Origin of the sequence: Vibrio diazotrophicus, from assembly GCF_038452265.1 — a bacterium.
GTDB classification, from domain to species: domain Bacteria; phylum Pseudomonadota; class Gammaproteobacteria; order Enterobacterales; family Vibrionaceae; genus Vibrio; species Vibrio diazotrophicus.
The window spans coordinates 2,076,170-2,133,840 of record NZ_CP151842.1; the positions used below are offsets into that span (position 1 = coordinate 2,076,170).

At 44.7% G+C, this 57,671-nt stretch carries 47 protein-coding genes (1 of these 47 cut by a window edge); 8 read left to right on the top strand and 39 right to left on the bottom strand.

Annotation, left to right across the window (positions count from 1 at the left end):
• The 9 genes from AAGA51_RS09475 to htpX all read right to left on the bottom strand — a co-directional run.
• Positions 1 to 61, bottom strand: the beginning of a protein-coding gene (locus tag AAGA51_RS09475; protein WP_042482185.1) for a DUF3833 domain-containing protein. 470 nt of this gene lie to the left of the window's left edge; 61 of the gene's 531 nt are visible here — the first part of the coding sequence; it begins with the start codon at positions 59 to 61; the stop codon falls past the left edge of the window.
• Positions 61 to 618 (bottom strand): chalcone isomerase family protein, encoded by a 558-nt coding sequence (locus AAGA51_RS09480; protein ID WP_081878657.1) that lies wholly within the window; start codon positions 616 to 618, stop codon positions 61 to 63. The genes AAGA51_RS09475 and AAGA51_RS09480 overlap by 1 nt, the downstream gene beginning before the upstream one ends.
• Positions 569 to 1,093 carry a DUF2878 domain-containing protein gene (locus AAGA51_RS09485; RefSeq protein ID WP_042481925.1) on the bottom strand — a complete coding sequence of 175 codons (525 nt, stop codon included), beginning with the start codon at positions 1,091 to 1,093 and terminating at the stop codon, positions 569 to 571. Before AAGA51_RS09485 ends, AAGA51_RS09480 begins: the two co-directional genes overlap by 50 nt.
• Before the next feature lie 2 nt (positions 1,094 to 1,095).
• Entirely contained in the window at positions 1,096 to 2,337 is a 1,242-nt protein-coding gene (locus tag AAGA51_RS09490) for an SAM-dependent methyltransferase (RefSeq protein ID WP_042481923.1), read from the bottom strand.
• Positions 2,334 to 3,110, bottom strand: coding sequence for a DUF1365 domain-containing protein (locus AAGA51_RS09495; protein ID WP_042481921.1), 777 nt, complete (start codon positions 3,108 to 3,110; stop codon positions 2,334 to 2,336). Before AAGA51_RS09495 ends, AAGA51_RS09490 begins: the two co-directional genes overlap by 4 nt.
• Positions 3,110 to 4,387 carry an NAD(P)/FAD-dependent oxidoreductase gene (locus tag AAGA51_RS09500; protein ID WP_042481920.1) on the bottom strand — a complete coding sequence of 426 codons (1,278 nt, stop codon included), beginning with the start codon at positions 4,385 to 4,387 and terminating at the stop codon, positions 3,110 to 3,112. The genes AAGA51_RS09495 and AAGA51_RS09500 overlap by 1 nt, the downstream gene beginning before the upstream one ends.
• A 12-nt stretch (positions 4,388 to 4,399) precedes the next feature.
• Entirely contained in the window at positions 4,400 to 5,125 is a 726-nt protein-coding gene (locus tag AAGA51_RS09505; RefSeq protein ID WP_042481918.1) for an SDR family NAD(P)-dependent oxidoreductase, read from the bottom strand.
• Positions 5,122 to 5,541 carry a nuclear transport factor 2 family protein gene (locus tag AAGA51_RS09510; protein ID WP_042481916.1) on the bottom strand — a complete coding sequence of 140 codons (420 nt, stop codon included), beginning with the start codon at positions 5,539 to 5,541 and terminating at the stop codon, positions 5,122 to 5,124. The genes AAGA51_RS09505 and AAGA51_RS09510 overlap by 4 nt, the downstream gene beginning before the upstream one ends.
• A gap of 186 nt (positions 5,542 to 5,727) precedes the next feature.
• Positions 5,728 to 6,594: a protease HtpX gene (htpX, locus tag AAGA51_RS09515; RefSeq protein WP_042481914.1), complete on the bottom strand. Its 867-nt coding sequence runs from the start codon at positions 6,592 to 6,594 to the stop codon at positions 5,728 to 5,730.
• A 266-nt stretch (positions 6,595 to 6,860) separates the two neighbouring features.
• Here htpX and AAGA51_RS09520 point away from each other — a divergent pair, with 266 nt between their 5' ends.
• The gene (locus AAGA51_RS09520; protein ID WP_167828591.1) at positions 6,861 to 7,034 is read left to right on the top strand and encodes a hypothetical protein; all 174 of its coding nucleotides are present in this window, start codon (positions 6,861 to 6,863) and stop codon (positions 7,032 to 7,034) included.
• Positions 7,035 to 7,125: 91 nt separating this feature from the next.
• On the opposite strand, the gene bioD is transcribed toward AAGA51_RS09520, so the two are convergent.
• Genes bioD through bioB form a run of 4 tightly spaced genes read right to left on the bottom strand, consistent with a single transcriptional unit; the run spans position 7,126 to position 10,805 of the window.
• The gene (gene bioD / locus AAGA51_RS09525; RefSeq protein ID WP_042481913.1) at positions 7,126 to 7,818 is read right to left on the bottom strand and encodes a dethiobiotin synthase; all 693 of its coding nucleotides are present in this window, start codon (positions 7,816 to 7,818) and stop codon (positions 7,126 to 7,128) included.
• Positions 7,815 to 8,618, bottom strand: a complete 804-nt coding sequence (gene bioC / locus AAGA51_RS09530; RefSeq protein WP_042481910.1) for a malonyl-ACP O-methyltransferase BioC — start codon at positions 8,616 to 8,618, stop codon at positions 7,815 to 7,817. Before bioC ends, bioD begins: the two co-directional genes overlap by 4 nt.
• The gene (bioF, locus tag AAGA51_RS09535; protein WP_042481908.1) at positions 8,615 to 9,769 is read right to left on the bottom strand and encodes an 8-amino-7-oxononanoate synthase; all 1,155 of its coding nucleotides are present in this window, start codon (positions 9,767 to 9,769) and stop codon (positions 8,615 to 8,617) included. The genes bioC and bioF overlap by 4 nt, the downstream gene beginning before the upstream one ends.
• On the bottom strand, positions 9,753 to 10,805 hold the full coding sequence (bioB, locus tag AAGA51_RS09540) for a biotin synthase BioB (protein WP_042481905.1): 1,053 nt from the start codon (positions 10,803 to 10,805) through the stop codon (positions 9,753 to 9,755). Before bioB ends, bioF begins: the two co-directional genes overlap by 17 nt.
• A 200-nt stretch (positions 10,806 to 11,005) precedes the next feature.
• On the opposite strand from bioB, the gene bioA reads away from it, so the two are divergent.
• The 3 genes from bioA to AAGA51_RS09555 all read left to right on the top strand — a co-directional run bounded on the left by bioA (position 11,006) and on the right by AAGA51_RS09555 (position 16,875).
• Complete coding sequence (gene bioA, locus AAGA51_RS09545) at positions 11,006 to 12,295, top strand: adenosylmethionine--8-amino-7-oxononanoate transaminase (RefSeq protein WP_042481903.1); 1,290 nt, start codon at positions 11,006 to 11,008, stop codon at positions 12,293 to 12,295.
• A gap of 285 nt (positions 12,296 to 12,580) precedes the next feature.
• Complete coding sequence (locus AAGA51_RS09550) at positions 12,581 to 13,729, top strand: efflux RND transporter periplasmic adaptor subunit (protein WP_042481900.1); 1,149 nt, start codon at positions 12,581 to 12,583, stop codon at positions 13,727 to 13,729.
• An 8-nt stretch (positions 13,730 to 13,737) separates the two neighbouring features.
• Positions 13,738 to 16,875, top strand: a complete 3,138-nt coding sequence (locus tag AAGA51_RS09555) for an efflux RND transporter permease subunit (protein WP_042481898.1) — start codon at positions 13,738 to 13,740, stop codon at positions 16,873 to 16,875.
• Between the two features lie 114 nt (positions 16,876 to 16,989).
• Here the strand turns inward: AAGA51_RS09555 and nirD are convergent, their stop codons facing one another.
• The 14 genes from nirD to AAGA51_RS09625 form a co-directional block, all read right to left on the bottom strand.
• Complete coding sequence (nirD, locus tag AAGA51_RS09560) at positions 16,990 to 17,331, bottom strand: nitrite reductase small subunit NirD (protein WP_042481895.1); 342 nt, start codon at positions 17,329 to 17,331, stop codon at positions 16,990 to 16,992.
• A gap of 2 nt (positions 17,332 to 17,333) precedes the next feature.
• Positions 17,334 to 19,814, bottom strand: a complete 2,481-nt coding sequence (gene nirB / locus AAGA51_RS09565) for a nitrite reductase large subunit NirB (RefSeq protein ID WP_042482179.1) — start codon at positions 19,812 to 19,814, stop codon at positions 17,334 to 17,336.
• 14 nt (positions 19,815 to 19,828) lie between these two features.
• Positions 19,829 to 20,656: an ABC transporter ATP-binding protein gene (locus AAGA51_RS09570; RefSeq protein ID WP_042481893.1), complete on the bottom strand. Its 828-nt coding sequence runs from the start codon at positions 20,654 to 20,656 to the stop codon at positions 19,829 to 19,831.
• Between the two features lie 12 nt (positions 20,657 to 20,668).
• Entirely contained in the window at positions 20,669 to 21,637 is a 969-nt protein-coding gene (locus tag AAGA51_RS09575) for an ABC transporter permease (protein WP_042481891.1), read from the bottom strand.
• A gap of 99 nt (positions 21,638 to 21,736) precedes the next feature.
• Complete coding sequence (locus tag AAGA51_RS09580) at positions 21,737 to 23,119, bottom strand: CmpA/NrtA family ABC transporter substrate-binding protein (protein ID WP_042481889.1); 1,383 nt, start codon at positions 23,117 to 23,119, stop codon at positions 21,737 to 21,739.
• 280 nt (positions 23,120 to 23,399) lie between these two features.
• A complete protein-coding gene (locus tag AAGA51_RS09585) occupies positions 23,400 to 23,987 on the bottom strand; it encodes an ANTAR domain-containing response regulator (RefSeq protein WP_042481886.1) in 588 nt (195 codons plus the stop codon).
• Between the two features lie 155 nt (positions 23,988 to 24,142).
• Positions 24,143 to 25,096 carry a glycosyl transferase family protein gene (locus AAGA51_RS09590; protein ID WP_042481883.1) on the bottom strand — a complete coding sequence of 318 codons (954 nt, stop codon included), beginning with the start codon at positions 25,094 to 25,096 and terminating at the stop codon, positions 24,143 to 24,145.
• Positions 25,097 to 25,123: 27 nt separating this feature from the next.
• Positions 25,124 to 25,996 (bottom strand): uroporphyrinogen-III C-methyltransferase, encoded by an 873-nt coding sequence (gene cobA / locus AAGA51_RS09595; protein ID WP_081878668.1) that lies wholly within the window; start codon positions 25,994 to 25,996, stop codon positions 25,124 to 25,126.
• A 16-nt stretch (positions 25,997 to 26,012) separates the two neighbouring features.
• On the bottom strand, positions 26,013 to 28,634 hold the full coding sequence (locus AAGA51_RS09600) for a nitrate reductase (protein ID WP_042481876.1): 2,622 nt from the start codon (positions 28,632 to 28,634) through the stop codon (positions 26,013 to 26,015).
• Between the two features lie 270 nt (positions 28,635 to 28,904).
• Positions 28,905 to 32,927 (bottom strand): polysaccharide lyase family 8 super-sandwich domain-containing protein, encoded by a 4,023-nt coding sequence (locus AAGA51_RS09605; RefSeq protein ID WP_042481873.1) that lies wholly within the window; start codon positions 32,925 to 32,927, stop codon positions 28,905 to 28,907.
• Positions 32,928 to 33,187: 260 nt separating this feature from the next.
• Positions 33,188 to 34,495 (bottom strand): serine--tRNA ligase, encoded by a 1,308-nt coding sequence (gene serS, locus AAGA51_RS09610; protein WP_042481870.1) that lies wholly within the window; start codon positions 34,493 to 34,495, stop codon positions 33,188 to 33,190.
• A 102-nt stretch (positions 34,496 to 34,597) separates the two neighbouring features.
• On the bottom strand, positions 34,598 to 35,947 hold the full coding sequence (locus AAGA51_RS09615; RefSeq protein ID WP_042481867.1) for a replication-associated recombination protein A: 1,350 nt from the start codon (positions 35,945 to 35,947) through the stop codon (positions 34,598 to 34,600).
• 24 nt (positions 35,948 to 35,971) lie between these two features.
• On the bottom strand, positions 35,972 to 36,568 hold the full coding sequence (gene lolA / locus AAGA51_RS09620) for an outer membrane lipoprotein chaperone LolA (RefSeq protein WP_042481864.1): 597 nt from the start codon (positions 36,566 to 36,568) through the stop codon (positions 35,972 to 35,974).
• Between the two features lie 140 nt (positions 36,569 to 36,708).
• Entirely contained in the window at positions 36,709 to 37,329 is a 621-nt protein-coding gene (locus AAGA51_RS09625; protein WP_042481861.1) for a YecA family protein, read from the bottom strand.
• 241 nt (positions 37,330 to 37,570) lie between these two features.
• Between AAGA51_RS09625 and dusC the strand changes: the two genes are divergently transcribed.
• Entirely contained in the window at positions 37,571 to 38,521 is a 951-nt protein-coding gene (gene dusC / locus AAGA51_RS09630; protein WP_042481859.1) for a tRNA dihydrouridine(16) synthase DusC, read from the top strand.
• A gap of 9 nt (positions 38,522 to 38,530) precedes the next feature.
• On the opposite strand, the gene AAGA51_RS09635 is transcribed toward dusC, so the two are convergent.
• The 6 genes from AAGA51_RS09635 to yfbV all read right to left on the bottom strand — a co-directional run bounded on the left by AAGA51_RS09635 (position 38,531) and on the right by yfbV (position 45,691).
• The gene (locus AAGA51_RS09635; protein WP_042481856.1) at positions 38,531 to 39,994 is read right to left on the bottom strand and encodes a GGDEF domain-containing protein; all 1,464 of its coding nucleotides are present in this window, start codon (positions 39,992 to 39,994) and stop codon (positions 38,531 to 38,533) included.
• A gap of 198 nt (positions 39,995 to 40,192) precedes the next feature.
• On the bottom strand, positions 40,193 to 42,034 hold the full coding sequence (gene malZ / locus AAGA51_RS09640; protein ID WP_042481852.1) for a maltodextrin glucosidase: 1,842 nt from the start codon (positions 42,032 to 42,034) through the stop codon (positions 40,193 to 40,195).
• A gap of 134 nt (positions 42,035 to 42,168) precedes the next feature.
• Positions 42,169 to 42,963, bottom strand: coding sequence for an ABC transporter ATP-binding protein (locus AAGA51_RS09645; RefSeq protein ID WP_042481850.1), 795 nt, complete (start codon positions 42,961 to 42,963; stop codon positions 42,169 to 42,171).
• Positions 42,960 to 43,904, bottom strand: coding sequence for an ABC transporter permease (locus AAGA51_RS09650; protein WP_042481846.1), 945 nt, complete (start codon positions 43,902 to 43,904; stop codon positions 42,960 to 42,962). Before AAGA51_RS09650 ends, AAGA51_RS09645 begins: the two co-directional genes overlap by 4 nt.
• A gap of 64 nt (positions 43,905 to 43,968) precedes the next feature.
• Positions 43,969 to 44,934, bottom strand: coding sequence for an ABC transporter substrate-binding protein (locus AAGA51_RS09655; RefSeq protein WP_042481844.1), 966 nt, complete (start codon positions 44,932 to 44,934; stop codon positions 43,969 to 43,971).
• Positions 44,935 to 45,238: 304 nt separating this feature from the next.
• Positions 45,239 to 45,691 (bottom strand): terminus macrodomain insulation protein YfbV, encoded by a 453-nt coding sequence (gene yfbV, locus AAGA51_RS09660; protein WP_042481841.1) that lies wholly within the window; start codon positions 45,689 to 45,691, stop codon positions 45,239 to 45,241.
• 358 nt (positions 45,692 to 46,049) lie between these two features.
• Here yfbV and AAGA51_RS09665 point away from each other — a divergent pair, with 358 nt between their 5' ends.
• From AAGA51_RS09665 to AAGA51_RS09675, 3 genes are all read left to right on the top strand, one after another.
• A complete protein-coding gene (locus AAGA51_RS09665) occupies positions 46,050 to 47,246 on the top strand; it encodes an acetate kinase (RefSeq protein WP_042481839.1) in 1,197 nt (398 codons plus the stop codon).
• A 139-nt stretch (positions 47,247 to 47,385) separates the two neighbouring features.
• On the top strand, positions 47,386 to 49,530 hold the full coding sequence (gene pta, locus AAGA51_RS09670) for a phosphate acetyltransferase (RefSeq protein ID WP_042481836.1): 2,145 nt from the start codon (positions 47,386 to 47,388) through the stop codon (positions 49,528 to 49,530).
• 178 nt (positions 49,531 to 49,708) lie between these two features.
• Positions 49,709 to 50,800 carry an OmpP1/FadL family transporter gene (locus AAGA51_RS09675; RefSeq protein ID WP_042481834.1) on the top strand — a complete coding sequence of 364 codons (1,092 nt, stop codon included), beginning with the start codon at positions 49,709 to 49,711 and terminating at the stop codon, positions 50,798 to 50,800.
• 58 nt (positions 50,801 to 50,858) lie between these two features.
• Here AAGA51_RS09675 and AAGA51_RS09680 read toward each other — a convergent pair whose 3' ends face one another.
• The 6 genes from AAGA51_RS09680 to AAGA51_RS09705 all read right to left on the bottom strand — a co-directional run bounded on the left by AAGA51_RS09680 (position 50,859) and on the right by AAGA51_RS09705 (position 57,532).
• Complete coding sequence (locus tag AAGA51_RS09680; RefSeq protein WP_042481832.1) at positions 50,859 to 51,803, bottom strand: glutathione S-transferase family protein; 945 nt, start codon at positions 51,801 to 51,803, stop codon at positions 50,859 to 50,861.
• Between the two features lie 168 nt (positions 51,804 to 51,971).
• Positions 51,972 to 52,964, bottom strand: a complete 993-nt coding sequence (gene oppF / locus AAGA51_RS09685; RefSeq protein WP_042481828.1) for a murein tripeptide/oligopeptide ABC transporter ATP binding protein OppF — start codon at positions 52,962 to 52,964, stop codon at positions 51,972 to 51,974.
• Positions 52,961 to 53,932 (bottom strand): ABC transporter ATP-binding protein, encoded by a 972-nt coding sequence (locus AAGA51_RS09690; RefSeq protein ID WP_042481824.1) that lies wholly within the window; start codon positions 53,930 to 53,932, stop codon positions 52,961 to 52,963. Before AAGA51_RS09690 ends, oppF begins: the two co-directional genes overlap by 4 nt.
• Positions 53,933 to 53,949: 17 nt before the next feature.
• Positions 53,950 to 54,852, bottom strand: coding sequence for an oligopeptide ABC transporter permease OppC (gene oppC / locus AAGA51_RS09695; RefSeq protein ID WP_042481822.1), 903 nt, complete (start codon positions 54,850 to 54,852; stop codon positions 53,950 to 53,952).
• Positions 54,853 to 54,864: 12 nt separating this feature from the next.
• Entirely contained in the window at positions 54,865 to 55,785 is a 921-nt protein-coding gene (gene oppB, locus AAGA51_RS09700; protein WP_042481819.1) for an oligopeptide ABC transporter permease OppB, read from the bottom strand.
• Positions 55,786 to 55,900: 115 nt separating this feature from the next.
• Positions 55,901 to 57,532: an ABC transporter substrate-binding protein gene (locus AAGA51_RS09705; protein WP_042481816.1), complete on the bottom strand. Its 1,632-nt coding sequence runs from the start codon at positions 57,530 to 57,532 to the stop codon at positions 55,901 to 55,903.
• Positions 57,533 to 57,671: the final 139 nt, after the last annotated feature.

The following is a 57,671-nucleotide window of genomic DNA, read 5'->3' on the forward strand; positions in this document are numbered from 1 at the left end:
CGCTGCATGCTGTCAATAACAGCAATACTGACGCCACAAAACTCTTTTTAACCCAACTCATCATCGATTCATCCCTAATAGTTGTTGGCGCAAGGTTTGATATTCCGTTTTAGGTGATAACCAAATGGCTAAAAACGCATCATTCAGTGACTCATCGTCTATCGTTCCCACCACTTTCTGTTCACCAGCGTTGGAAATATAGACGAACTCACCCGCAGTGCCATCCGTAACATAAATCAGCTTTTCACCGGTTTTCACACTGGGAAATATAGTTGTTAATTTTGGCATCCAAGAGCTGATCTTCTCATCACTGAAGCCTTGTTTTTGCCATTGTTCTTCTGTTGCTTCGAGCAACTGAGTACTACTGATATCCCTGAGATAGCGAATTTCCAACGCTACGGGATGCGGTGAAATATCACCCTCTAGTTTGTACTTGCCATCTGGCGAACGTAACTGGGAGGAGTAAATATCCAGCCACAGCCAAGAGAGCGTCGCCTGACCGACAATTGGCCACTGTTGCCATTGACGAACAACATCATTTGTATTTCCCGTTGCGCTGACATTAGCGCTAACGAGTACTATCAGTGTCAGGATTATTGACCGAAACTGAGCAATCATTAGTAAACACCCTCATGATTAACCACGCTACACCAGCCCATTGCAGAGTTAATACGACTAGTGAACCTACAACGGATAATGAAAATTCAACCGCTGAAAATTTATATCCAGCCCAGTAACTCAAAGCGCCACAGACGCCGACAAACAGCATCACCAAGCCTTTACGGTATTTGCTTAAGTGCGGTACCCATTGCCTTGCGTACCAGACAAACACCAACCAGAGAGCGGCTAGCCACACAGGTACGTGAGCGCTTTTAAATACCAATAGGCCAAATGCGCTATTAAAGGAATCTAAAGCAATTCCTCCGACACCAAGCGCTAATATCCTGCCAATGTCATCACGGCTTGAATAGGCAGCGTAACCTAACGTCACTAGCCCCAAAGCCAAAGTCAGCCACTGAAAGCGCTCCTGTCCCAGAACTGCGAGAAACCAGATTATCTGGAACCAGAGTGATACGACAAATAGGCGCCCCACAGTTAGCCTCGTTGCAGCGTCATATGTATGGTGCTTATGGTTCGCGCGTTAAAGCCACCTTCGCAATAGCAGAAATAGTAACGCCACATACGAATAAAGCGTTCGTCATAACCGAGCAGTGACACTTGCTCAAGTGACTGTTCAAAACGCAGCCTCCAGTCTTTCAGGGTTTGAGCATAATCGAGCCCTAAATCAAAAATATCTCTGGTAATCAAATCACTATGCTGAGTAGCCGTTTGAGTCAGTACCGTAACCGACGGTAAAAAACCACCCGGGAAAATATATTTCTGAATAAAATCAACATTATTGCTGTAATAGTCGTAACGCTGATCGGCGATGGTAATCGCTTGTATTGCCATTAAACCTTTTGGTTTTAGTAGCGACTGACACTTCTTGATGTAAGACTTAAGATACTGCTTACCCACTGCTTCAATCATTTCGATAGAAACCAGCTTATCGTACTGACCTTCCAACATTCGGTAGTCTTGCTTAAGTAAAGTGACGTGGTCACCTAAACCTGCGCGCTCAATTTGCTCTTTCGCATAACTGTATTGTTCTTCCGAGATGGTGGTGGTGGTGACATGGCATCCGTATGTTTGAGCCATGTAAATCGCCATAGCGCCCCAACCTGTACCGATTTCAATTACATGGTCACTCGGTTCCAGTTCTAACTGCTGGCAGAGGCGTTCCATCTTGTTAATCTGCGCTTGCTCTAATGTGTCATTTGGCGATGAGTACAACGCACTTGAGTAGAGCATTCGTTTGTCTAGGAAGGTCTTGTAAAGTTCATTTCCCAGATCATAATGCGCTTCGATGTTTTCTTTGGCCTGATCAACGGAATTTCGTTTGAACCAATGGCCAACCTTATACGCCCACTGCGTCAACCAACTGCTGCGTTGCTCGATTCTGTCTAACGCACTCATGTTTTTCGCCATAAGTTCCATTAGAGCCGTTAGATTTGGGCTATCCCACCAGTCATCCATATACGCTTCTGCGGCTGCAATGCTGCCACCTTTCAATAGTCGCGAATAAAAATCAGGATGTTTAACCCAGATCACTGCATGAGGTTCATCTTGATTTTTATGACCAAACTGCTGCTGATTAGACGCCTGATCAGAAAAAGACTCCACAATCGTTAAGCTGCCGACATCCAAGTACTGCAAACATTTAAATGCAACGTTGCGAGCGCTTTTCTGCCACGCAGATAAGCTGGTTGGCATATCCATAGAAGTCACATTTATCATTGCGTATTCTCCTTACTACGATTGTTTTCTTTTTTTTGTGTGTTCGGATGATCATGAATCGGCACACCTTTCATCCATAGTTTCAGCGCATGCCAGTAAATTCCTAATGTCACTTTTATCGCCATAACCGGCGTTTTTGCTAACAAAGCAAGCAAACCTTTGGTGGTAAATTCTTGGCCTTTCATAGCCAGTGTTGCGTCGAATGCTTTACCTTCGCGATGACATTCCAAATGCACCATTAGAGACTCAGTCAACGGCTTTAACTTCCACTGGTACTGCTGATCTATCGGATTAAACGGAGAAACATGAAACGCTTTGTCATGTTGCCAGTTCTCTCCGTCAGCGCCCATTTCAGCCGGTATCGCGTAGTAGTGGCGTTCATTCCAAGGTGTATTGCTGACCTCTGCCAGCAAATAACGCCACTCACCATTTTCGTCATAGAGGTAATAAAAATTCACAGGGCTGAAATAGATACCTAAGTAGCGCAAGTGAATCACGGCAAGCACCTTGCCTTCTATTCGGTTGCCCGTGAGTTCAAACACTTTATCTTGTACAGCCTGTTTGAGTTCACCGTCTCCAAGGTAATCTTCACGGCGCAATCTTGCCCAGTGCCACCATTTCTCGCCTAGTCCCCATACTTTTTGCGATAACGAAGTCCATTCATCCAAGTCAATGCAGGGCATAAACAAGGAATAGGTCAGCGCATGGTTCTTAGGAGTGAAGCGTCTGTGCCTCACACTGCCAACGAGCAGTTGGCTGTTGAGGGCTGACATTACGCAGCCCCTTTCATCTTGGCTTCATTAACGCGCGCAATATTGGTCACCACATCTAACGCACTTCGCACGCCATCTTCATGGAAACCGTTGTGCCAGTATGCTCCACAGAACCAAGTATGATTTTCTCCGCTGATTTCTGCTTTACGTTGCTGCGCTTTAATCGACTCTTCGGTAAACACTGGATGGTGATAAACAAAGCTGCGAAGAATCTTGTTCGGGTCGATGTGCTCACTGCTATTTAGTGACACACAGAAAGTCGCTGGTGCATCAATATGCTGCAAAATATTCATGTTATAGGTGAGTGAAGGTAAGTGAGAATCCTGCCCTTCATCCCCTCTCAACCAATAGTTCCATGACGCCCAAGCCGCTTTACGCTTAGGCAGTAAACTGGTGTCGGTATGCAGAATCACTTCGTTTGCCTGATAACCGAGCTGAGACAAGATTTGCTGCTCACTTTCTGTTGCGTCTTCCAGCATCGAAAGCGCCTGATCGCTGTGACAAGCAAAAACCACTTCATCGAACCACTCGGTTTTGCCAAGACTTGTCACTTCAACACCACCAGCGGCACGTTTTACTTTGTCGACAGGTGAACTGGTGCGAATACTCTGTTTAAACCCTTGGGTAAGTGGCTCAATGTAAGAGCGAGAGCCGCCTTGAATAACGTTCCATTTAGGACGATTGCTGATATCAAGCAGCCCGTGATTTAAGAAAAAGCGCAGGAAAAACGTTAATGGAAACGCACGCATATCCGCCAGAGACGACGACCAAATAGCAGCGCCCATTGGAAGAATGTAGTTTTCACAGAAATAATGCGAAAAGCCATGATGATTGAGAAACTGCCCAAGAGTTTGCAGATTGACTTCAGACTCCTTGGCTTCTTGTTTGGCTAACTTATTAAAACGCAGAATTTCGGAAATAAACTGATAGAAACGAGGGTTCAGCCAATTACGTTTCTGAGCAAACAGAGTCATGATCGTATGACCATTGTATTCAAGACCATTCGCATCATTACGAACACTGAAACTCATTTCGGTCGGCATTGTTGTCACACCTAACTCGGCCATTAAACTAATAAAGTTAGGATATGTACGATCGTTGTAAACAATAAAACCGGTATCTACCGCGTAAGTTTTTCCGCCAACTTCAACGTCAACCGTGGCTGTATGACCACCAATATAATCATTGGCTTCAAATACCGTAATGTCGTGCTGTTCATGCAGATAGTAACCGCAAGACAAACCAGAAATACCTGTACCAATAATTGCAATCTTCATCTTGTTTTCCTTTTAAGACCGAAACAGCAGACCAGTCACTGCGTGCTGCCATGAGTAAGGTAATGACCCCAGTATTCTTAAAATCCAGGTAAATCGTTTGGGGAAATAAATGTTAGCCTGCCCCTTATCTAAACCTTTCTGAATCGCTTCTGATGCTTGTTCAACGCTGATGAGCATGGGCATAGAAAAGGTATTTTTCGCGGTTAGCGGCGTATCAACGAAACCAGGGAAAATTGTAGATACTTCGACTCCTCGGTCGCGCCAATCCAAGCGTAATGAGCGAGCTATGTATCCGACTGCAGCTTTGGATGCACCATAGGCTTCCGCTCGCGGTAGCGCCAGCTCACTGGCGATTGAACTCACCACCGCCACTCTGTGCCCTGAAACTAAATGAGGCTCTATCGCTTCAATAATATTAGTCAAACCGAACACATTGGTTTGAAACACTCGCTCAACCAGTTTCGAATCCATTTCTCCATTATCGATATACTCACAATTGCCCGCATTAAGAAGCCAAAGGTCTGGAGTCAACGATAAACTGCGCAGCGCATTGAAGGTCTGCACTCGATCCGTAATATCAAACTCGCAAGTCTCAATATTTGAATACGCTTCATCTAGCTTAGCCAAAGATTCTTTATTTCTCCCACAAGCGATAACTTGCCAGCCTCGTTTGGCATAATCCAAGGCCAATTGCTGCCCAATGCCAGATGTTGCTCCGGTAATCAGTACTGCACTCATTGGCCCAGCCTCCGCTTAATACTTCTAATAATTCCACCAAGTAAAGGGATGTGCTCGTAAAGCATTTCGCCCAGATCAAAGTAATCTCGGTGGGATATAACCTTGCCGTCGGCAAACTTAAGGTGGCTCATACCTTTAACATCAATTGGATTGCCACCGGATAACTTGGGGTGCTGTAAATGCATGGTCCAAGTAATAAATCCGTTATCATTGGACTGATGTTGTTCCGCAATTGAAAACTCACATCGCTCTACATTCTCATAAAGGTTAGCAAAGTAGCTTTGCAATGCTTCCAACCCTTCTATCCGATGCGCCGCGTCTTCAAATACCACGTGTTTGTGATACACCTCTGGCAGCAGATGCAAATTGTCTTTGTTGAGCTGCTGATAAAACTGGGCGATAACTTGGATATCCATATTTGCTAAACCTGTACAAATTTATTTTCCGTATAAGTTAAGTGTTAGGATAGCGCACAAAGAAAAGTTGTACAAAAAAATATTTGTACAACTTTTTGTAAGAATTCTTTAGCAAGGATTTTGGGGTAGAGTAGAGTGCCAAATTGAAGGCACAAAAAAGCCAGCTCGGAAGCTGGCTTTTAAAGTTTAAGAGTTGCGTAATGCAGCAATACGTTTATCAAGCGGTGGATGGCTCATCAATAGCTCAGTCATCGTACGCTTGCCGTTGATACCGAATGCCATCATAGAACCTTCCAATTGAGGTTCGTAGCTCATCTTCAAACGCTCTAATGCCGCAATCATCTTGTGCTTACCCACTAATTGAGCAGCGCCCGCATCAGCATGGAACTCACGATGGCGGCTATACCACATGGTAATGAAGCTTGCTAGGAAGCCTAACACCAATTCAAGCACCATAGAAACACCGAAGTACACCATCATGTTGCTGCCCTGGCCTTCTTCGTCACTGTTACGAGAAGCAACAATGTTAGCAATAAATCGCGACAAGAAGATCACGAATGTGTTCACAACACCTTGCATCAAGGTCATGGTAACCATATCGCCGTTTGCAATGTGGCTAACTTCATGAGCAAGCACAGCTTCAGCTTCATCACGTGTCATGTTATGTAGCAAACCTGTAGAAACCGCCACTAACGAATCATCACGTTTTGCACCAGTAGCAAATGCGTTCATGTCTGGAGAATCGTAAATAGCAACAGTAGGCATACCAATACCTGCTTGCTGCGACTGACGCTTCACAGTTTCCAGCAGCCAGTGCTCCATTTCGTTACGTGGGTTTTCAATTACAACACCGCCCACTGAACTCAGAGCCATCCTCTTTGACATTAAGAGTGAAATAAATGAACCGCCGAAACCAAACACGGCTGCCATTACGAGCAATCCAGATAAACTACCCGGTTGCATCCCTGTAGTGGCATAAACAATATTCAAAACAACACTTAGCACCATTACGACGGCTAGGTTGGTTGCCAAGAATAACAATACTCGCTTCATTAATTATCTCCGTTGAGGAAAGCTGACTATTAACCCAAAGCCGGTGAAGTATTCCACACAAAGGCTTCAGGACTTTTCTAATACATAGTGTCTGCGATTTAAAAAACAAGGTTAAGTGTTAAATTGAAACATTTAATGTCAATTATGTGGCTATAATGTAAACAGATCCGATCTCTGTAGAGTTAGACTTTTGTCGTATTGAGGCACAGGTCGAAAGAGATTAAATTCCGAGCAGTGAGAGAGACATCATAACGAAGGATATCATCATGGCTGAAGCTCAAAGTTATAAAATGGCAATCGACCTACTCCGCTGCCATTTAGGCTTAACTGAAGAAGAAGCGAAGTTGCAACTGGGTATTGGTCAAGAACAATCTGTGCAACAACATATCGCTGAAACTCAACAAGCATTCGCTATGCTTGGTTTGAACAAAGAAGTGTAATCAAACAGATTTTAAAAAGGGCTGCATAATCTGCAGCCCTTTTGTTTTGTCTGTCCCCAAGCTATCTCAGGATACTTGGTTTAGAACCCGACTACGCGAGCTCCTTTTCCATTAAAGGTTCAAGATTGATGTACTTTCCAAGTTCAGTGCGTTTAGCGCTTGGAATATATGGGATTTCGCCAAGTTTCGGCGCACGGATACGAGATTCCAACACCTCAATAATTTCAGCGTAGTGCTCGGTGCCCGGGTTAATACGGTTTGCTACCCACCCAACAATCGTCAAACCATCTGCTTCAATACTTTCCGCCGTAAGCAGAGCGTGACTTAAACAGCCAAGTTTCACACCCACCACTAATACAACGGGTAGTTTCTCTTGTTTGACCCAAGACGATAAACAATCTGTGTCAGAGACAGGCACTCGCCAGCCACCTGCACCTTCAATCAATACGGTATCCGCTTTTGTTTTCAGGTAAGCCAGTTTGTCACTCAATACCTTGTAATCAATTGTCAGATTCTCGTGTTTAGCTGCAATGTGTGGCGATGCAGGCAATTCTAGCGCATATGGATTGACGTCGTCATACGGCATTTCTTGTGTCGCTACTTTCATGAGATGAAGAGCGTCAGAGTTTCGTAAACCTTGCTCCGTTCTCTCACAACCCGCCGCTACTGGTTTATAGCCAATTGTTGTAAATCCCTTATTGGCAATCGCTTGCAGTATCGCTTTTGAAGCCACTGTTTTACCAACATCGGTGTCCGTACCCGCAATAAATAATGCATTTATCATCGATAAATTACCCCTAAACAAACCTGATACGTTGCAGGTAAAGAACCTTGCTGACTTCGAAATCGTTCATAGGCCCGCTCTACTTGAATCAGTGCCCGTCTTCCCGTCAACCCCTGAGATCTTGAATGGATATGGTTCGCCCCGATGCCCTTTAGATCGCGCATAAGCTCAAAAGCGCTGTCATACCAAACAATCATCTCGGCCAAGTTTAAGTGATGCTTAGGAATCTCGGCTTGCGCTAACGCAACTTTTACCTGATTGAAAGAGATGAACTCATTAACATGTTGATGAGAATCAATTTTCCGCCATGACTGCTTAAGCTCAGCCAAGGAGCCATCAAGCAACGTAGAAAAGTAACCACGACCTAATGGTTTGAGTACTCGTCGTATTTCCGCCAGAGGCGTAGATAAATCATCACACCACTGAAGAGCCAGACTTGAAAAAACAATATCAAACTCGCCAGAAGGAAAAGGCAGTTCTTCCGCATCGGCATGAACATACGTGACCGAATCCTCACCACAACGCTCTCTCGCCTGCTCAAGCATAGCCGGAGAGAGATCGGCGCACACCACATTCGCCCCTAGCTGCTTAAGTTGTTGTGAAAAGTAACCCGTCCCGCAGCCCAAATCGAGAACCCGAAGCCCAGATAAATCTGCGGGTAGCTGCTTTAATAAGCGATGACCAACATCGCGCTGAAATGCCGCGTGTTTATCATAGGTCGCGGCGGCTTTGCTAAAGGCGCTTGAAATAGCAGATTTATCTTTGCTTTCAATCTCTGAGTGTAAGGCAAGTTCACTCATTTGTTTGACTCCATACACTGAGATAAAGCGTTGGCTAACGCCGTGATATCTTCGATACTGTGATTGGCCGTCAGCGTGATACGTAATCGAGCTGAGCCTTCAGGAACCGTTGGCGGGCGAATAGCTGTCATCCAAAAGCCCTTATCTTTAAGTTGTCGCGCAACGTTAAGTGCCTGTTGAGATTTACCCAAAATAAAAGGTTTGATCGGTGTAGATGTCGCGACATAGTCGTCAGCTGACTGCAATAGTTCATCATAAACCTGAGACAGCTCATGAAGCTTTTCGCGTCGCCAATGCTGAGTCTGAATCATGCCAACGGCGTGAGTAATGGCATAAGCCTGCGCTGGAGGGATAGCTGTCGAATAAACATGATGTCGTGCGAACTGAGTCAGATAGTTCCCCATTTCTTCACTACACAGAATAGCCGCGCCCGAGAGTCCAAATGCTTTGCCGAACGTCACTACCAGTATCTCGGGATGAATACCCGCCGCATTGCAACTACCGGCTCCATCTTCGCCTAAAACGCCCACACCATGAGCATCATCGACCATCAACCAAGCATTGTTTCGTGTTAGTTGATGAATTTCTTTCAATGGAGAGCTGTCGCCATCCATACTAAAGACGCCTTCCGTCACCACCAACGCATTTTGGTCACCAGAGAGCAGTTGAGATAGGTGTTGGAGATCGTTGTGCTTAAAGCGCTTCATTGCTGCTTGGCAAAGCATCCCAGCTTCCATTAATGAAGCATGATTTAGCTTATCTTGTAGTAGCAGATCTTCTTTGTGCATCAGAGTAAAAAGCAACGCCTGATTAGCACTGAAGCCAGAACCAAACAATACTGCTCGATCAAAGCCCAGCCACTCACATAGCGAGCTCTCCAAACTGGCATGCGCTGCTGAGAACCCTGTCACCAGAGGAGAAGCACCACTTCCTGCGCCATAAATATCCAGTCCGACTTGCCACGCACTCGTCAACGCTTTATCACTGGCAAGCCCCAGATAGTCATTGCTGGAGAAGTTGATAAACTCAGTGTCACCACACTGAGTTGAGACCTGATTTCCGCCTTCTAGCACCTGAAGCGAGCGAGTTAAACCGAGATTTTCCCGTTCGAGCAATGCCCCTTGAACGCGAGATCTAAACTGTTGCGTCATAGAATAAATCGTCTGCAGTTGGACGAGAGGCAACGCGTTCTACTACGCGATCAAGAAGCTCATTCTCAGCGATTTCATCCGGTTTCTGCGCTACTTGCTGGCTGTTAATTCCAAGCTTTTTAAACAACAACATATCGCTGTCTTCTGCTGGGTTTGGTGTGGTTAATAACTTGCAACCGTAGAAGATTGAGTTTGCGCCCGCCATAAAACACAGCGCCTGCATCTGCTCGTTCATTTTTTCGCGCCCTGCCGATAAACGCACCGCAGACTTAGGCATCATGATGCGAGCGACCGCGATCAAACGAATAAAGTCAAACGGTTCAACATCTTCAACCTCTTCCAGCGGCGTACCTTTTACTTTCACCAGCATGTTAATTGGCACACTTTCAGGGTGAACCGATAAGTTAGCCAGTTCAACAAGCAAACCCGCGCGGTCGTTTGTGCTTTCGCCCATACCAATAATGCCACCGGAGCAGATTTTCATCCCTGCTTCGCGCACGTGAGAGAGCGTATCTAATCGATCCTGATAAGTACGGGTTGTTATGATGTTTCCGTAATATTCAGGTGAGGTATCAAGGTTGTGGTTGTAATAATCCAAGCCAGCTTCAGCCAGTTCACTCGCTTGTTCTGCATTCAACATTCCCAGCGTCATACAGGTCTCCAGACCCATATTTTTCACACCTGAAATCATCTCTTTAAGATATGGCATATCTCTACTTTTCGGGTTTTTCCACGCGGCACCCATACAGAAACGTGTTGAACCTGAATTTTTCGCTTTCTGCGCGGCATCAAGTACTCGCTCAACTTCCATTAAGCGTTCTTTCTCCACATCGGTACGATAATGCGCGCTTTGAGGACAATATTTGCAGTCTTCAGGGCAAGCGCCGGTTTTGATCGACAACAAGGTACTCACTTGAACATGGTTGTGAGGCTGGTACTGACGATGAACCAACTGAGCTTCGAAAAGCAGATCCATAAAAGGTTTTTCAAGCAGTGTTTTTACTTCAGACACTGTCCAGTTGTGACGAATTTCCACGTGTAATCCTTATTGATAATTATTGTTCTGTGCCTTTCTCACTGAGGGCTCTTATCTCGCTTAACTCGCCGATCAAAAACCGAACGCTTCTAGGCATTTATGCTTGGTTAGTCTAACGACACGCGATAAACTGTCAACACAATAGATCTAACAAGGTTTACATTAGGTTGTTTTTTAATCATTTTAATTGTGAGTTTAGAATGGACTTAACCTTTGATCGCCAGCATATATGGCATCCTTACACTTCAACCCTGGCACCTCTGACCTGCTACCCCGTGACACATGCAGAAGGTGTTCATCTCTATTTAGAGCAAGGAGATCAGCTGGTTGATGGCATGTCTTCCTGGTGGTCAGCGATACACGGTTACAACCACCCTCTGCTCAATCAGGCGGCGCATCAGCAGATCGATAAGATGTCTCATGTGATGTTTGGCGGGATAACCCACCAGCCAGCAATTGATGTGTGTAAAAAACTCCTTTCACTTGCTCCAAGTAATTTGCAGCAAGTATTTCTGGCAGATTCTGGATCTGTTGCTGTGGAAGTCAGCCTGAAAATGGCGTTGCAGTATTGGCACGCCAAAGGGGAAAGCCGCTCAAAATTCCTGACACTACGCCACGGATATCATGGTGATACCTTTGCTGCGATGTCGGTGACTGACCCTGACAACTCCATGCACAGCCTTTATAAAGGCTTTCTTCCTGAGCACATCTTCGCAAATTCACCACAAGGCAACTTTTGGCAAGAGTGGGATGAGTCCGATATTGAAGATTTTCGTCATAAGCTGATCCAACATCACCAGCAAATAGCCGCTGTGATACTTGAACCAATCGTGCAAGGTGCCGGCGGGATGCGTATCTATCACCCAGAATTTTTGCGCCAAGTTCGACAGCTTTGTGATGAATTCAACCTGCTGTTGATATTGGATGAAATCGCGACCGGATTTGGCAGAACGGGCAAATTGTTTGCCTGTGAACACGCCGATGTACAGCCAGACATTCTCTGTGTAGGCAAAGCATTAACTGGTGGCTATATGACTCTTTCTGCCACTCTGACCACGCAAAAAGTTGCCGATACGGTTTGTGGCGGTGAAGCAGGTTGCTTTATGCATGGCCCAACGTTTATGGGTAACCCGCTCGCTTGCGCTGTAGCTTCAGCCAGCTTAGACATCATTGCCACGGAACAATGGCAAAAGCAGGTTAAACAGATTGAGGCTTTCTTTGCCGAGGAACTGGTGCAGTTTGAGTCGTACTCTGAAGTGAAACAGGTTCGCTATTTAGGCGCTATAGGAGTTATTGAAACCCATCATCCTGTCCACATGGAGAATATTCAGGCTCTGTTTGTTGAGATTGGTGTATGGATTCGTCCATTTGGCCGCTTGATTTACATTATGCCACCATACATTAGCCAGCCTGAACACCTGCACAAACTGCTTAACGCCATTAAAGCAGCATTGCTGGAGCCAGCCTGTTTTACCCGAAATGAGAATTAAACTTTCCAAATTGGCAAGTACGGTTTTCCTGACGAAATTGCAAAACTGAACATTATCGGACATTTCTAACCCCTCCTTTTCTTTAATATTGCCCCAAAGCGAATTGTAACTTTCTATTACAAACTCGATTCGCGAAAACAATAAAAAGCAAAAGCTTCTGACTTAGCGTTGAACGACTCATCGCTAAGACGGAAGTTAACCCCGTTGTCTATTCAAAACAGGCTCATCCAATGACAGCAAAAAGCTGCGTTAAGAGAATAACCATCAAACCTACAGGTCCTAATAATGAGATTCGACAACAAGTATGTCCTAACTTCTACAGCTATTGTTTCCCTACTTCTATTGGGCTGTAAGGACGTCACACAAAAACAGCAAGTTGCCGCGCCTATCGTCGAAACGGTGACAATGCAGACTTCGGAAATTACGCCTTACCATTCTTTTATTGGCAGAACGGTCGCAGAAAATGACATCGATATTATGCCAAGAGTGAATGGTGAACTGACTGAAGTTCACTTTAAAGATGGCGATATGGTGGAAAAAGATCAGGTATTGTTCCAAATCGATCCTCGTCCATATAAAGCTGCACTCGCATACGCGAAAGCTTCATTACAAAAAGCGCAGGCAGAACTCTCTCTTGCTAACCGCGAAGCAGACAGAGCGAAGAAGCTGATTAAAGACAAGAGCATCAGTGAACAACAGTACGATGATGCCATCGCTAAACTGGCGACAGCAACAGCCTCTGTGAAAGGTGCGGAAGCCTCGTTACTTTCATCGCAGCTAGACCTTGAATTTTCAACCATCCGCGCTCCTTTTTCAGGTCGTGTCGGATTTAGCAACTATCGTGTGGGTGACCGCATCACAACATTGCAGTTAAAACCTTTAGTCTCCCTAACACAAATCGATCCCATCCACTTTCGATTCAATATTGATGAAAAACTTTATCGACGCATACGCAATGTTGTCGATGCAGTAAGAGCTGAAGACGGCAAACTCGATGTGGACTTAGACCTAAATTTATCTGACGGCAGTGAATACCCCGCAGACGGTAAAATTTACGCAGTAGGCAACAAAATCGACCTTGATACAGGTTCAATTCAAGCCGAAGCTACCTTTGCCAATACCAAATACTCACTGATGCCGGGTGAGTACGGCAACTTAACCATTAGCCTGAAAGGCAAAACCATCGAAGGGTTACTCGTCCCTGCAGCATCAGTGCAGCAAGACCAATCTGGTGACTACGTCATGGTGGTAAACAGCGACAATGTCGTGGCGCGTCGTGAAATCGACTTAGGGCAAACATACGGAACCAATAAAGCGGTAACCGCCGGACTAGCTGAAAACGAAAAAGTGATTGTGAAAGGATTACAGAAAGTTCGTGTCGGTATGAAAGTACAAGCCAACGATATCACCGTTCCAGCGAATAAAGCGAGTTAGGCATAATTATGTTAAGTAAATTTTTTATCTATCGACCTAAGTTTGCACTGGTTATTTCGCTGGCGATGACACTAATGGGGCTTATTGCTCTGAAAGTATTGCCAGTTTCTGAATATCCACAAATTTCGCCTACCGTGATTACCGTCAGTACTATGTATCCCGGTGCAAGTGCTGATGTGGTGAAAAAAACCGTTGCTCAGCCAGTTGAGGCGAAGGTGAACGGGGTTGAAGACATGATCTACATGTCTTCCGTTATCGGTAATGACGGTTCATATACCTTGCGCGTCTACTTTCGAGTTGGCGCAGATGGCGATATGGCGCAAGTTCGAGTCAACAACCTTGTCTCTCAAGCGTCTTCCTCTCTGCCGCAAGAAGTTAACCAAATCGGTGTTACTGTTCGTAAGAAATCTTCCGATATGCTTGGCGTTATCACTTTGCGTTCACCGAAGCAGACACACGACAGTATCTACCTTTCCAACTACGCTGACCTGAATATCGTTGAACGCTTAAAACGTATTGAAGGGATGAGTGATATTACCCTGTTGGGTAAAAAAGACTATTCGATGCGTGTTTGGCTGCAACCCAATAAACTGGCGTCACTAAAGCTGTCGGCATCGGATGTGATTGGAGCAATCAAAACACAGAACGTACAGGTAGCAGCCGGTAAAATTGGTGGTATGCCTGCTCCAGACGAACAACAACATCAGTATGTTTTACAGGTTAAAGGGCGATTACAAACCGCAGAAGAATTTGAAAACATCGTTGTTAAAGCCAATGCGAATGGTTCATTAATCCGTCTAAAAGACGTGGCACGTATTGAAGTCGGCGCTCAGGGCTATGAAGCCGATGGCCGAATGAATAACGAGCCAGCGGCTGTACTTGCACTCTATCAGTTACCGACTGCCAATGCGTTGGAGGTAATGGAACGTATCAAAGAAGCAATGAAACAGTATGAGCGTTCATTCCCTGATGACCTCGTGTATGACATTGCCTACGACTCAACCGAGTACGTAGAAACATCGATCGATGAAGTTTATGAGACGCTGATTATAGCCGTGTTGCTGGTGACATTAGTGGTGTACGTGTTCCTGCAAAACTGGCGTGCAACCATTATCCCAACGCTGGCGATTCCGGTCTCTATCATTGCGACCTTTGCGGTAATGGGCGTTATGGGTATGACCATCAATACCATTTCGTTATTTGGTCTGATTCTCGCTATCGGTATCGTGGTGGATGACGCCATCATCGTGGTCGAAAACGTGGAAAGGGTCATACATGAAGAGCACCTAGATCCTATTCCCGCCACTATCCAAGCAATGAAAGAAGTTACGGGGCCTGTACTGGCGACGACTCTGATCCTTCTTGCTGTATTTGTTCCGGTTGCCTTGCTACCGGGAATTTCAGGAAAAATGTTTAACCAGTTCGCCGTGACCATTTGTGTGTCGGTACTGATTTCGGCCGTGAACGCACTAACTCTGACACCTGCACTGTGTGCTTTGATGTTGAAGTCGGAGCATTCGACGCCTATCGCTCCGCTGCGTGCATTTAACCGTGGTTTTGAAGCGATTACGTCGAAATACCGAGGACTTGTGGGCTTTCTTGGTCAACGTATGTTGCTGAGCATAGCGATTTATGGCGCTTTAATTGCCACGCTGGCCTTTAGCTTTATGCAGATCCCTTCTGCTTTCGTTCCTAACGAAGACAAAGGCGTATTTATGGTGGAAATGCGCTTGCCTGACGCAGCCGCTTTGCAACGTACAGCGCCATTGATGGAAAAATACGTGAATGAGCTGCGCCAGCTCGACGGCGTAGAAAATGTGGTTTCTGTAGCGGGCTTCTCGGTGATTAACATGGCTGCGATCCCCAACTCAGGTATGTTGATCATCAAACTGGATAACTGGAGCAAACGTAAAGATCCATCTTTACATCAACGTGTTCTGATGCAAAAAGTGGGACAGATGCTCAATGCTAACCCAGACGCAGCGTCATTTGTGTTTGCGACTCCTGCGATTAAAGGCATGGGCGCGGTGGATGGCTTCAACTTGATATTGCAGGACAACTTGGGTCGTTCTCCTCAAGAACTGGCAAGCACTACCGCGGATTTCGTAGCAAAAATAAACCAGCTGCCAGAAGTAGCGAGAGCATTCTCAATCTTCCGTGCCAATATTCCGCAGCGTTTTATTGATGTCGACCGTGATAAAGCCATCTCACTGGGCGTGCCATTGAGCGAAATATTCTCCACCTTACAATCACAACTGGGCGGGGCCTATATTTCCGATTTCAATAAATTTGGTCGTTCATATCAGGTAAAAGTTCAGGCAGAACAACAATATCGCGACAACATTGATGATATCGGTCGTCTCTATGTTCGCAGTGCGTCAGGAAACATGGTGCCACTAGGTACACTGATAAAAATCAAACCGATTTTTGGCCCGGATACGCTTTCAAACTACAACATGTTCAGTGCAGCAACCGTCAATGGTGCGCCAGCCGCAGGCTTCAGTTCCGGCGATGTGGTTAAAGCGATTGAGAAACTGGCTGCTGAAGAACTGCCAAGCGGCTATTCGTACGAATGGTCGGGTATGACGTATCAAGAATTGAAAGCCGGCAACATGGCACCGATTGCCTTTGCACTCTCTTTGATCTTCACCTACCTGTTCTTGGTTGCTCAGTATGAGAGTTGGACTATTCCAGCAGCGGTAATGATGGCAGTGCCAATTGCAGTATTAGGTGCAGTTGCGGCATTGATCATGGCAGGTCAAGCGTTCGACCTTTATGTACAGATAGGTGTGGTGATACTGATAGGTATGTCCGCCAAGGTAGCGATTTTGATTGTTGAGTTCGCTAAGGTTCTGCGCGAAAACAGAGGGCTATCAATCCTTGAGGCGGCGATGGAAGCGGCTCGAATCCGTTTCCGAGCGGTGCAGATGACCGCGTTTGCATTCATTTGGGGGGTATTCCCACTGGTGATCGCATCTGGCGCGGGTGCGGCATCACGCCATTCCCTCGGTTTCGCTGTGTTTGGGGGCATGATCTTGTCAACCTTTGTTGGCACGCTACTCACCCCAGTGTTCTTCGTGATGATGCAGACGCTGCGTGAGAAGTTTAAGAAAAAACCTGCCGTTATTGTTGACGACAAACATTAAATAATAAGGGCGTCTTACCTGTGTAAGACGCCCTTATCTTATCTATATGCCACCTATATCGGCGATTAAACGCTCTCTATTCAAGGCGTCCAACCATTCGCTAGTCACTGGTATTTAGGCCGCTGCAACGTTTGAATTTGCCAGATACACTTCCCCATCATCGATATAAACAGACCATGTTTTTAGCTGGAATTCTGGCTTCTCAACACATTCGCCCGTTTCGAGTTTAAAGTGTTGTTTATATAGTGGTGAGGCAACACAAATCTCACCTTTCACATCACCGACGATACCGCGACTGATCACATTCGCCTGACCAATCGGATCCCAGTTCTGCACCGCAAACACTTTCTGTTCGGTATGAGGAACTAAGAACAGTGCGACCTGCTCACCCCCAATTAACGCTCCGCAACCTTGCAAAGGCATCAGTTCATCCAGTCTACAAATACGTTCCATCATAATTAAAGCTCCTGAACTACTGGGATACGCTGTTCGCGTATACGTTGATAAGGCAGCGCCATGCTTCCTTCTTGGTGGTTAATAAACGGGCGGAATTTACGCAGTTTCTCTTCCGATTCAACCGTGCTCTTCCATTCACACTGATAAGAATTAATGACATGCGACATCTGCTGCTCTAACTGTTCACACAACTCTAGTGAGTCTTCAATCACGACTTGTTTCAGATAGTCTAATCCGCCCTCTAAATTCTCCAGCCATACTGACGTACGTTGCAGTTTATCTGCGGTGCGCACATAGAACATGAGTACGCGGTCAATCAGTGCAATCAGCTGCTCTTTTGAAAGGTCGGATGCCAGTAAATCGGCGTGACGAGGGCGCATACCACCATTACCACAAACGTAAAGGTTCCAGCCGTTTTCAGTGGCAATCACACCAATGTCTTTGCTTTGTGCTTCAGCACATTCACGAGTACAACCCGATACGGCGAATTTGAGTTTGTGTGGTGAACGTAAACCTTTGTAGCGGTTTTCCAGTTCTATCGCCAAGCCTACCGAGTCATCCACACCATAGCGACACCAAGTAGAACCGACGCAAGATTTCACAGTACGCAGAGACTTGCCGTAGGCATGCCCCGTTTCAAAACCAGCATTGATCAGTTCACGCCAGATTTCAGGTAACTGTTCCATTTGCGCGCCAAACAGATCGACCCTCTGTCCACCAGTGATCTTGGTGTAAAGGTCATACTTCTTAGCCACTTCCCCCAGCACAATCAGTTTGTCCGGTGTAATTTCTCCGCCCGGTACACGAGGAACAATCGAGTAAGAACCGTCTTTCTGGATGTTTGCCATGAAAGCATCATTGGTGTCCTGCAAACGACTGAGTTGCGGCTCCATAATATGTTCGTTCCATAGCGAAGCGAAAATTGACGCCGCAGTTGGCTTACATAAATCACAACCTAAACCATGACCATGTTTTTCCAGTAAGGTATCGAAATCTTTAATCTCTTCAACCTGACAAATATGGAACAGCTCTTGGCGTGAATATTCAAAGTGCTCGCAAACGTGGTTGTTCACTTCCATACCCATCGCCACCAGCTCTGCATCGAGAACCGATTTCACCATGCTAGAACAACCACCACAGCCAGTACCCGCTTTGGTTGCTGCTTTGAGATCATTCAACTCTACCGCACCTGCATGAATGGCTTTAACCAGCGCACCTTTCGTCACGTTATGGCAAGAACAGATCATGGTGTCATCAGAGACTTCACCACTGAGCGAAGAGGTATCAAACAGCAGATAAGCAGGATGTTCCGGCAATACCGTTTTGTTTAAATAAGCTTGCAGCAACGCATCGTAGTCAGAGTTATCACCAACAAGAATGGCACCTAAAAGCTGAGTACCACTTTGATCAACCACCAGCTTTTTATAACTGCCAGTGCAGGTGTCTTGCAAAACAAGCTCTTGAGCGCCTTCCGTTTGCATTTGCGCGTCACCGATAGATGCCACATCCACACCCAACAGCTTCAACTTGGTACTCATATCTGCACCAGTGAAATCGCCGCCCTGCCCCATAATTTGACCAGCAACCGCACGAGCCATTGCATACCCCGGAGCAACCAAGCCAAAGATGCGTTGTTGCCATAATGCACACTCACCAATGGCGTAGATGTTTGCATTGCTGGTTTGGCAACTATCATTAATCACGATACCGCCACGTTCACCGATTTCTAATCCACATTGGCGAGCCAGTGCATCTTGCGGGCGGATACCTGCCGAAAAGACAATCACGTCCACTTCCAAAGGTTCTGCATCTTTAAACACCATACGGTGTTTTGCTGTTTCACCATCAATAATTTTTTCTGTCGCAGTGGATGTATGAACGGTTAAGCCGAGCTTTTCGATTTTCTCTTTAAGAATCGTACCCGCACCATCATCCAACTGCACTGGCATTAAGCGGGGCGCGAATTCGATGACATGCGTTTCCACACCCAAAAGACGCAACGCGTTTGCGGCTTCTAAGCCCAGCAAACCACCGCCAATCACCGCGCCCGTTTTTGCTTTATCACAAGCGTTGCGAATCGAAGACAGATCATCCAAAGTTCGATAGACAAAAATACCGTCACGCTCATGGCCCGGCACTGGCGGAACAAACGGGTACGAACCCGTGGCTAACACAAGCGTGTCGTAACCCAGAACATCATCACCGTCTAAAATAATGCTCTTTTGAACGCGGTTAATCGCCGTCACTTCACTGCCTAAAATCAGATTGATGCCGTGTTTTTGATACCACTCTTCACTGCTTAGCATTAAGTCTTCATGGGACTTACCTGAAAACAGAGAAGAGAGTTGTACACGGTCATAGGCGATAAACCGCTCTTCACCAATCACAGTAATACGTTTTTCTAAATGAGCTTGCTGCTCAACCAATCTCGCAACAAGGTGATGCCCAACCATTCCGTTGCCGACAATAACGATATGTTCCATCATGAGACTCTTCCTTAAGCCGTTTTTGCCATAGGAGCAGCGACTTTCTGAGCTGCTTCAGTTTTGGTTTGCTTTTCATACAAAAAGCGCAGTACCGATTGACGATATTTTTGATACGTCGGGTTGTCTGCCAACGCGACTCGGTCACGTGGTCTTGGTAGATCAATCTCAAGAACTTCGCCCACCGTGGCCGCGGGGCCATTGGTCATCATGACGATTTTGTCTGACAGCAATACAGCTTCATCCACATCGTGAGTAATCATGATGACAGTGTTATTCAGCTCTGCCTGAATCTTCATTGTTGCGTCTTGCAAACGTGCACGAGTCAATGCATCCAGTGCACCAAACGGCTCATCCATCAACAACACTTTCGGTTGCAACGCCAGTGCACGAGCAATACCAACGCGCTGCTTCATACCACCTGAAATTTCATCCGGCTTTTTATCTGCTGCATGATCCATTTGAATCAAATTCAGGTAGTGTTCCACCTGCTCTTTAATCCAACTTTTCGATTTACCTTTGGCGATTTGTTTCACCGCTAGCTCAACGTTTTGATACACGGTCAACCAAGGCAATAGAGAATGGTTCTGGAATACAACTGCACGCTCAGGTCCCGGTCCATCAACCTCGCGACCATCCAAAATTACACCGCCATCGGTTGGGTTATGCAGCCCAGCGACAAGGTTTAACACGGTTGACTTACCACAGCCTGAGTGACCGATTAGTGAAATAAACTCGCCTTTTTGGATTTGCAGATTGACGTTTTTCAGTGCCACAAATTCACCTTGTGGCGTCGGGAAACGCATGCCGAGTTGTGATAGATCTAAAAATACTTTTGACATGATATTTCTCCCTTAGCGAAGTTCTTGTTGTTTGTTCCAAGACAGGCGTTTTTGCAGTTTGAGCATGCCTCGATCCAATAACAGACCAATAAAGCCGATAACAAACACCGCGACCATAATTCTGCCCAGTGATGCTGAGCTACCGTTTTGGAATTCGTCCCAAACGAATTTCCCTAACCCTGGGTTTTGCGCCAGCATTTCAGCCGCAATCAGAACCATCCACGCAATACCCAGTGATAAACGTAATCCGGTAAAAATCATTGGAATCGCAGAAGGCAAAACAATAGTACGAATGTGTGCCCACCAAGAGAGGCGCAATACTTTGCTCACGTTGAGCAGGTCTTTGTCCACACTGGTCACACCCACCGCAGTATTGATAAGCGTTGGCCACAAGCTACAAAGCGCAACGGTAAAGAGTGAGTTGACGAACGATTTAGCAAACTTTGGGTCATCACTGACATAAGTCGCACTCACCACCATGGTGACAATAGGTAACCATGCAAGCGGTGATACGGGTTTGAGCAACTGAATAATCGGGTTAAACGCCTGATACATGCCTTGATTTAGCCCCAACACAATGCCAAGCGGAATGGCGATAACAGAAGCCAGCAAAAAGCCTGCGGAAACCGTGACTAAACTGGTACCAATTTGGTCAAAAAAGGTCGGTTTGCCTGTGTATGGACGAATCTTCACTTCTGCGTCTGGATTCTTAGCCAATTTGGTTTGATTGCGTTTTTCTTGCCTCTCAATAAATGCCACTTCTTTCTCTCGTTCCTTAAAGTGCTCATCAACCAAATTGCTGAACTGTGTAAAGGTTTGAACTGGACCCGGCAAGGTGCCTAATGAGGTCTCTACCTGTTTGGCAGCCAAATGCCAGAACATAAGAAAAAAGCAGATTCCGAGCATTGGCCACAAGATCATCTTGCTTTGGCTCACAACTTGAGTGCGACTTGGAATCAGTGAAATAACATTGCTCGACATAGCAAACTCCTTGGCTATCTGTCTTTTAGGGTCTGTCGCCCTAGAACTTCCGTGTATATCTGTTTGCTTGGAGACTCTCAGAGCCTCCAAGCGTGAGGCTTAAACTTTGTCTTTGCCTTTTAAACCAATAGAGAACTTCTCCAGATAGGCATTCGGTTGACGGCCGTCATATACGATGTTGTCGATGAAGTGTTTCTGCGGAGCGCGGAATCCATCCATCTGTTTGAAATCTGGGAAATCCTTCGCCGATAACGTGCCATCTTCAATCAAAGACTGAGCAGCTTGTTGATAGATGTCTGGGCGATACACTTCTTTGGCGATGCTCATGTACCAATCATCAGACTGCTGCTCTGGAATTTGTCCCCAACGACGCATCTGAGTGAGGTACCAAATCGCATCGCTGTAGTACGGATAAGTGGCGTTATGACGGAAGAAAACGTTGAAATCAGGTACATCGCGCTTATCTCCTTTTTCGTACTCAAAGGTACCTGTCATAGAGTTGGCAATGACTTCTGCATCTGCACCCACATACTGACTTTTCGCCAAAAGTTTTACCGCTTCTTGTCGGTTAGCATTGTTGCCTTCATCTAACCAATACGCTGCACGAATCAAAGCTCGCACCACTCGCAGATGGGTGTTTGGGTATTTATCTGCCCATGCTTTAGACACACCGAAAACTTTCTCTGGGTTGTTTTTCCAGATCTCGTAGTCCGTCACCACTGGAACGCCGATACCTTTGAACACCGCCTGCTGGTTCCATGGTTCGCCTACGCAATAGCCCTGAATTGTGCCCGCTTCCATAGTGGATGGCATTTGTGGAGGAGGAGTGACACTTAACAGCACATCGGCTTTTAGCTGACCGCTGTTATCACCTGTCGTTGGAGCGTAATAACCCGGATTGATACCACCCGCAGCTAACCAATAACGCAGTTCGTAGTTATGAGTGGAGACAGGAAATACCATCCCCATGTTGAACGACTTACCTTCGTCACGATACTTAGAGATAACAGGCTTCAAAGCGTCTGCTTTAATCGGGTGAGCAATTTTCCCGTCACTTTCTTTCGCAAGGAATGGCTTCATTTGCTCCCAAGTGTTATTGGAGACAGTAATCGCATTACCGTTCAAATCCATGCTAAATGCCGTCACTACTTCTGCTTTGGTGCCAATGCCAATGGTTGCGCCGAGAGGCTGGCCAGCCAGCATATGTGCACCATCCAATTCACCATCTATCACTCGGTCTAACAGAACTTTCCAGTTCGCTTGCGCTTCTAACGTGACGTATAAGCCTTCATCTTCGAAATAGCCTTGCTCGTAGGCCACCGCGAGGGGTGCCATATCAGTCAGCTTAATAAATCCGAACTTAAGATCTTCAATTTCCGGCTCACCAATTTCTGCATGAGCAGTGGCACTGAGCAGTGAAGCTGAAGTTGCAAGTGAAGCGCCGAGCACTAAAGTGCGCATCCATGGCTTGATATATTGCATCGCAATACTCCCTTTCCTTATAACGAATCCCAAAACACAAAAAAGGCGCTACTGCCCGATTGAGCAGTAGCGCCTTTGCTATTTCTTTCATCACCGCCGTTGATGATGTCAGAAGTCATACTTTAAATTTATCTACAAATAGTAATCCAATTTGTATGCCATCTTTTATATTTAATATTTTTCAATCACTTAACTTAAAACATTTAGATTTATACTAATTACACTGCATTTCTAAGTGCAACCTGCACCAAATCAACAATTTTCTTCTACCCCCAAAGTATTAATTACCATTGATACTATCGAAGGTATGAATCACGTTCTTCGCAACTTGCGCCATAGATAAACTGGATTGCATCGCAGAGCTTCTTAATACGCGATAAGCGTTTTCTTCATCGATAGCATGCATCCTCATCAGCAATCCTTTGGCTTTTTCAATCCACTTTCTCTCTTCCAATTTTGCCGTCAACAGTTGTATTTCTTGTTGCAACGCAACGCTTTGATCACGAACCTGAATTGAATAATCAATCCAAGGTTTGAGATCAAATGAAGAATCAAAAGGAAGAATAACGAAATCATTAGACTGAGGTAGTCTATTGATATCATTTGAATTTAGCTGTTTAAGAATAACAAGAAGTGGGATTTTCTTGCTCTTGCAAAACTCAACTATCAGGCGTAACTCCGCCGTTGGCTGACGCCAAGAGACCACCACAATTGAGCTGCTTTCACGCCCAACCATCTTCTCTAACTGTACAAGCTGACAAGCTAATATATGGTCGTAATGCAGCGCCAATTTGGCGCTGATATCTGCTTGGTCACTAATACTGTCACTACATACAATGACTGGCTGAGATACTGTTGAAGGTGACATAACCATTCCCTGTTTGATCGAACCCTATAATCAATTGAGCAAGGAATGTACCAATCTAATTAATTAAAATTTAATTCAATAAAAACAAATAATTAGAATAATTCATTTAAAATAATTACCACTTTATGAGTATATCGAAATAAGCAAAACACAGATTAATGATTGAGTACGTGCGCTTTCCAGAACATATACGCGGTTTCATACGCCTTTTCTCTATCATGGGACTGCGCAAACAGCACAGCTGCCATGGTCGAAACCACGGTATTTGCCATCATCTGCAGGTCTTCTTGTGGCGTATTCATCGGGCAGTTTGCTACCGTCTCAATTTCTGAAACGTACTGTTCTGGCCAATAAAAAGACTCTACGCCTGAAGGCTGGCTTAGCCAAACTGTCTGGCTGACTTTAGGGTTGTATTCCGATTCCCCAGACACCCCTTTAAATGAGATAACCGAGTGTGACGTTTTACCGATGACATGTTCGACTTCTGCATGCAGCTGTTGGAAACCGGGATGAAAACTACCGCGAATACCAATCTTGCCTCCACCGGGATTGAGCGCTCGAACAACAGTATTAATGGGAGTTCTTAACCCATAGCGGTTTTTCCAACTGATCATTAACTCTGCTTGTGGCGCGAAAGCATTCAGAGGCAAATAAGCAATGCTTCCTGTCTGCAAGAGCAGTTGTGCGTGTTCCGTGTTTGACGCCATAGGAATGCCGAGTGCGGGCAGATAGTCTTCAGCATGTTCACGTGAAGCTGGCTTATCGTTATAACCATGAAGCAGCACTTTAAAACCGTTATCGGCGAGGATTTTTGCCGCCAACAGATGCCAAGGTTTACCAGCGGTTGCACGTTTTCCCGCATAGCATGGCCAGTCGATATCTGCCCCAAGATTAGGAACACGCGATTGGAATGCTTTTACAAAACCAGCGATTTCGTCATTGGTTTCATTTTGGACTCGAATCAGCATTAAAAGCATCGCCATTTGATCATCATCGCACTCGCCATTGAGGTACTCATCCATCACCTGAAATGCTTGATCAAATGTGAGCGGTTTTCGTCCTCGATCCCCTCGTCCTACTGTTCGAATACACTCTTTTATTATGCTCATGACAACCTCATCGCTTACAAATAAAGCTTATAGATGCGCAGACTCCGTTTGAAAACGTGTCGCTTGTGCGGTTTGAATTAACTGTTCTCTAAGCTTGACCACATCGCCCATAATAATCAATGCAGGACTTAGTCCTTTTAGATCATTTGCTGTTTGTGTGAGCTGATGAAGCTCAAAGGTAACAACCGTTTGATTAACGGAGCAGCCTTGTCCAACCACAGCAACCGGAGTGTCCGCCGATAGACCATGCTGAATTAATCCTTCTTGTATCGAACTTGCATTCTCCAGTCCCATATAAAAAACCAGAGTTTGACCGCTAGCCACCAGACCCGCCCATGCAGGAAGAGCTCCGGTGACCACTTGACCTGTAATCAGTGTAACACTGCGAGAGACTTGTCTATGCGTCAAAGGGATCAGAGCGCTTGAAGAGCAACCGATAGCAGCAGTAATCCCCGGAATCACTTGATAAGCGATATTGTGCTTAACCAATTCCAGTGCTTCTTCCCCCCCACGGCCGAAAATGAACGGATCGCCACCTTTTAAACGCACAACTTGCAGTCCTTTTTGGGCAAACTCTACCAGCAAGCGGTTGGTTTCCTCCTGTTTAAGGCTTGGCAATCCACACCGTTTACCCACATAGACCATTTCTGCATCGGGATTAACAAGGTCGAGTATCTCGCGTCCAACTAAGCGGTCATACACCACAACATCCGCGGTTTGAATGACTTTCAATGCTTTCACCGTTAATAAATCAGGGTCGTTTGGTCCTGCACCAACCAGATAGACAAAACCTTGTTTTCCATTCGAAGGACTGCGGCGCGACAAATTAGGTGTATCACAATAATGGCGCTCATGAACCGTGAAGCTTTCTCGTGTTTGAGCAGTCGTATTTGATCTCATTTTCATAGCAAATTCCTTATGCCTTGCTCACAGCAATCGTCTGATAGCTTTTAAGAATTTTGTTGACTTCCGGAAGGCATGAACCGCAATTCGAGCCACATTTAAGTTTGGATTGGAGTTGATTTAACGATACACACCCGTCCTCTTCTATGGCGGTTTGAATCTGCTTATCAGTCACTCTAAAACAGCTGCATACCAACTGGCTTTGCGCCTTTTCTCCCGCAATCGAGATAATAGAGCTCAAGCTTAGTGGCTTGCCGATTAAGGCTGTGATTGCCGTGTAATCTTGCTCCAGTGGTTGCGGAGAAATGAGCAATACACCCGTAACCGTCATCTGCTGTTGATTACCAGTTTGACGGCCTATCACCATCATCCAGCCTTGAGGCAGATCCCAACGGAAAACCTTTTCTCCTTGGCCGACAGAAAACATCGATTTATCCAATTTAGTAAGGTTGGCAAAACGTGTAACAGCAGCATTGTCATCCAGTTGATAGCTACTGTAATCGCAACTAGGTAAAACTCTTTCCTGCCCAACATAGATGCCATAACTTTGCATCTGCACGGCAGCAATATGCACGTTTGAAGATTTGAATGCAGGCTGACCTGAAATAGGGTCGACCACACTTGAAACCGTTCGGTTAACTTGAGACTGTCCACCATAACGCCCCGCCCAATGCATCGACATAAATAGCTGTTTACCGCTGAGCCCGTCATCAAATTTCACCTTGGCAAAAATACACGAATCGGATTCATCTGAGATGCCGCGTATCGCAGCGCAATAACCCTCTTGTAGTCCTATGGTTTCTGCGCTGAGTTTGTTGACGTAAATTGTTGGCTCAACTTCTCCCGCAGCGAGTTTTGCGATATGACCTGTTCGCGTCATGGTATGCCACTGATCACGCAATCTACCGGTGTTGAGCCACCAGCCATTCATCACCGTCGAAGGTGCGGTTACCGCAACAAATTGAGCTTTACCCGAAGGGGTAGAAAACACGCCATCATGGTAAGGCGCTTCTTTTTCTAACGGCCACTGCGTCGGTTGCCAGTTCGCATACTCTTCATCGCTTATAGAAGCGAATTTAGAGAGATCGAACAGATAATTTGAGTTAGTGTTAATGGCACTAAGACCCGCGAACTCACGAAAAACAGCCGCTTCACTGTCGAACTCAAATCCAGATTCACAGTTCAACTTTGTGCACAGTTTTTTCCCTACTTGAGTCACCGCCCACCAATCAGGTTTTGCTTCTCCCGGTGCCGGTAGAAACGCGCGCTGACGAGACATACGACGCTCAGAGTTCGTCACCATCCCCTGTTTTTCGCCCCAACCTGCGGCTGGTAACACAAGGTCAGCGTACTCTGCCACATCACTTTGTTCAGTAATGTCAGACACCACCACAAAGTCACAACCTTTCAATGCTCGGCGAACTTGGTCGCTATTCGGTAACGAAACAACGGGGTTGGTTGCCATAATCCACAGCACCTTGATTTTCCCTGCTTCGACAGCTTCAAAAAGTTCAACAGCCTTGAGGCCCGGTTTGGCGGCAATCGATGGTGATTGCCAATACTCTTTGACCAAACGTACCGATTCAGTGTCAAAACCACGATGTACCGCGAGCTGGTTTGCTAGCCCACCGACTTCTCTACCGCCCATCGCATTCGGTTGCCCGGTAAGGGAGAATGGCCCACATCCTTGTTTGCCGATTTTTCCGCTGGCAAGGTGTGCATTGATAATTGCGTTGGCTTTATCGACACCAGATTCAGACTGATTGATACCCTGACAAAACAGAGTCAATGCTTTTGCTTTATGGCTAAACCAGCGATAGAAAGTCGTCACTTCATTAAGGGTTAAGTTTAAAGCGCGAGCCACATTTTCTAACCGGTATTGCTCCGACTTCACTTCTTCTACCTGCTCAGAAAAGCCTTCTGTTGAAGCATCAATGAAACCTTCATCCAACGCATTCTGGTCTATCAGAAAGCGGAGCAAACCGTTGTACAGCAAGACGTCACCATCATTTTCGATTGCAAGGTGCAAGTCTGCCTGTTCAGCGGTGACGGTTCTTCTTGGGTCAATGACCACCAGTTTCAAATCAGGATTGTTTTCACGTGCTTGTTGAATACGCCTAAACAGTACTGGGTGAGTCCATGCGGTATTGGCACCAATCAAAACAAGTAAATCAGCATGAGCAATGTCTGCGTAATTTACCGGAACGACATCTTCTCCAAAAGCGCGCACATGTGCCGCCACAGCAGAGGACATGCAAAGTCGTGAATTGGTATCTATATTTGCACTACCTACATACCCCTTCATTAACTTGTTCGCCACGTAGTAATCTTCAGTCAGTATTTGCCCCGAAACATACATAGCCACAGAGTCTGGACCGTGCATCTGTATTGCTTGATGGATTCTTTGCGCTATCTCATTACTCGCCTGATCCCAAGAAATCTCTTTTCCTTGCATCTTGGGATAAAGGAGACGGGATGGCATTGCTAAGCTCTCTTTTAATGCTGAGCCTTTGACACATAGAGCGCCCTGATTGGCAGGATGTTGCTTGTCACCCACAATTGAATCTTTATTTGCCACCACACCACAGCCGACACCGCAGTATGGGCATGTCGTTTGAATTTTGTTTACTGCCATCATCACTTCCTTATGACAAATAAAAAGACGCCTTACTTCTCAGGGAAGTAAGGCGTCTTTGCCTATAACGGTTAACTTGTGCAAGTTAACTTTAATCAGATTTGCTTAGACTTGTTATAGCAATACGAATGCCAACAAAAATATCACTATAAATCATAATGTTAACTAATTGAAGTTCGCTGATTACGCACTAACAGTGTGCAAGCCTGCGCCAAACAGTAACGAACACACTAACCCCAAAGAAGTATCCACCTTGTTGTTGCTTACGACTTATTCCAAAATTAACTGTGGGCCTTTATAGCCAAATTCTTTAGTCGCAAAACTGACATAGTCATCAAAGTAATCTTGCGTTAAGTCAATGAGCTCAAACACTAGGTTATCATTCTGATCTGGTTGAATGGCACGAATCAAATCTGTCACATCGATATCAATCCATTGCCCTTGTGCCTCTTTACCTAAATAAGTCGGGGGAGACTCTTTGATCATCGTCACTTTAGGGAATGTACTATAGGTTGTGTTGTGCTCATTCCAATCGGCTGTGTTGACTAATCTTGCGACGATTGAGCGCTCGAGTGCTCCATCACTTCTGATGCCCCGAACAAACAATCTTAGGGTTGCTTTACTTACTAGTTGGTTGTTAACTCTTGATAAATCATACCGAATTAGACTTTGGCGCTTATGATCCGCTGTACCATTTTTCAGTTGCATGTAACCAAGTAAGCCGTATTGGGTTGTTGCGTTAGCACCACCTTGAACAAACACGTCCTCAACTGGTAAGTAAGTCGTATACGCCTTAGACGCTTTAGGATCATCTATTGCGTAGTAATCCTGAATTGATTCAAACTCAAATGAAACACTACTGCCCGCTTGTTCACCACCCGGTGTTACAATCCGTTGAGTTTTCGCCACACCGTTGGCCGTAATTGTAATGTTGATACCTCTATAGGCTATAGCCGGAGTGGACACTGTTACCTTCGTATTAATACCACTTCTATCCAGCATCACAATACATGTAGAATCGACCTTCAGTTTAAATTCTGGAGATACTTCTAACTCACTAGCAACGAAGAATACTGCACTAATAATGTTTTTTCCCGTATCTTCAACAGCATGAATTCCCCTTGTGTTGGACAGTACTTTGACCGGTATATTCTGTTGGTACTCAGACGTTTTCTGGACATCTATGTTCGGCAAAATAATATATTGATACGACTTGTCCTTAGGTTCAGAACCATGCGGGATAGTTAAAGTAAAGACATCTTTGCTTATTGAAGTACCATCAACATTAGTAGCGTTCCGTTTTTTAATCACCGCATATCGATCTAAGTTATCCCAGAAAACATAACCTACGCCGTCATGGTGTATCCAAGGATAAGCAGAGACATTGTGATTATCCATGACTAAGTTGTCTCTGTTGCTTAACGTTACTGGTCCTTTCAATGCTGTTTGGTTGATGGTTGTAAATACAGGTTCTAAATGTGTTGAACTAATGCCAGACCCAAGTACAACAATCTGTTCACCAAAACTGAACCAAGACTTATTGGCGTATAAATAATCCCGAACAGTCGTTGATGGAGTCCAAACATACTGCTGAGTTGGACCGCTACCCACGACACGGTATGCACTCATATTTATAGATGCGGTTGTAACACCTACTTTGCCGTTTGTAGCTCCTCCATAAAATTCCATATTACGCAAAGTATCTGAATCATATGTTGGTGCCTGAGGATATTCCGGTGTAGTAACACCAGGGATTTTAGTAAAATCGAGAACAGAATTAAGACTCTCATATTCCTTACCCGTTTGAATTAACGACGTACCGCCAAGTCCTAACCAAAATTTCAAATACGCTTCGTTATTGGTGTCAGCTTCTGGTAAGGCACGCATTGAGTCCATTTTAATGCCAAACATGAAATTATCTGTCGCTGTCACCGTTGAATCAGCAAGCAAGAACTGTTTAAAGCCATTCAATCCGGTATTTTGGTTGTTATATACTTGGCCCTTGTAGGCTATCGCCTCGTCGTAACGAGTGGGGAAAAGTGCTGCGACCATATCCATACTAGTAGGTAAGTTGCTTATACTTGCTCCAGACTGAGTCGTTTCAATTTGCTGACTAATTTCGCCACTGACTACATCTGAGCCGAACTGTTCAAAGCTCTGCATCCAACGTATACCGTCAAGCAGAATGCTCGCTAAAATTTGAGCACTGTACTCACTGAACTTCCAAGGAAGGTCTTTTACGTTGTACGCCCAACGCAAGATGGAATAAAAAGTCTCTTCACCAGTTTTTCCACTATGCAATTGTTGACTCAAAAATGCCGACCAATCAGGTGATTCACTATCCATCGCCGTATCTAGTATTATCTGAGCTAACTCTTCAAAACCAGTACTCAAGAGAGATTCTTGCTGACTCAACAGACCGTAATATATGCTAGTAACCGCTTCATCAACTCGATTTAAGCCCTGTTGGTGCTTGCTACGTGCATTAGCGAGGAGACTGATAACTTGTTGCTTTAAGTCTACCTGTAAACCATCACTCAATAAGAAGGCAACCTTTGCCAGTGAGTGGAACTCTCCGTAATCACTCCACCATCCTGTCATAACCGGTTTGGTGATTAACCAGAAATTTAAAGCCTTGTTTGCAACCAGCTTATATTGTTGATTGTTAGTTTTACGAAACGCAGCGGCGATTGTTTCCAACCTTTTTAAATGCTGCTCTGCTGGCCATCGATAGTTATTTGTTCGCTCATAATCTATATCCAACCAACGACCATCCGCTTGTAAGCCGAAAATAAGCTCCGATGCCAAAGCGTCTAAACTCTTAGATTGAGCTTGCGCACTTCCTTCTTCTGCTGAAACAAGATCCTTCGAGATTCTAGTAAGCAGTGTGCCTAAATCTGTAACGGCCTGAGTTTCAAGAGTCTGCACATCAGCGTTATTGGGAGGAGAATTTTGTGTTGTCGCTTCAGTACCCGTTCCTGTTGTTACTGGTTCTACTGTTGGTGGAATTTCATTTGGGAGGCTGTTTCCCGTTGTTTCTGTTTCAGTCACAACACCAGATGAAGTGCTGTCCTGAGGTCCTTGTTCGGTACTTAAAGGTTGGTCTGGCGCAGAGGGATTACTCTCTGGAAGCTGTGTCGTGCCTTGAGTATCTGTTCCCGTTGTCACGACCTCTGAGATCTGCAGAGTCTCGTTTGGAAGGCTATTTCCCGTTGTTTCTGTCTCAGTCACAACACCAGATGAAGTGCTGTCCTGAGGTCCTTGTTCGGTACTTAAAGGTTGGTCTAGCGCAGGGGGATTACTCACTGGAAGCTGCATCGTACCTTGAGTATCTGTTCCCGTTGTCACGACCTCTGAGATCTGCAGAGTCTCATTTGGGAGCTGATTTTCCGCTATTGGCGTCTCACTTGCCACTTCTAAAGTTGGCATTATCGCGTTTACGGGTGCTGATTCTTGAGGCTGATTCGAATTGCTAATATCAATTTCGGTGATTGACGGCGAACCTAGAATGCTAGGCACCTGTAATCCTACTTCGGGAGTCTGTTTGTTGTTACTTGGTTCACTTGCATTAGGATCTACCGTTTCATCTGACACTGCAGATATAGGATTTTCTCCACTAACAAGTCCGAGATCTGCTTCTAGCGTTTTAACAGCGCTATGGTTAAAAGCATCAACCGCCCTTTCCAAAACCGGATGAGATTGAACAAGTTGCTGATGTGTAAATGGGGTTTCAGCTTCGGGCATGACGCTAGCTAAGCTATGAGACAGAGCTTGAAGCTTTTTATTTTCTTGCTTGTTGAGGAAATTTAACAGCTCCTGCTCGCTAACCTCACCAATGATTGCCGCAATCGTCGCAGTCGCTTGTTCAAAAGCTAAACCTTCCGCTTCTTGCTTGGAGTAGAGTAGATGTGAAACTGGTGAGATCCTTTGAATCCCTGCAGGCGCTACCATCAAATAAGATTTGCTGACTTTCTCACCTGTTGTTTTGTTTATTGTGCGATTTTTTATTGCTGATGCAATTAGTGAATACGCTTGAGGTACATTATCGAGCGCAGCTACATCTAATAATGCGTTACCAGTAGAATCTGTGTATGAGTTAGGTTCTCCAGCATCTAATTGATAGTTGTTATTCAAATCCAACCAAACAAGTGCATCTTGAAGATGTTCATCGGCCACTTCAGCCTGATAAACAGTGGCTTCGGTTTTGTTATCCGTTCCAGAAGAATCTTCACCACCGCAGCCAACAATGGCTCCAATAGACATGGCGAGAATAGATAGTCTAAGTGATTTCACAATAGCTCCTTATCAAAACACAATCAGTGCAACTTTTTGCACTAAGATCACATTCCGAAGAGGGTATTGAGTCGCCTAGCATGCGTAAACTTATGAACTAATTTGCATCGGCGCAGTTCTAGTTATTTAAGTTTAATTGTTTAAAAACAGGAACCTATTCGCAAATACTTTAAAATCAGTCTCGATGAAAAGTCATAAAAAAACACCGAACTCTTTCGAATTCGGTGTTTAGTGGTAATTGCCTGATCAGCGAATCAGTATTAACCGATATGAGTCGCGCCACCCATGTACTTCTGAAGCACTGTAGGAATTTCGATGCGACCATCTGCAAGTTGGTTATTCTCAAGAATTGCAACCATTGTACGGCCAACCGCTAGACCAGAACCATTTAGTGTGTGCACAAGTTCAGGTTTCTTCTCGCCTTTACGACGGAAGCGCGCTTGCATACGACGAGCTTGGAAATCCCACATGTTTGAACATGAAGAAATCTCACGGTAAGTCTGTTGTGCTGGAACCCAAACTTCTAAATCGTAAGTTTTACGAGAACCGAAGCCCATGTCACCTGTACATAGCACGACTTTACGATATGGAAGCTCAAGAAGCTGTAATACTTTCTCAGCGTGACCCGTTAATTCTTCTAGCGCTGCCATAGAATCTTCAGGCTTAGTGATTTGTACTAGCTCAACTTTGTCGAACTGGTGCATACGAATCAAACCACGAGTATCACGACCATATGAACCAGCTTCAGAACGGAAACATGGTGTGTGAGCTGTCATCTTCAACGGAAGATCAGCTTCATCAGTGATGGTGTCACGCACTAGGTTTGTTACAGGCACTTCCGCAGTTGGAATCAATGAAAGCTTACGAGGCTCTTCATCGTTCACTTTTTCAGTTAGCGGCTCAGTGTGGAACAAGTCTTGACCGAACTTAGGAAGCTGACCTGTACCAAATAGGCTGTCTGCATTCACTAGGTAAGGAACGTACATCTCAGTGTAGCCATGCTGTTCTGTATGCAGATCTAGCATGAACTGCGCAATTGCGCGGTGTAGACGCGCAAACTGTCCTTTCATTACGATAAAACGTGCACCAGTAATTTTAGTTGCACTCGCAAAATCTAAACCATCACCCATTTCGCCAAGGTCTACGTGATCTTTTAATTCAAAGTCGTAAGTCTTTGGCTCGCCCCAACGCGCAACTTCTACGTTGTCGTTTTCATCTTTACCGTCTGGCACAGAATCATCTGGGATATTTGGTAGTGTTTGTGTAATCGCATCTAGCTGAGCTTGAACTTGGTCCAATTCAACTTTTTTAGCATCAAGGTCGTCACCCAATGTACCGATCTGCTTTTTGATCTCTTCAGCGCCTTCTTTATCACCTTTAGACATCAATTGACCGATTTGCTTAGAGATCGAGTTACGCGAGGATTGTAAATTTTCAACTTCTACTTGAATGGACTTACGTTGTTCTTCAAGTGTACGAATTGTATCGACGTCGAGTTTAAAACCGCGACGTGCCAGTTTTGCAGCTGTTTCATCCAGCTCTGTACGAAGTAATTTAGAATCCAGCATTGTTAATCCTATGCTTTTGAGTATCGAAAAGACGTAAGTGCTTGCTTTTTAAGCAAGCCATACGTATTGAATTTTTAACTTGTCAAAGATAACGAAAAGACACTATTTTTCATAGCGCTTTTGTGGGCTTTTTGCGTCTAAATCCGCCAGATAATCTAACTTTTCACCAATCTTAGTTTCTAAGCCTCGATTTGTTGGCTGATAATAGCGGGTTCCTGTCATTTCAGGTGGCAAATATCGTTCTCCGGCAGCGTAGGCACCGGGTTCATCGTGAGCATAGCGATATTCAGCACCATAGCCTAAATCTTTCATCAAACTGGTTGGTGCATTTCGCAAATGATGAGGCACTTCATATTCAGGCAAGTTGTGTGCATCAGACAATGCTTGTTTCCATGCCGAATAGACGGCATTACTTTTGGGTGCACAGGCTAAATATACAATCGCTTGCGCTATGGCTCGCTCGCCCTCGGCAGGCCCGACACGAGTGAAACAATCCCAAGCAGACAAAGCCACTTGCATTGCTCGCGGGTCAGCATTACCGATATCTTCAGACGCAATCGCTAATAAACGTCGAGCAATATATAACGGGTCACAACCTGCAGAAATCATACGTGCAGCCCAATACAAGGCTCCATCGGGGTTTGAACCTCGAATGGACTTGTGAACCGCCGAGATTAAGTCGTACCAAATATCACCTTTGTTATCAAAGCGGGAAACTTTCTCTCCTGCGACTTCAGCCAGAAGACTTAAAGTAATGAGCTTGTTCCCATCACTATCTTCTTCCGCCATGTCATAAAGCAGCTCAAGGTAGTTGAGCGACATTCGCGCATCGCCATTCACCAACTCTGATAATCGCTCTAAAACGTTATCTTTAAATACGGCTTTGGTTTTGCCTAAGCCTCGCTCTGAATCATTAACCGCTTGTTCCAACGCCTGAAGAATCTCTTCTTTACTTAAAGACGTCAGCTTATAAACACGCGCTCGCGATAACAGAGCGTTGTTAAGTTCAAACGAAGGGTTTTCGGTCGTAGCGCCGATAAAGGTCACAGTGCCGTCTTCAATATGTGGTAGAAAAGCGTCCTGCTGCGATTTGTTAAATCGGTGCACCTCGTCGACAAACAAGATGGTGCGGCGGCCAGTCAGCTTATTCTCGCGAGCTTTTTCAATCGCAAGACGAATCTCTTTAACACCAGAGGTTACCGCCGAAACACGCTCCACTTCCGCATTGGCATAATTTGCCGCCACTTCAGCCAGCGTTGTTTTACCGGTACCCGGAGGCCCCCACAAAATCATTGAGTGAATTTGTCCTGCTTCCAGAGCCTTACGCAATGGCTTACCGACACCCAATATGTGTTGCTGACCAATATACTGGTCAACGGTTTGCGGACGCATACGTGCGGCAAGGGGACGAAAATCTTCGTCCCCTGAAAAATCTAAAGAGTAGTTACTCACTGTACCAATTACCTAGATCCATCGTTAGTTACGTTGGTCATCAACTTCCACGCCTTTAGGAACATCAAATGTGAATCGATTCATTGCAGGCTTCTGTTGTTTTACATCATTAAAACTAAACAGGCTTTTCTGACCATCTTGTTCTAATACATTAAATCCTTTTACCACACCTTTTTCATCAATCGTAATTTGAAATTGCCCCTGATTTGATTCAACAGCCGTTGGCGTCAAGGTAAACACATCATTATCTTGTTCAACTTTGTAGGCATCCCAATCACTGGTGCGGTTGCGAGTAAGCAATACAAATGGTGTCTGCTCCATCGCTTGTTCTTGGTTATAGATGGTGACCTGTTCGATAAATGGGCTGTAATACCAGAGAGATTCGCCATCAGAAACCAGTAAGTTTTCGTCAGGATCAAGTGTTTCCCAACGGAAAAGACTTGGACGTGCGATATCCACTAAACCACTACCATCCATTACTATTTCGCCATCTGGGCTGATAACTTGTTGTTCAAACTTGGCGCTAAACCCATCCGTCAGTGCAAGACGCTCACTTAAATTCTCTTTAGGTGTCGCCAATACAGAGAAACTACAGAATAAAAGAGCTAACCATTTTTTCATTGCTATTCGGCTCCTAGCCAATTCATGTAAGGAAGTTATATCTAAGATTCTTCCTTGTTATGTCAACCTTGTGTGGAAAAAGTTCGAATCTCGCCACTTTTAACGAAAGTTAGCGCTGCTGTAAAACCTGAAAAAGAGGCTTAGTTTCCGCAACAGTGCTTAAACTTCTTTCCGCTTCCGCATGGGCAAATTTCATTGCGACCGATATCTTTATATGGGTTTACGTTCTGCGCTTTTGCACCAATCATGGCTTCATCAGCGGCTAAAGCAACTTCGTGAATCATCAGATCCAATTGCTTCACCATATTTTCGAGTTTTGGCAGGTCAGTGAAACCCGCTTGTTTCATTTGCTCGTGGGTCTGTTCTTCGTCAATAGCAAGCATTAGCGTTGTCAGCAGAGCTTGTAGCATTCGAATCGAGCCATCTGATGTTGCCACTTCTTGCCACGAAGGCTCAATGGTTGGCCACAATGTCATAAAGCCTTCAGCAAAGTCCGCTAACGCTTCGTCAAAACCAGAATCTTGTTGATCGAGCATAGAGAGCAAACCATATTCGTTGAGCTTAAGCTCGTGATATTGAGCATTGATTTGATCGGTAATCAGAGTCTTTAAAGTTTCAGCTCGGTCGCCAAATACTGAACTTAACCATGTTTCAGGATCTAAAGGCTTTGTTGCTAAGTTTGCAACCAGAACAACACCTTCGATAAAAGCAGGCGATTCGCTGCGATCCACTGAACTTAGATTCACAAATTGATAACTCATTTAAACTCTTCTAGCTTTTGATAATTTTGATTGTTTCCGCATTATAACCTGAACTTACCAATAAGTTCTCGTGCGTATCTCCCGAACTTTCTCCAGATTACCTTCATAAACTCTCATTCAATTACTTTCAGGACATCTCGCCAAGTTAGCGAACAAAGGCCTAGTGCGGATTTCGTGACATTTCATCGCCATACCTCTACAATCTCGCCTCCATTTTAGACAGTAGTAATAAGATCTTAGTATGCGAGTTGTTTTAGGCCCGATGGAGGGCGTATTAGATAGCCTGATGCGTGAAATGCTGACAGAAATCAATGACTATGATTTCTGCGTCACTGAGTTTGTACGTGTCATCGATCAAACGCTACCAGATCATATGTTCTATCGTCTCTGTCCAGAGCTAAAACAAGGTTCTGCGACTAAATCTGGTGTACCTGTCAAAGTTCAGTTGCTTGGACAAGAGCCTGTTTGGATGGCAGAAAATGCCGTTCGCGCCGCAAGCCTAGGTGCATACGGTATCGACCTTAACTTCGGATGCCCAGCGAAAACCGTCAATAAAAGCAAAGGCGGGGCTGCTCTATTGCAACAGCCAGAACTTATCTATCAAGTTGTCAAAGCGTGTAGAGAGGCAGTTCCAGCACACATCCCAGTTTCAGCTAAAATCCGTCTTGGCTGGGAAAACCCTGATGACTGCTACGAGATCGTTGATGCAGTGTCCCAAGCCAAAGCCGATGAGCTAACCATTCATGCTCGAACCAAAATGGGCGGCTATAAAGCAAGTGAAATCAAATGGGAATACATTGATAAAATCCGTCAGAAAACCTCTGTACCGCTTATAGCGAATGGCGAAGTATGGAGTTATCAAGACGGTCAGGATTGTATCAAAACCACAGGTGTCGATTCCCTGATGGTATGCCGTGGTGCGCTGAACATTCCAAACTTAGGTAATATGGTGAAACATAATCACGAGCCTATGTCTTGGAATGAGGTGGTGGAACTGCTGATTAAATACTCTGAATACGAAGTAAATGGTGATAAGGCCAAATACTATCCAAACCGAGTGAAACAGTGGTTTTCCTATCTGCGTCAGGCTTATCCTGACGCAGCAGATCTATTCAGAGAGATTCGTATCAAAAATGATGTTGATGCAATGGTTGATCACTTAAAGCGATATAGAGACGCGCTTTACGCTTAACTCCACCTATTAAAACACCAGTTTATCTTTACCCGTTGTTTTGGCTTGATAAAGCTTCTCGTCTGCGATTTTGAACAGCTTGTCGAAATCGCAGCCTTTGTCACTTTGTATAATCTCTACACCACCCGAAACGGTAAAACCATTCTCGACCACTTTAGAAGACTGACTAGTAATTGCATCTTTCACACGCAGCATAATCTTTTTCAGAACGTCGCTATCATCACCCGTTAAATAAACCACGAATTCTTCTCCACCGAAACGCGCTACCGCATCAGTATTACGGATACTTTTTTCTATTTGTTCGCCGAGATAGCAAATAACATCATCCCCGACGTCATGACCGTAGGTGTCATTGATCGATTTAAAATTATCGATATCCAGTATAGCTATGGACAAATACTGCTGGTGATATTTTCCGCGCAGGAACTCTTCCATTCCCCTTCTGTTGAGAACACCTGTCATAGGATCATGCGAAGCTAAATCAGCGTAATAGCTCTTTTCAACTCGAGTACCAAGATGTAAGACGCCAATAACAGTCACTAAGTAGGAAAGCAAAACTACCGCCAAACTCATACTCATTTCATCCACAAACTGCGTGATTTCGGCACGCCAATCCCAGTGGTAGTAGAGATAATGGTCCATGTTGGTGTAGCTGACTTCCAACTTGTGTGGCAAATACGCTGAACCATCGGTCGGCAGCGATTCTGTGCGTACTAACCTGATCTTCCCTGCCACGGGAGATAAATCTCCGATAAGCTTATCGACGCTGACATCGAGTACAACCACACCTTTAAAGACCGCGTTCTCAAAAACGGGCATTGCTAATGTCATGTTATTTCTTTGCATCAGCACTTCACTAAACGCACTCGGTCCTATTACAGAAATAACGTCCGGATTTTGTGATGCTTCTTGCCAGAAATTGCGTAGCCTGACGGTTTTTAGTTGCTCTTGGGTGATACCTTGAATGGCTTCTTTAGGTGAAGAGATGATAAAGCCATGTTCATCAAGATAATGAACGCCGATAACATAATCATCGAGGTCATGAAGAAATGAAATGATGGGTGCCAGAGTGACTTTCCTTAAGGCTAATTCAGTCACATCACTCGAAGCGTTACAGTACTTTTCATCGCCTATCATCATGTAACTGATGTTAATTGGCGGAGAGGAATGGGCAAGATTCTTAGTAATCATCAGCGACTCTTTAGGGGAGAGTTGGCAAACGCCATTGACCACTTCAATATTAAAATCTGTTGCCTCTGTTAATGTGGACTCATAGTAACTGCTAAAACCGTAATCCAGTGCGACTAGTATTTTCCCCGCTCGTTGCAGCATGGCATTCACATTTCTATATTCACTGGTGATCTGCTGGTTCAACACCATTAAATACGAGTAAACCATCATCGACAAAATAGCGAAAACCAAAATCAGTGGTCCAAAAATAACGATTTTTTTGTAGTTTTTCTTCGGCTGCATATATTTTCTTCAAACCAATACCAAGTAGGGAAATCTTTTCAATCAACAGATTAGTACACTTAACACTTTTTTTATATGCATATTGTATCGTTATTCCAAGCCGCTACGCCTCTTTTAGATGTATCTCAATATTGCAGCAGCGGCTTAGTGTCGAGAAAGCCGAAATTAAGTAACTGATTCATTTTTATAAGTAAACAATCAAGGCTTCGTGCTCATTCCCATAAGATAAGCCTTACTGCCAACTTCCACCGACAGGTTGCCCGAAACGACTTCCATTTCATTACCGGATTTAGAACAAATGACCTTGCCGCTCTCAATCCCCAACTTCCAGATTGGAACAGACATAGACTGAGGTACATCAGAGGCGTTTATCACAACCAAGATAACTTCTCCGCCAAAGACTCGAGCATATGCAATACAACCATCTTGAGCATACAAAATCTGCAAAGCACCTTGTTGTAATGCCAGATGATTTCTTCTCATTGCTACGAGCTTTTTGAATCGCTCTATTTGCATAGAGTTCTCAGTCTCTTCCCAAGGAAAACAACGACGATTATCAGGGTCTAAACCACCTTGCAGATTCACCTCAGTACCATAGTAAATACATGGTGTACCAACCATGGTCATCAACAACACTAAACCTATTTCAATCAATGCATCGTCACCATTAACCGAGGTTGCCCAACGCATAGTGTCGTGGCTGTCCAGTTGATTAAGCTGTGCCAATTGATTCAGCCAAGGCACTTTTGCCTGAGCTTCAACAATCCACTCAACAAATTCCTCTGCGCTAATGGAAATAGGGTCATAAGCAATATCTTGCCCCGTGAGCCAAGCTAGAACCGGATGCGCAAAACCGTAGTAGTTCATCGCTCCGTCTTCTTGGTCTCCCTGTAGCCATTGTGTCGCTTCAAAGAAGTGTTCGCCTAAAACATAAGCTTGCTGATTCTCTTGTTTCACCGAATCGCGGAACTGTTTTACATAGTAGGCATTGTTGATGGCTCCTGAACCCTCACCTAGCATATGAATCACATCAAAACGCCATCCATCAATTGAATAAGGCGGGCGAAGCCAGTGTTTGATCACTGAATCCTTGCCCTGATAAATATAATCACGCACCTCTTCGTTTAAGAAGTTCAACACGGGTAAGTTTTCAACACCTTTCCAACAGGCGTAGTGATTATCTTGATCGAACAGGTAATAGTCACGATAAGGAGACTTCTCAGAGCAATACGCACCATTTTCATAATGGTTGAAGCGGTCAAACCAAGGATGTTCAGCAGAGGTATGATTGAATACGGCATCAAGCACAACCTTCATTCCACGCTGATGAATCTCAGCGCATAGCTGAGCAAACTCTTCATTGGTTCCTAGATGAGGATCAACATTAAAGTAATCCGTCGTGTCATATTTATGATTACTCAATGAGGTAAAAATAGGATTCAGATAGACCGTAGTGATACCAAGTTGCTCTAGGTAGTCTAACTTGCTTCTGACACCTGCTAAATCGCCACCATAGAATTCCAAAGAACCATATGAGTCGTGAGAACTGACGGGCTCGCCCCACTGTTTAGCAATCACATTACGTTTCCCGCCGCGAACAGAATATTCATTTGTCTTAACACTGATGTCAGGATTACCTTTGCAGAAACGATCAGGAAATATTTGATAGAAAACCTGCTCTTTTACCCATTCTGGAGGCTGATACAAAGCGTCATACTTAAAATGATACTCTCGTGGTGGGATACGGTTATGCACGCCTCTGGCATCAAGCCAATGTTGCGCACTGCCACTCAACATCTTAAACACATAGTGAGTCAGTGATTTATCCGGATTAACAGGGATGGTAGCGCTCCATTGGTTTAAGCGCCCTAACTTTCCACAGGGCTTCATTTCCACCAATGATTCTTCGTTGTCCGGCTCATGTCTGACATACACCTTCTGATACAACTCAGACTCTGTGTTTAGAATAAGTGTCAGTTGACCATCTTGATAAGATAAACCGTCGGATGTTTGGGCATGAAAAGCGAAAGGTAAAGACATGCTGCTCCCCTAATATGTGATTCCTGTTGCTTGTTAACTTACCTCTTTGTTAAAAAAGAAAAATCCTCCTTACACAGTTAGCGATTTGCGCATAGTGTAAGGAGGATCACGTTTAGTAGGATGAACTTGGGGGATTAGTTCAGCAGTAAGCTATCGTCAGACAGTTCTTCACCACGAACTTTAGAGAACATCTCAAGCAGATCAGGTACTTGCATATTGGCTCGTTGATCACCGGATACGTCCAGAACAATTTCACCTTGGTGCAACATTACCGTTCTGTCACCACACGCTAGTGCGTCTTTCATTGAGTGAGTCACCATCATTACGGTCAAGTTAAACTCTTTAACGATTTTCTTGGTTAAATCGATAATGAAAGCTGCCATGCGAGGATCTAGAGCTGCGGTATGTTCATCAAGTAACAATAACTTACTGTCTGAAAGTGTTGCCATCACAAGACTCACTGCCTGACGCTGACCGCCAGAAAGCAAACCGATGTTATCTCCAAGACGATCTTCTAAGCCTAAACCAAGAATACTGATTCGCTCTTGAAACAGTTTGCGACGATTGGTTGAAAGAGAATGCTTCCAGCCACGACGTTTACCACGCATATACGCAAGCGCCATGTTTTCTTCAATAGTTAACGCTCCGCAAGTACCTGCTAGCGGATCTTGGAATACACGAGCACAAAGGCTGGCACGTTGGTCAACACTGCGGCGAGTCACGTCAATATCATCGATATTAACTTTACCGCCGACCATAGGTGTTTCACCTGTTACCGCGCCAAGCAGTGTTGATTTACCCGCACCATTTGAGCCAATAACGGTAAGAAATTGGTGTTCTGGCACTTTCAGATCCACACCTCTTAACGCTCGGTTCTCAAGGATAGTGCCAGGATTAAATGTAACTTGAATATCTTCTAAATGGATCATAATGCTTCTCCTGACGCCTTAACCTGCTTAGATACTTCTGATTTCTTAGCAGGCCCACTACCCTTTTTTGGCTTTCGATTCCTTTTCATTCTCGGCATGATTAACGCCAGAGCAACTAGCACTGCAGTAACCAAGTTCAAGTCCGAAGCTTGTAAACCAAACATTCCCGAACTTAATGCAAATGCCACAGCTAAACGATAGAGAACCGATCCCACGATAACAGCGATGACGGCTACCCAAATTTTACGGCCGGGAATGAGTGTTTGACCCAAAATAACAGCAGCCAAACCAACGACTATGGTACCTACACCAGAAGTCACGTCCGCAAAGCTGTTGGTTTGTGCGAATAAAGCACCAGCAAAGCCCACAAAGCCGTTTGACAGTGCTAAACAAAAATAGGTGTAAAACGCCGTACTCGCACCTTGCGCAGCAACCATACGAGCATTCACGCCTGTGGCACGAAGCCCCAAGCCAAAATCACTGTTCAGTAGACGAACAACAAACAGAGCAGAAATAAGTACCAGTACCGCTACAACCAAAGGACGAATGAGCATAGGGTCGCCCATCGTTTCAAATGGTGTCAGGATCGTATCTTCACCGAGCAGAGCTAAGTTAGGACGTCCCATAATGCGGATATTAATTGAGAACGCAGCAATCATAGTTAGGATTGACGCTAATAGATGAAGAATTCCACAACGAACCGTCAAAAACGCCGTTACCCATCCGGTTGCCGCACCAGCAATAATAGCTAAACCGGTAGCGATCCATGGGTCAATACCAGAAACAATCGCGGTTGCAGCTACAGCAGCACCCATAGGGAAACTGCCATCAACGCTCAAATCTGGGAAATCAAGAACTCGGAAAGTCAGGTAAACACCAAGTGCCACCAGACCGTAGATAAGGCCAACCTCTAAGGCGCCAAAAAAGGCAAAAGCAGACATACAAACTCCCTTCTCTGCTTAATCAAGTTGGCGCACTACTACGCCAACTCTTTTAACAATGGTTCTATTTAACGCTTGTTGCGCGATCCATAACGGACTTAGGAATTTCCAGACCTAGCTTTTCAGCCACAGTCTTGTTAATCACTAAATCAGAACCTTTCGCAACTTTAACATCCAAAGAACCAGGAGCAGCACCTTCTAGAATAGCAGCTACGTAATCCGCAGTTTGAACGCCAATTTGGTAGTAGTCGAAACCAAGACTAGCAACTGCACCACGCTCTACATATGATGTTGCAGCGCCAAACACAGGTGTCTTAGCTTGGTTTGCAGCGACAATCATACCTTCAATTGCGCTGGCAACAGTATTGTCAATCAGAGCATAAATAACGTCTGATTTTGCAGAGATTGCTTGTGTTGCTGACTGTACATCTGCACTTTTCAGAGCAGTTGCTTCAACCAGAGTAATTCCGTGCTTTTTAGTGGATGCTTTTAGTAGCTCCATCAAGCTTACAGCGTTTGCTTCACCTGGGTTGTAAACCACACCAATTGATTTCACGTTTGGCATGATTTCTTTAATCAACTCTACGTGTTGTTCAACCGGAGAAAGGTCTGAAAGACCCGTTACGTTTTTACCAGGTTGCTCCATTGTCGCAACCAATTTTGCGCCTACTGGGTCTGTCACCGCTGTAAATACAACTGGAATGTTTTTAGTCGCTGACACTAGAGCTTGTGCTGTAGGTGTTGCAATACCGACTAACACATCTGGATTTTCACCCACAAATTGACGCGCAATTTGTACAGCAATAGCAGGGTTACCTTGCGCTGTTTTGAAATCAAACTCTAGGTTTTTGCCTTCTTCATAGCCTTTTGCTTTCAGGCCATCAAGAAGACCTTGACGTGTTGCATCGAGTGCAGGGTGTTCTACGATCTGTGAAACCGCAACTTTAGCGGTTTTAGCCATAATGCTGTGGGAAGAAAGTAATGCAGCTCCGGCTAGAACGGCGGTAGCAATGACCTTGCTTGCTTTCATCTTAACTCCTTGATTTAAAGCATATAGTAATGTGATGTTGTGTAATGTTTTTTAGTTATTGTGCAATTAGCATGCACTTATGGACATTATTACCAGTAACTATGCGGAAAGGGAAGAAACATTTAACAGCGAAATAACAAAAAGAGAGGAAGAAACAGTATCTTGAGTTTGGTGACTAAAAGAAGGCAAATAACGACTATTTTTTGCTCAGAAGAAAGCCTCTACAACAGCCATGAGCTTGGCTTCATATCGGAAAACAAAAAAGGCTCTAATGGATAGATTAGAGCCTTAACAATTCGTTTAATTAAAACCAGCGTTCTAAAGCGGTTTTATCAAGCTGACGGAATGCACGATTAAGTACCATTGCCAGCTCTTTGTATCGAGGCTTCGATTTTATCGGTTCAAGAGCAGAACCTGTTTCAGCAATTTTTGCATGAATTTCGCGATACCAACCTGCTAGTGCGGGCGGTAACTGAGTATTCGCTCTGTTACCTAACCACCACATACCTTGCAAAGGTAAGCTGATGGCAAACAAAGCAACAACAACCGCTTGTGGCATAGCTTGAACATTTTGAAAACTCATTTGAGTTAACACGCTAATAGCGGCGACCGCTGGCATAACTTTGATACCAAAACGCGTCGCTTTAATAATTCGCGATTCAGGAAAAAGCAGATTCAACTCTTTCCGCATAGGCCAAACTTGCATGTATTTCTGGCCGTCTTTCAAGCTGTGGATGATTCCGACACGATTACTCATACCACTTCCTCACTCTCAGTTATCGCCTCTTGTGGGCGAATTCGCTAAAAAATAGTTGAATAGTTCAACGAATAACGTAAAAATTTGATAAAAGCTAATATTGTTTCAAATTTTTTTTGTTATATTACCCCATTATCGCTATCCTTTGCGGACTCTCAATCTCATTGTTGCCCTTATTTACAATTTAGGCAACTTTAAGACTAATCTGCAAGGAAAGCAGCAGACGATTTCAATGACGAAGTCACGTCTCTAGATAAGGAAGTTAAAGCTTTATTGATTAAGATTAGTACCAATTGCTTATGCATCTACTATTCTTGTCATTGATTTTGTCCTAACCGATTATTACAGGTAGTCACACATGTCTAAGCTAGTTTTAGTTTTAAACTGCGGTAGTTCTTCACTTAAATTCGCTGTTGTCGATGCACAAAACGGCGACGAACATCTTTCTGGTCTTGCAGAATGTTTACACCTTCCAGAAGCACGTATCAAGTGGAAACTTGATGGTAAGCACGAAGCACAACTAGGTGAAGGCGCTGCTCACGATGAAGCTCTATCTTTCATCGTAGAAACTATTCTTGCTTCTAAGCCAGAACTTGCGGCACAAATTAAAGCTATCGGTCACCGTGTTGTACACGGCGGCGAGAAGTTCACTAAATCTGCTCTAATCGACGATGCTGTTCTTCAAGGTATTCAAGACTGTGCAACTCTAGCACCGTTACACAACCCAGCACACATCATCGGTATTAAAGCAGCTCAGAAAGCTTTCCCAGCACTGAAAAACGTTGCTGTATTCGATACTGCTTTCCACCAAACTATGCCTGAAGAAGCGTTCCTATACGCACTTCCATACAAACTATACAAAGAACACGGTGTACGTCGTTACGGCATGCACGGTACTTCTCACCTATTCATCGCTCGTGAAGCAGCTGAACGTCTAGGTAAACCAGCAAACGAACTTAACATCATCAACTGTCACCTAGGTAACGGTGCATCAGTTTGTGCAATTAAGAACGGTGAATCAGTTGATACTTCAATGGGTATGACTCCTCTTGAAGGTCTAGTAATGGGTACTCGTTGTGGTGATATCGATCCTGCGATCATTTTCCACCTACACGACGCTCTAGGTTACTCAGTTGAGCAAATCAACAACATGCTGACTAAAGAGTCTGGCCTTCTAGGTCTAACTGAAGTGACTTCTGACTGTCGTTTCGTTGAAGACAACTACGGCGCTAAAGAAGAAGCAACTCGTGCGATGGACGTATTCTGTCACCGCCTAGCTAAATACGTAGCTGGTTACACTGCAAGCCTAGATGGTCGTCTAGACGCTATCGTGTTCACTGGTGGTATCGGTGAAAACTCTGCTCCAATCCGTGAAATGGTTCTTAACCGTCTAGCAATCTTCGGTATCGAAGTAGACAGCGATGCAAACCTAAAAGCACGTTTCGGCGGCGAAGGTGTTATCACTACAGCAGACAGCCGCGTGCCAGCGATGGTTATCTCAACCAACGAAGAGTTGGTGATTGCTGAAGACACCGCAACTCTAGCAGGTCTTTAAGTTTCTAACTGGCTAACCTAACGGTTAGCCAGATTTCTATAGGGGCTTAGCTTTTATTCTCACTTGAATCATTAACTAGGCTTTATTTCAATCCAATCTATCTCTTAGATTGCATCCAATAGTTTGAGGTACCTTACAGATGTCCCGTACTATTATGCTTATCCCTATCAGTGCTGGCGTGGGTCTAACCAGCGTGAGCATGGGTATTTTACGCGCTATGGAGCGTAAAGGCGTAAACGTTTCTTTCTACAAGCCTATTGCTCAGCCACGTAGTGGTGAAGATCAACCAGATCTGACTTCAACGATTATCGGCCGTAACAGCGATATCAACATTGCTGAACCTTTGCCTATGTCTACGGCTGAAACGCTAATCGGCTCAGAGAAAATGGATGAGCTACTAGAAACTATCGTTGAGCGTTACAACCAGATCAATAAAGACTCAGAAGTGACGTTGATTGAAGGTTTGGTTCCAACTCGTAAACATCCATTCGCTAACCAAGTGAACGCTGAAATTGCAGCAACACTTGGCGCTGAAATCGTGTTCGTTGCAACTCCTGGTACTAACAACCCAACACAGCTGAAAGAGCGTATTGAAATCGCCTGTTCAAACTTTGGTGGTACTAAGAATAAGAACATTAAAGGTGTCATCATCAACAAGCTTAACGCTCCTGTTGATGAAGCTGGCCGTACTCGTCCAGACCTATCTGAAATGTTCGATGACGCAGACAGTGCGATTCAAACAAATCTTGAAGTAATGCAGATCTTCAATACTAGTCCTATCCGTGTTCTAGGTTGCGTGCCATGGAACATCGAATTGATCGCGACTCGCGCAGTGGATATGGCTAAGCACCTAAACGCTGAAATCATTAGTGCTGGTGAAATCAATACTCGCCGTATTAAGAGCATCACCTTCTGTGCACGTTCAATCCCTCACATGATTGAACACTTCAAACCAGGTTCTCTGCTAGTAACTTCTGCAGACCGTCCTGACGTAATCGTTGCGGCTTCTCTCGCAGCAATGAACGGTGTTGAGATTGGTGCTGTACTTCTTACTGGTGGTTACGATATCCCTTCAGAAATCGTTGACCTATGTAAACCTGCATTTGACTCTGGCTTGCCAATTTTCAAAGCGCAAGGTAACACTTGGCAGACTTCTCTGAACCTACAAAGCTTCAGCCTAGAAGTTCCAGCTGACGATAAAGAGCGTATCGAGTTCATCAGCGAACACGTTGCGAGCCACATTGATGGCCCTTGGATTGATTCTCTATCTGAAGGCACTCAAGGTATCCGTCGTCTGAGCCCTCCAGCATTCCGTTACCAGCTAACAGAATTTGCTCGTCGCGCGGGTAAACGTATCGTTCTGCCTGAAGGTGACGAACCTCGTACAGTGAAAGCTGCGGCTATCTGTGCTGAACGCGGTATCGCAACGTGTGTGCTTTTAGGTAACCCAGACGAAATCCGTCGCGTTGCTGCACAACAAGGTGTTGAGCTAGGCGCTGGCGTTGAAATCATTGATGCGGATTCCGTTCGCGAAAATTACGTAGCTCGTTTAGTTGAACTACGTGGCGCGAAAGGTATGACTGAAGTTGTTGCTCGTGAGAAATTGGAAGATTCTGTTTTCCTAGGCACAATGATGCTTGAAGCGAACGAAGTTGACGGCCTAGTATCTGGAGCTGTTCACACAACTGCGAACACTATCGTTCCTCCGTTCCAAATCATCAAGACGGCACCAAATGCGTCAATCGTATCTTCAATCTTCTTCATGCTTCTGCCTGATCAAGTATTGGTATACGGTGACTGTGCAATCAACCCAGATCCAACGGCTGAACAGCTAGCAGAAATCGCTATCCAATCGGCTGATTCTGCAGCTGCATTTGGTATCGACCCACGTGTTGCAATGATCTCGTACTCTACTGGTGAATCTGGTAAAGGTGCAGACGTTGATAAAGTACGTGAAGCAACTCGTATTGCTCAAGAGAAACGTCCAGATCTTATTATTGACGGCCCTCTACAATACGATGCAGCAATCATGGAAAACGTGGCAGCGTCTAAAGCTCCTAATTCCCCAGTTGCAGGTAAAGCGACAGTATTCGTATTCCCAGATCTAAACACAGGTAATACGACGTACAAAGCAGTACAACGTTCAGCAGACCTAGTATCAATCGGTCCGATGCTACAAGGTATGCGTAAGCCAGTTAACGACCTTTCTCGTGGTGCGTTGGTTGACGATATCGTGTACACAATTGCTCTTACCGCTATCCAAGCAGACCAAGAAGCAAAATAGTCTTCACTTAGGTCTCCAGATATTATTAGCAAAAGCCGCAACCTAGTTGCGGCTTTTTTATTCTTAATAAAGTTTAATCCCTTCCAACAAGCGTTTGTCGAAAATTCCTACATATCTGCCAAACCCCGCTCAATAGAATACTACAGCTACTAACTTTCAATTTTATAAGTCTAATAACATGAATCTACTAAAAAAATCCCTCGTCGCTAGCGCAGTTCTAGCGAGTACTTCTGCATACTCTGCAGGTGTATATTTGCACGAAATCGGCAACAATGACCTCGGTTTAGCCGCTGCGGGCAAGGCTGCACGCGCTCAAGATGCCTCAGTTCTGGCTGCAAACCCTGCGGGCTTATCTAATGTCGAAGGGCAATCGTTTACTGGCGGTATGATGACGCTTTATGGCGATACCGAATACCAAATGCAAAGTTCTAGTGCAGGAAACATTGTTGGTTTTGTTCCCCTCGGTTCTGCATTCTACAGCCAGAAAATGAATGACAAGTTAACACTTGGCATCGGTGTTTACGGTAATTATGGAATGGGTCTAGAGTACGAAAACTTCCCTATCAAAACTGCAGTAACACAAGCTCTCACCATTCAGCCAACCGCTTCTTACCAGATCAACGATCAATGGTCAGTTGGGGCTGGTTTAGGTATCCAATATGGTATGTTTGATGTAGAAGCTGGCGGCGCTCAGATTGACGATACTGACATTGCCTATAACGCCAAACTTGGTGTCCTTTTCTCACCAAATGAAAACACCCGATTCGGTATCGGTTACTCTTCTGAAACAGAACTCAAATTTGATGTCAATGTATTAGGTCAAACCGTTGATCCAGCTGTAATGCCACAAACACTGACTTTCAGTGCATTCCATCAGTTAAACGATAAGCTCGCTGTAATGGGTAACTTAGGTTGGGAAGACTGGAGTGAATACGAAACTTTCACTAAAACTCCAACTCAGGATACCTACCATATTGCTGTAGGTTCACGCTACCAATTAAACAAGAAACTAATATGGAATGCAGGTTTGGCGTTTGATAGCAGCCTATACGAAAATCAATCTTCGGGTGACTTTACTATCCCAACAGGTGATGCATGGCGTATTGGTACGGGTATGGAATACGATCTAGGTGAAGGCCGTACAATGGGCCTAGCCTTTGAAGTCGTATTACTTGAAGACTCCAAGACACAGGCAGGCCAGTTAAGTGGTGGTTTTGAAGATCCTACCTTATATTTCCTAACCGCTACCTACAGCTGGTCAGGTCAATAACACTTAGATAATAAAACTTAGCTAATAAAAAACGCATCGTAAAAGATGCGTTTTTTATTTATACCAAATCTCTGTTATGTGGAGATTCTAGATCCAACTCAGGCCCAACAGGCACTACTTGCGTTGGATTGATGCTGGTATGACTGAAGTAGTAGTGTCGTTTGATATGGTAAAAGTCCGTGGTCTCTTTTACTCCCGGAACTTGGTATAGCTCTTTCAAATAACCATTCAAATTTGGATAATCTGCAATTCTTTTTTTGTTGCACTTAAAATGGCCAACATATACCGAATCGAACCGAATAAGCGTAGTAAATAGACGCCAGTCTGCCTCTGTGATACTAGAACCGGCCAGATATCGATTATGAGCCAGATGTGCATCCACTTTGTCTAATGCTTCAAATAAAGACTCATACGCTTCTTCATAGGCTTCCTGCGTCGTTGCAAAGCCACAACGATAAACACCATTGTTGATGTTTGGATAGATATAATCATTCCACTCGTCGATAACATTGCGCAGTGCATCAGGATAGTAATCGACGTGATTATCAGTTAACTCATTAAACGCACGGTTAAACATACGAATTATTTCAGACGATTCGTTACTTACGATGGTTTGAAGTTTCTTATCCCACAACACAGGTACAGTAACGCGGCCAGAATAATCAGGTTTCGCTTGAGTATAGATTTGGTGAAGCTTGGTGTGTCCGAACAGAGGTTCTGGAATGCCGAATTTCCAACCATCGTGGAGCATATCCGGACAGACAATCGTGACATCGATAATGTCTTGTAATTGCTTAAGTTCACGGAAAATTAATGTACGGTGCGCCCATGGACAAGCCAAAGAGACATATAAATGATAGCGGCCAGCTTCAGGAGAAAATTTGGCGTCAGAACGGCTGTCTATCCAATCGCGAAATCCTGCATCTTCTCGAATGAACTTTCCGTCACTGCTCTTTGTGTCATACCAAACATCATGCCAGACACCTTCAACTAATTTTCCCATTACTCACCCCATTACTAATGCTTAATTCTGGAGTTATTATAGTTGAACGAGATGAATACTCACCCGAAGGGTTTTGGCTTAGTCATTCGAATTTTTTGAAGGTTTTCTTGGGCACAAAAAAAGCGCGACTCAAAAAGAAGCCGCGCTTATGCCCGTCACAGGCTGAATTTACATCTCAACATGTAAGCACGAAACTGCATGGGTATCAGACCCTTGAATTTGTGGCTTAGTTTGAGCACAGATCTCTGTCGCTTGAGGACAACGAGTTCTGAAAACACATCCCGATGGCGGGTTAATTGGTGAAGGCAGGTCGCCTTCAAGCATTTGAATCGTTTTTGCACGTTCCAGCTTTGGATCTGGAATCGGCACAGCAGACATCAATGCTTTGGTGTATGGGTGTTTAGGATTAGCAAACAGCGCTTCAGATTCACCGAGTTCTACTGCATTACCTAAATACATTACCAATACACGGTCAGAAATATGTTTCACTACTGACAAGTCGTGCGCGATGAACACTAGGCTTAACCCTAGCTCACGTTGCAGTTCTTGCAGCAGGTTTACCACCTGAGCCTGAATTGAAACGTCGAGCGCTGATACTGGTTCATCACAGATAATCATCTTTGGATTAAGAATCAAAGCACGAGCAATACCAATACGTTGACACTGTCCACCAGAGAACTCGTGTGGATAGCGGTTGATCACGTTTGGTAACAGACCCACTTTTGCCATCATCTCTTTAACACGGTCTTTCACTTCTTGCTTAGAAAGCTCTGGATAGAAAGTCTGTAGCGGCTCAGCGATGATGTCCCCTACTGTCATACGCGGGTTCAAAGACGCCAGAGGATCTTGGAAAATCATCTGAATATCTTTACGAGTTTCGCGACGTTTCACTTCCTGCATACGAGTCAAATCTTGACCTAACCAGACCACTTCACCGTCAGTTGCCTGTACAAGGCCGATAATTGCGCGAGCAAAAGTAGACTTGCCACAACCAGATTCACCCACAACGCCTAGAGTTTCACCTTCGTAAAGGCGAACGTTCACACCATCTACAGCTTTAAGCTTCGCTGGTTTTGACCAAGGCCATGCTGATTTAGAAGCGATGTCAAAGTGTACTTTTAGCTCTTTAACATCTAACAGTAATTTCTTATCTACACTCATTTCGTCCAAGTCTCCCAGTCAGAAAAACATGCGCGTTGACGATCATTGCCAAATGGCGTCAGGATCGGCGCTTCACGTTTACAGCGGTCCATTACACGATGACAGCGGTCTTGATATGGACAACCCGGTGGCAGACGAAGTAAGTTTGGCGGATTACCCGGAATGGTTGGTAATACATCACCTTCAGTATCCAAACGAGGGATTGCTTTCAACAAGCCTTCCGCATATGGGTGGCTCGGTTGATAGAAGATCTCATCAACCGTGCCGTATTCCATTGTGCGACCTGCGTACATTACAAGCACTTTGTCGCAAGAACCCGCAACCACACCTAAATCGTGAGTGATCATGATGATTGCTGTGTTGAATTCAGATTTGAGTTCATTAAGCAGATCCATGATTTGAGCCTGAACCGTTACGTCTAATGCAGTTGTCGGCTCATCAGCAATCAATAGTTTCGGACGACATAGCAGAGCCATTGCAATCATTACACGCTGACGCATACCGCCAGAAAACTCATGCGGATACATAGTAATACGTTTGCGAGCTTCCGGAATTTTTACCGCTTCCAGCATGCGCACAGACTCTTCAAACGCTTCTGCTTTGCTCATGCCTTTGTGCAGCATTAACACTTCCATCAACTGATCGCTAACCTTCATATAAGGGTTAAGCGACGTCATCGGGTCTTGGAAGATCATTGCAATTTGTTCTGCGCGAACTTTATTTAACTCTTTTTCAGGCAGGTTTAGAATTTCCTTACCTTCAAACTTTGCGCTACCAGAAATGATACCGTTCTTAGCCAAAAGGCCCATGATTGAGAATACAGTTTGAGATTTACCCGAACCAGATTCACCAACGATACCCAGTGTCTCACCTTGATTTAGTGAGAAGTTCAAATCGTTTACTGCGGTAACAATACCATCTTGGGTAGTGAACTCTACACGCAGGTCTTTGACATCTAATAAAGCCATTACTACTTCCTCAATTCTTATCTGTCTTTTGGATCCAGCGCGTCACGGAGACCGTCACCCACGTAGTTAAAGCAGAACAGTGTGACCACCATGAATGCCGCAGGGAAGCCAAGCTGCCAAATTGCGATTTCCATTGTGTTTGCACCTTCTTGCAATAGTGCTCCCCAGCTTGTCATAGGCTCTTGAACACCTAAACCAAGGAAAGATAAGAATGACTCAGTCAGAATCATGCTAGGAATAAGCAGCGTCGAATAAACAGCGACGATACCTAATACGTTTGGAACAATATGACGAGTAATGATCTTCCAGTTACTCACACCACATACGTGTGCCGCTTCAATAAACTCTTTGCTGCGTAGGCTCAGCGTTTGACCACGAACAATACGCGCCATATCAAGCCATGCAATAGCACCGATAGCCACGAAGATCAGAACGATATTACGTCCAAAGAAGGTCACCAATACGATAACCAAGAACATGAATGGCACTGCGTACAGAATTTCGAGGATACGCATCATGATACGGTCAACACGGCCACCGATGAAGCCAGACGCCGCACCGTAAAGTGTACCGATGAGTACTGCAACCAGTGCGCCCATCACACCGACCATCAGAGAGATACGTCCACCAACTAAAGTACGAACGTAAATATCACGGCCTAAACTGTCTGTACCGAACCAATGCTCTGCATTTGGAGCAACGTGCATTGCGTACCAGTCAGTATCGTCATAAGTAAAGGGCGCAATCATTGGTAAAAAAACAACCGCCAACGTCATAAGCGTGAGAATAAATAGACTCACCATCGCGGCTTTATTGCGCATAAAGCGAATACGAGCGTCCTGCCACAGGCTGCGACCCTCGATTTCAAGATTTTCGGAAAACTTTTCAATCGCTTCCAGATTTTCTTTTTTCGTCAACATAGTAATACTTCCTTAGTAACGAATTTTCGGGTCAATCGCTGCCAACAAGATATCTACAATTGCGTTGAACAGGATAAATAAGAAACCAATAAGAATGGTTACACCCATTACCAGAGAGTAGTCACGGTTAAATGCCGCGTTTACGAACAACTTACCAATACCCGGAAGGCCAAAGATGGTTTCAATAACAACCGAACCAGTAATGATACCTACGAATGCAGGCCCCATATAAGAAACTACTGGTAATAACGCAGGTTTCAACGCGTGCTTAACGACGATGTATGGATAGCTCAACCCTTTTGCTCGCGCAGTTCGAATGAAGTTACTGTTTAGAGTTTCAATCATTGAACCACGAGTAATACGTGCAAATGTTGCTACGTATAACAGAGACATACCAAGAACTGGCAGAGCCATATATTTGAACGACCCGTCTAACCAGCCCCCAGCAGGGAACCAACCTAAGTTAATAGAGAAAATGTAAATCAATACCGGCGCGAGAACGAATGAAGGCATTACGACACCAATCATAGCAGTAGCCATAATTGAATAGTCCAACCAAGTGTTTTGCCTCAAAGCGGCAAGTGTCCCGACAGTTACACCCATAATTACTGTGAAGATAAAAGCGGCAAAACCGACTTTCGCTGACACAGGAAGGGCTGCAAAAATCAGCTCATTTACAGAGTAATCAAGGTATTTAAATGAAGGGCCGAAATCACCTTGTAACACGTTGGTCAGATAGGTGGTGTACTGCTCTAATACAGGCTTATCAAGTCCATATTTCGCTTCAATATTTGCCATTACTTCTGGCGGTAGAGCACGCTCGCTTGAGAAAGGGTTTCCTGGTGCGAAACGCATGAGAAAAAACGAAACTGTAATCAAAACCAACATGGTTGGAATTGCTTCCAGAACTCGTCTAATAATGAATTTAAACATAAACTCACTCTTCCAGTCTGTGACTATTTAAAACAAAAAAATACTGCATGTACCATCCGCGAACCTCAAGCACATGCAGAATATTACTTAATTATAGTTTTATAGCTTTGCTAATTTATTCAGCTTTGATGTACAGATCTTTTGAGTAGATCTTTTCTTCTGCGTTGTTCGCAGGGAAACCGCCTACTTTTGGAGAAAGCAGACGAGTCTTAACATACTGATAAATTGGAGCGATAGGCATATCTTTTGCCATTAGAGCTTCCGCATCTGCGTAAAGTTTTTGACGTTCTTCTTCGGAAGTAGAAGTCAGTGCTTTATCGATGATTGCATCGTACTCTTTGTTGCCCCAGTGTTGACCACCAGTGGTGTTATTACTTGTCATCAAAGTTAGGAATGAAGACGCTTCGTTGTAGTCACCACACCAACCAGCACGAGCAACTTCGAAGTCACCTTGGTCTTTAGAAGATAGGTAAGTTTTCCACTCTTGGTTTTCTAGAGTGACATCTAGACCCAAAGTTTTCTTCCACATAGAACCAATCGCTACAGCAACCTTCTTGTGGTTTTCTGAAGTGTTGTACAGAAGAGTAAACTTAAGTGGGTTGTCTTTACCGTAACCAGCTTCAGCAAGTAGACGAGCGGCTTCTTCGTTACGCTGTTTCTGAGTCATTTTGCCGTAAGCAGGCATTACTGGGTTGAAACCAGAAGTGATCTCAGGCGTTAGGAAGTATGCAGGTTTCTGACCTTGACCCATGATTGCATCGCTCACGATGTTACGGTCAATCGCGTAAGAAATTGCTTTACGTACACGTACGTCATCAAATGGTTTTTTCTTGGTGTTGAAAGAGTAGTAGTAAGAGCATAGGTTACCCACTACAGAAACCAATTCTGGATGATCTTTCTTCAGACGACGGAAATGTTCAACTGGAACGTCGTAGCTGATATCGATCTCGCCCGCCAGGAAGCGGTTCATTTCAGCAACTTGGTTTTCAATCGGAAGGAAAGTTACTTTGTTGATAACTGTGTGCTCGTTATCCCAGTACTGTTCGTTGCGCTTAAGCACTAAACGCTCATTCACAACCCAGTTTTCAACTACATAAGCACCGTTACCAACGAAGTTTTCAGGTTTGGTCCATTGATCACCAAACTTTTCTACTGTCGCTTTATTAACTGGCTTCATTGTTGTGTGACCAGTCATCATAACGAAATATGGAACTGCTGAGTCTAACTCAACAACAAGAGTGTTCGCGTCTTTAGCGTATACGCCTAGCTCACTCTTGTCTTTCTTCCCTGCGATAATGTCAGCTGCATTCTTCATCTGGGTCATTTCCATGTACCAAGAGTATGGAGAAGCAGTCGCTGGATCAACGGCGCGTTGCCAGCTGTATACGAAATCTTGTGCAGTTACAGGTTCGCCGTTAGACCACTTAGCGCCTTCACGAATATGGAAAGTGAACGTTGTATTGTCTGATGTTTCCCAGCGGTCTGCGACGCCAGGAATAACCTTACCGTCAGCGTCTTGGTTTACCAAGCCTTCTAGCAGGTCACGAATAACGTGTGATTCTGGAACACCTTGAGATTTATGCGGGTCGATAGTAGCGACTTCAGTACCATTACCACGAACGATCTCTTGCACTGGAGCTAGCTTAGTGCCTGCTGGCACGTTTGCAGCAAAAGCTGTAAGAGAAGTTGTAGCCACCGCAAGGCCAGCACCTAGTAAAAGTGCTTGTGTGATTTTGTTCTTATACATCTGTATAAACTCCAAGTTTTATTTTTGCATCCATGACTTCTTTGCATGTCGGCTAGAACGGCTAACCTAAAAGATGTGGGAAGTGACAAAAGCATGTCAATTCCTTACAAAGAATGCGGCAAACATTATCAAGCATTGA

Coding starts and splice junctions, on each gene's coding strand:
- lolA (WP_042481864.1), bottom strand. CDS start 36,568: ATGAAAAAATGGTTAGCTCTTTTATTCTGTAGTTTCTCTGTATTGGCG.
- AAGA51_RS09680 (WP_042481832.1), bottom strand. CDS start 51,803: ATGGGAAAATTAGTTGAAGGTGTCTGGCATGATGTTTGGTATGACACA.
- serS (WP_042481870.1), bottom strand. CDS start 34,495: ATGCTGGATTCTAAATTACTTCGTACAGAGCTGGATGAAACAGCTGCA.
- AAGA51_RS09490 (WP_042481923.1), bottom strand. CDS start 2,337: ATGATAAATGTGACTTCTATGGATATGCCAACCAGCTTATCTGCGTGG.
- oppF (WP_042481828.1), bottom strand. CDS start 52,964: ATGAGTGTAGATAAGAAATTACTGTTAGATGTTAAAGAGCTAAAAGTA.
- AAGA51_RS09510 (WP_042481916.1), bottom strand. CDS start 5,541: ATGGATATCCAAGTTATCGCCCAGTTTTATCAGCAGCTCAACAAAGAC.
- AAGA51_RS09675 (WP_042481834.1), top strand. CDS start 49,709: ATGAATCTACTAAAAAAATCCCTCGTCGCTAGCGCAGTTCTAGCGAGT.
- AAGA51_RS09655 (WP_042481844.1), bottom strand. CDS start 44,934: ATGAAAGCAAGCAAGGTCATTGCTACCGCCGTTCTAGCCGGAGCTGCA.
- AAGA51_RS09665 (WP_042481839.1), top strand. CDS start 46,050: ATGTCTAAGCTAGTTTTAGTTTTAAACTGCGGTAGTTCTTCACTTAAA.
- cobA (WP_081878668.1), bottom strand. CDS start 25,996: ATGAGATCAAATACGACTGCTCAAACACGAGAAAGCTTCACGGTTCAT.
- AAGA51_RS09590 (WP_042481883.1), bottom strand. CDS start 25,096: ATGAGCATAATAAAAGAGTGTATTCGAACAGTAGGACGAGGGGATCGA.
- AAGA51_RS09495 (WP_042481921.1), bottom strand. CDS start 3,110: ATGTCAGCCCTCAACAGCCAACTGCTCGTTGGCAGTGTGAGGCACAGA.
- AAGA51_RS09600 (WP_042481876.1), bottom strand. CDS start 28,634: ATGGCAGTAAACAAAATTCAAACGACATGCCCATACTGCGGTGTCGGC.
- AAGA51_RS09650 (WP_042481846.1), bottom strand. CDS start 43,904: ATGTCTGCTTTTGCCTTTTTTGGCGCCTTAGAGGTTGGCCTTATCTAC.
- AAGA51_RS09505 (WP_042481918.1), bottom strand. CDS start 5,125: ATGAGTGCAGTACTGATTACCGGAGCAACATCTGGCATTGGGCAGCAA.
- AAGA51_RS09555 (WP_042481898.1), top strand. CDS start 13,738: ATGTTAAGTAAATTTTTTATCTATCGACCTAAGTTTGCACTGGTTATT.
- AAGA51_RS09645 (WP_042481850.1), bottom strand. CDS start 42,963: ATGATCCATTTAGAAGATATTCAAGTTACATTTAATCCTGGCACTATC.
- pta (WP_042481836.1), top strand. CDS start 47,386: ATGTCCCGTACTATTATGCTTATCCCTATCAGTGCTGGCGTGGGTCTA.
- AAGA51_RS09635 (WP_042481856.1), bottom strand. CDS start 39,994: ATGCAGCCGAAGAAAAACTACAAAAAAATCGTTATTTTTGGACCACTG.
- AAGA51_RS09575 (WP_042481891.1), bottom strand. CDS start 21,637: ATGTCGAGCAATGTTATTTCACTGATTCCAAGTCGCACTCAAGTTGTG.
- nirB (WP_042482179.1), bottom strand. CDS start 19,814: ATGGAACATATCGTTATTGTCGGCAACGGAATGGTTGGGCATCACCTT.
- AAGA51_RS09480 (WP_081878657.1), bottom strand. CDS start 618: ATGATTGCTCAGTTTCGGTCAATAATCCTGACACTGATAGTACTCGTT.
- malZ (WP_042481852.1), bottom strand. CDS start 42,034: ATGTCTTTACCTTTCGCTTTTCATGCCCAAACATCCGACGGTTTATCT.
- yfbV (WP_042481841.1), bottom strand. CDS start 45,691: ATGAGTAATCGTGTCGGAATCATCCACAGCTTGAAAGACGGCCAGAAA.
- oppB (WP_042481819.1), bottom strand. CDS start 55,785: ATGTTTAAATTCATTATTAGACGAGTTCTGGAAGCAATTCCAACCATG.
- oppC (WP_042481822.1), bottom strand. CDS start 54,852: ATGTTGACGAAAAAAGAAAATCTGGAAGCGATTGAAAAGTTTTCCGAA.
- AAGA51_RS09580 (WP_042481889.1), bottom strand. CDS start 23,119: ATGCAATATATCAAGCCATGGATGCGCACTTTAGTGCTCGGCGCTTCA.
- AAGA51_RS09690 (WP_042481824.1), bottom strand. CDS start 53,932: ATGGCTTTATTAGATGTCAAAGACCTGCGTGTAGAGTTCACTACCCAA.
- AAGA51_RS09570 (WP_042481893.1), bottom strand. CDS start 20,656: ATGTCAAAAGTATTTTTAGATCTATCACAACTCGGCATGCGTTTCCCG.
- bioC (WP_042481910.1), bottom strand. CDS start 8,618: ATGAGTGAACTTGCCTTACACTCAGAGATTGAAAGCAAAGATAAATCT.
- bioF (WP_042481908.1), bottom strand. CDS start 9,769: ATGACGCAACAGTTTAGATCTCGCGTTCAAGGGGCATTGCTCGAACGG.
- AAGA51_RS09625 (WP_042481861.1), bottom strand. CDS start 37,329: ATGAGTTATCAATTTGTGAATCTAAGTTCAGTGGATCGCAGCGAATCG.
- AAGA51_RS09500 (WP_042481920.1), bottom strand. CDS start 4,387: ATGAAGATTGCAATTATTGGTACAGGTATTTCTGGTTTGTCTTGCGGT.
- dusC (WP_042481859.1), top strand. CDS start 37,571: ATGCGAGTTGTTTTAGGCCCGATGGAGGGCGTATTAGATAGCCTGATG.
- AAGA51_RS09550 (WP_042481900.1), top strand. CDS start 12,581: ATGAGATTCGACAACAAGTATGTCCTAACTTCTACAGCTATTGTTTCC.
- AAGA51_RS09520 (WP_167828591.1), top strand. CDS start 6,861: ATGGCTGAAGCTCAAAGTTATAAAATGGCAATCGACCTACTCCGCTGC.
- AAGA51_RS09585 (WP_042481886.1), bottom strand. CDS start 23,987: ATGTCACCTTCAACAGTATCTCAGCCAGTCATTGTATGTAGTGACAGT.
- AAGA51_RS09705 (WP_042481816.1), bottom strand. CDS start 57,532: ATGTATAAGAACAAAATCACACAAGCACTTTTACTAGGTGCTGGCCTT.
- htpX (WP_042481914.1), bottom strand. CDS start 6,594: ATGAAGCGAGTATTGTTATTCTTGGCAACCAACCTAGCCGTCGTAATG.
- nirD (WP_042481895.1), bottom strand. CDS start 17,331: ATGATGGAACGTATTTGTAGACTGGATGAACTGATGCCTTTGCAAGGT.
- bioA (WP_042481903.1), top strand. CDS start 11,006: ATGGACTTAACCTTTGATCGCCAGCATATATGGCATCCTTACACTTCA.
- bioD (WP_042481913.1), bottom strand. CDS start 7,818: ATGATAAATGCATTATTTATTGCGGGTACGGACACCGATGTTGGTAAA.